Source organism: Achromobacter sp. (assembly GCF_057314935.1).
The window spans coordinates 1-47,712 of record NZ_DBHKZA010000052.1 but is presented as its reverse complement, the minus strand read 5'-3'; the positions used below and the strand labels follow the sequence as shown (position 1 = coordinate 47,712).

At 66.5% G+C, this 47,712-nt stretch carries 45 protein-coding genes and 1 riboswitch; of the genes, 21 read left to right on the top strand and 24 right to left on the bottom strand.

What is annotated here, in order from left to right; translation table 11 throughout:
* Positions 1-2: 2 nt before the first annotated feature.
* The 3 genes from ACO6D5_RS19245 to ACO6D5_RS19235 form a co-directional block, all read right to left on the bottom strand.
* Positions 3-866, bottom strand: coding sequence for an IclR family transcriptional regulator (locus tag ACO6D5_RS19245; protein WP_006227696.1), 864 nt, complete (start codon positions 864-866; stop codon positions 3-5).
* A 157-nt stretch (positions 867-1,023) separates the two neighbouring features.
* Entirely contained in the window at positions 1,024-1,839 is an 816-nt protein-coding gene (locus ACO6D5_RS19240) for a competence/damage-inducible protein A (RefSeq protein ID WP_485826231.1), read from the bottom strand.
* 34 nt (positions 1,840-1,873) lie between these two features.
* Positions 1,874-2,683 carry an EI24 domain-containing protein gene (locus tag ACO6D5_RS19235; RefSeq protein WP_485826230.1) on the bottom strand — a complete coding sequence of 270 codons (810 nt, stop codon included), beginning with the start codon at positions 2,681-2,683 and terminating at the stop codon, positions 1,874-1,876.
* A 63-nt stretch (positions 2,684-2,746) separates the two neighbouring features.
* Here ACO6D5_RS19235 and ACO6D5_RS19230 point away from each other — a divergent pair, with 63 nt between their 5' ends.
* Entirely contained in the window at positions 2,747-3,130 is a 384-nt protein-coding gene (locus ACO6D5_RS19230) for a thioredoxin family protein (protein WP_485826229.1), read from the top strand.
* Between the two features lie 105 nt (positions 3,131-3,235).
* Here the strand turns inward: ACO6D5_RS19230 and ACO6D5_RS19225 are convergent, their stop codons facing one another.
* The 3 genes from ACO6D5_RS19225 to ACO6D5_RS19215 form a co-directional block, all read right to left on the bottom strand.
* Positions 3,236-4,729, bottom strand: coding sequence for a DEAD/DEAH box helicase (locus tag ACO6D5_RS19225; protein WP_485826228.1), 1,494 nt, complete (start codon positions 4,727-4,729; stop codon positions 3,236-3,238).
* A 322-nt stretch (positions 4,730-5,051) separates the two neighbouring features.
* Positions 5,052-5,387, bottom strand: coding sequence for an AzlD domain-containing protein (locus ACO6D5_RS19220; protein ID WP_416023514.1), 336 nt, complete (start codon positions 5,385-5,387; stop codon positions 5,052-5,054).
* Positions 5,384-6,115 (bottom strand): AzlC family ABC transporter permease, encoded by a 732-nt coding sequence (locus ACO6D5_RS19215; protein ID WP_006227690.1) that lies wholly within the window; start codon positions 6,113-6,115, stop codon positions 5,384-5,386. The genes ACO6D5_RS19220 and ACO6D5_RS19215 overlap by 4 nt, the downstream gene beginning before the upstream one ends.
* A gap of 194 nt (positions 6,116-6,309) precedes the next feature.
* Here ACO6D5_RS19215 and ACO6D5_RS19210 point away from each other — a divergent pair, with 194 nt between their 5' ends.
* The 4 genes from ACO6D5_RS19210 to ACO6D5_RS19195 all read left to right on the top strand — a co-directional run bounded on the left by ACO6D5_RS19210 (position 6,310) and on the right by ACO6D5_RS19195 (position 9,115).
* The gene (locus ACO6D5_RS19210) at positions 6,310-7,230 is read left to right on the top strand and encodes a branched-chain amino acid transaminase (RefSeq protein WP_006227689.1); all 921 of its coding nucleotides are present in this window, start codon (positions 6,310-6,312) and stop codon (positions 7,228-7,230) included.
* A 91-nt stretch (positions 7,231-7,321) separates the two neighbouring features.
* Positions 7,322-7,540, top strand: a complete 219-nt coding sequence (locus ACO6D5_RS19205) for a zinc-finger domain-containing protein (RefSeq protein WP_006227688.1) — start codon at positions 7,322-7,324, stop codon at positions 7,538-7,540.
* Between the two features lie 34 nt (positions 7,541-7,574).
* Entirely contained in the window at positions 7,575-7,997 is a 423-nt protein-coding gene (locus ACO6D5_RS19200; RefSeq protein ID WP_485826227.1) for a YybH family protein, read from the top strand.
* A gap of 17 nt (positions 7,998-8,014) precedes the next feature.
* On the top strand, positions 8,015-9,115 hold the full coding sequence (locus ACO6D5_RS19195) for a YheT family hydrolase (protein WP_485826226.1): 1,101 nt from the start codon (positions 8,015-8,017) through the stop codon (positions 9,113-9,115).
* Positions 9,116-9,158: 43 nt separating this feature from the next.
* Here ACO6D5_RS19195 and ACO6D5_RS19190 read toward each other — a convergent pair whose 3' ends face one another.
* Positions 9,159-10,682 (bottom strand): M48 family metalloprotease, encoded by a 1,524-nt coding sequence (locus ACO6D5_RS19190; RefSeq protein WP_485826225.1) that lies wholly within the window; start codon positions 10,680-10,682, stop codon positions 9,159-9,161.
* A 57-nt stretch (positions 10,683-10,739) separates the two neighbouring features.
* Here ACO6D5_RS19190 and galU point away from each other — a divergent pair, with 57 nt between their 5' ends.
* Positions 10,740-11,591, top strand: coding sequence for a UTP--glucose-1-phosphate uridylyltransferase GalU (gene galU, locus ACO6D5_RS19185; protein ID WP_485826224.1), 852 nt, complete (start codon positions 10,740-10,742; stop codon positions 11,589-11,591).
* Positions 11,592-11,609: 18 nt separating this feature from the next.
* On the opposite strand, the gene ACO6D5_RS19180 is transcribed toward galU, so the two are convergent.
* The 5 genes from ACO6D5_RS19180 to ACO6D5_RS19160 all read right to left on the bottom strand — a co-directional run bounded on the left by ACO6D5_RS19180 (position 11,610) and on the right by ACO6D5_RS19160 (position 18,755).
* Positions 11,610-12,482, bottom strand: coding sequence for a cytochrome c oxidase assembly protein (locus ACO6D5_RS19180; RefSeq protein WP_485826223.1), 873 nt, complete (start codon positions 12,480-12,482; stop codon positions 11,610-11,612).
* Between the two features lie 95 nt (positions 12,483-12,577).
* Positions 12,578-13,681, bottom strand: a complete 1,104-nt coding sequence (locus ACO6D5_RS19175) for a porin (RefSeq protein WP_485826222.1) — start codon at positions 13,679-13,681, stop codon at positions 12,578-12,580.
* 49 nt (positions 13,682-13,730) lie between these two features.
* Positions 13,731-16,538 carry a magnesium-translocating P-type ATPase gene (gene mgtA / locus ACO6D5_RS19170; RefSeq protein ID WP_485826221.1) on the bottom strand — a complete coding sequence of 936 codons (2,808 nt, stop codon included), beginning with the start codon at positions 16,536-16,538 and terminating at the stop codon, positions 13,731-13,733.
* Between the two features lie 416 nt (positions 16,539-16,954).
* Positions 16,955-17,290: a hypothetical protein gene (locus ACO6D5_RS19165; protein WP_006226458.1), complete on the bottom strand. Its 336-nt coding sequence runs from the start codon at positions 17,288-17,290 to the stop codon at positions 16,955-16,957.
* 460 nt (positions 17,291-17,750) lie between these two features.
* Positions 17,751-18,755: a sodium:calcium antiporter gene (locus ACO6D5_RS19160; protein WP_485826220.1), complete on the bottom strand. Its 1,005-nt coding sequence runs from the start codon at positions 18,753-18,755 to the stop codon at positions 17,751-17,753.
* A gap of 79 nt (positions 18,756-18,834) precedes the next feature.
* Positions 18,835-18,993, bottom strand: a riboswitch (yybP-ykoY riboswitch).
* A gap of 140 nt (positions 18,994-19,133) precedes the next feature.
* Here ACO6D5_RS19160 and ACO6D5_RS19155 point away from each other — a divergent pair.
* Positions 19,134-20,477, top strand: coding sequence for an aminopeptidase P N-terminal domain-containing protein (locus tag ACO6D5_RS19155; RefSeq protein WP_485826219.1), 1,344 nt, complete (start codon positions 19,134-19,136; stop codon positions 20,475-20,477).
* A gap of 6 nt (positions 20,478-20,483) precedes the next feature.
* Here ACO6D5_RS19155 and ACO6D5_RS19150 read toward each other — a convergent pair whose 3' ends face one another.
* Positions 20,484-20,948, bottom strand: coding sequence for a TM2 domain-containing protein (locus ACO6D5_RS19150; RefSeq protein ID WP_485826218.1), 465 nt, complete (start codon positions 20,946-20,948; stop codon positions 20,484-20,486).
* Between the two features lie 79 nt (positions 20,949-21,027).
* On the opposite strand from ACO6D5_RS19150, the gene ACO6D5_RS19145 reads away from it, so the two are divergent.
* From ACO6D5_RS19145 to ruvA, 6 genes are all read left to right on the top strand, one after another.
* Positions 21,028-22,197 (top strand): UbiH/UbiF/VisC/COQ6 family ubiquinone biosynthesis hydroxylase, encoded by a 1,170-nt coding sequence (locus ACO6D5_RS19145; protein WP_485826217.1) that lies wholly within the window; start codon positions 21,028-21,030, stop codon positions 22,195-22,197.
* Positions 22,198-22,314: 117 nt separating this feature from the next.
* Positions 22,315-23,340 (top strand): tRNA dihydrouridine synthase DusB, encoded by a 1,026-nt coding sequence (gene dusB, locus ACO6D5_RS19140; RefSeq protein WP_035213781.1) that lies wholly within the window; start codon positions 22,315-22,317, stop codon positions 23,338-23,340.
* A 36-nt stretch (positions 23,341-23,376) separates the two neighbouring features.
* Entirely contained in the window at positions 23,377-23,616 is a 240-nt protein-coding gene (locus ACO6D5_RS19135) for a helix-turn-helix domain-containing protein (RefSeq protein WP_006217670.1), read from the top strand.
* A gap of 104 nt (positions 23,617-23,720) precedes the next feature.
* The gene (purH, locus tag ACO6D5_RS19130; protein ID WP_485826216.1) at positions 23,721-25,310 is read left to right on the top strand and encodes a bifunctional phosphoribosylaminoimidazolecarboxamide formyltransferase/IMP cyclohydrolase; all 1,590 of its coding nucleotides are present in this window, start codon (positions 23,721-23,723) and stop codon (positions 25,308-25,310) included.
* Complete coding sequence (gene ruvC, locus ACO6D5_RS19125; RefSeq protein ID WP_175177940.1) at positions 25,310-25,858, top strand: crossover junction endodeoxyribonuclease RuvC; 549 nt, start codon at positions 25,310-25,312, stop codon at positions 25,856-25,858. The genes purH and ruvC overlap by 1 nt, the downstream gene beginning before the upstream one ends.
* 88 nt (positions 25,859-25,946) lie before the next feature.
* Positions 25,947-26,519 carry a Holliday junction branch migration protein RuvA gene (ruvA, locus tag ACO6D5_RS19120; protein WP_006226450.1) on the top strand — a complete coding sequence of 191 codons (573 nt, stop codon included), beginning with the start codon at positions 25,947-25,949 and terminating at the stop codon, positions 26,517-26,519.
* Here the strand turns inward: ruvA and ACO6D5_RS19115 are convergent, their stop codons facing one another.
* The 5 genes from ACO6D5_RS19115 to ACO6D5_RS19095 all read right to left on the bottom strand — a co-directional run bounded on the left by ACO6D5_RS19115 (position 26,520) and on the right by ACO6D5_RS19095 (position 32,036).
* Complete coding sequence (locus ACO6D5_RS19115) at positions 26,520-27,428, bottom strand: complex I NDUFA9 subunit family protein (protein ID WP_485826215.1); 909 nt, start codon at positions 27,426-27,428, stop codon at positions 26,520-26,522.
* 103 nt (positions 27,429-27,531) lie between these two features.
* A complete protein-coding gene (locus ACO6D5_RS19110) occupies positions 27,532-28,497 on the bottom strand; it encodes a threo-3-hydroxy-L-aspartate ammonia-lyase (protein ID WP_315846767.1) in 966 nt (321 codons plus the stop codon).
* Between the two features lie 80 nt (positions 28,498-28,577).
* The gene (gene ruvB / locus ACO6D5_RS19105) at positions 28,578-29,648 is read right to left on the bottom strand and encodes a Holliday junction branch migration DNA helicase RuvB (protein ID WP_315846766.1); all 1,071 of its coding nucleotides are present in this window, start codon (positions 29,646-29,648) and stop codon (positions 28,578-28,580) included.
* Positions 29,649-29,748: 100 nt separating this feature from the next.
* Entirely contained in the window at positions 29,749-31,335 is a 1,587-nt protein-coding gene (locus ACO6D5_RS19100; protein WP_315846765.1) for an ATP-binding protein, read from the bottom strand.
* Positions 31,335-32,036: a response regulator gene (locus tag ACO6D5_RS19095; RefSeq protein WP_006226445.1), complete on the bottom strand. Its 702-nt coding sequence runs from the start codon at positions 32,034-32,036 to the stop codon at positions 31,335-31,337. Before ACO6D5_RS19095 ends, ACO6D5_RS19100 begins: the two co-directional genes overlap by 1 nt.
* A gap of 252 nt (positions 32,037-32,288) precedes the next feature.
* On the opposite strand from ACO6D5_RS19095, the gene ACO6D5_RS19090 reads away from it, so the two are divergent.
* Both ACO6D5_RS19090 and recQ read left to right on the top strand, forming a co-directional pair.
* Positions 32,289-33,581, top strand: coding sequence for a fimbrial protein (locus ACO6D5_RS19090; protein WP_485826214.1), 1,293 nt, complete (start codon positions 32,289-32,291; stop codon positions 33,579-33,581).
* A gap of 93 nt (positions 33,582-33,674) precedes the next feature.
* Positions 33,675-35,504, top strand: a complete 1,830-nt coding sequence (recQ, locus tag ACO6D5_RS19085; protein WP_315846763.1) for a DNA helicase RecQ — start codon at positions 33,675-33,677, stop codon at positions 35,502-35,504.
* A gap of 21 nt (positions 35,505-35,525) precedes the next feature.
* Here recQ and ACO6D5_RS19080 read toward each other — a convergent pair whose 3' ends face one another.
* Positions 35,526-36,581 (bottom strand): cytochrome d ubiquinol oxidase subunit II, encoded by a 1,056-nt coding sequence (locus ACO6D5_RS19080; RefSeq protein WP_315846762.1) that lies wholly within the window; start codon positions 36,579-36,581, stop codon positions 35,526-35,528.
* Positions 36,578-37,921 carry a cytochrome ubiquinol oxidase subunit I gene (locus tag ACO6D5_RS19075; RefSeq protein WP_485826213.1) on the bottom strand — a complete coding sequence of 448 codons (1,344 nt, stop codon included), beginning with the start codon at positions 37,919-37,921 and terminating at the stop codon, positions 36,578-36,580. Before ACO6D5_RS19075 ends, ACO6D5_RS19080 begins: the two co-directional genes overlap by 4 nt.
* Before the next feature lie 136 nt (positions 37,922-38,057).
* On the opposite strand from ACO6D5_RS19075, the gene ACO6D5_RS19070 reads away from it, so the two are divergent.
* The 4 genes from ACO6D5_RS19070 (at position 38,058) to minE (ending at position 42,054) form a co-directional block, all read left to right on the top strand.
* A complete protein-coding gene (locus tag ACO6D5_RS19070; RefSeq protein ID WP_315846760.1) occupies positions 38,058-39,827 on the top strand; it encodes a glutamine--tRNA ligase/YqeY domain fusion protein in 1,770 nt (589 codons plus the stop codon).
* Positions 39,828-39,987: 160 nt separating this feature from the next.
* On the top strand, positions 39,988-40,863 hold the full coding sequence (gene minC / locus ACO6D5_RS19065) for a septum site-determining protein MinC (RefSeq protein WP_315846759.1): 876 nt from the start codon (positions 39,988-39,990) through the stop codon (positions 40,861-40,863).
* Positions 40,864-40,974: 111 nt separating this feature from the next.
* Positions 40,975-41,790, top strand: a complete 816-nt coding sequence (gene minD / locus ACO6D5_RS19060; protein ID WP_006226438.1) for a septum site-determining protein MinD — start codon at positions 40,975-40,977, stop codon at positions 41,788-41,790.
* Positions 41,791-41,793: 3 nt separating this feature from the next.
* The gene (gene minE, locus ACO6D5_RS19055; protein WP_006226437.1) at positions 41,794-42,054 is read left to right on the top strand and encodes a cell division topological specificity factor MinE; all 261 of its coding nucleotides are present in this window, start codon (positions 41,794-41,796) and stop codon (positions 42,052-42,054) included.
* A 103-nt stretch (positions 42,055-42,157) separates the two neighbouring features.
* On the opposite strand, the gene ACO6D5_RS19050 is transcribed toward minE, so the two are convergent.
* The 4 genes from ACO6D5_RS19050 to ACO6D5_RS19035 form a co-directional block, all read right to left on the bottom strand.
* Positions 42,158-42,382 carry a glycine zipper 2TM domain-containing protein gene (locus tag ACO6D5_RS19050; RefSeq protein ID WP_088587742.1) on the bottom strand — a complete coding sequence of 75 codons (225 nt, stop codon included), beginning with the start codon at positions 42,380-42,382 and terminating at the stop codon, positions 42,158-42,160.
* Positions 42,383-42,572: 190 nt separating this feature from the next.
* On the bottom strand, positions 42,573-43,106 hold the full coding sequence (locus ACO6D5_RS19045) for an isochorismatase family protein (RefSeq protein WP_485826212.1): 534 nt from the start codon (positions 43,104-43,106) through the stop codon (positions 42,573-42,575).
* Between the two features lie 340 nt (positions 43,107-43,446).
* Entirely contained in the window at positions 43,447-45,120 is a 1,674-nt protein-coding gene (ettA, locus tag ACO6D5_RS19040; protein ID WP_088587740.1) for an energy-dependent translational throttle protein EttA, read from the bottom strand.
* Positions 45,121-45,206: 86 nt separating this feature from the next.
* Positions 45,207-46,130 (bottom strand): DMT family transporter, encoded by a 924-nt coding sequence (locus tag ACO6D5_RS19035; protein ID WP_485826211.1) that lies wholly within the window; start codon positions 46,128-46,130, stop codon positions 45,207-45,209.
* Between the two features lie 96 nt (positions 46,131-46,226).
* On the opposite strand from ACO6D5_RS19035, the gene ACO6D5_RS19030 reads away from it, so the two are divergent.
* A complete protein-coding gene (locus ACO6D5_RS19030) occupies positions 46,227-47,018 on the top strand; it encodes an AraC family transcriptional regulator (protein ID WP_485826210.1) in 792 nt (263 codons plus the stop codon).
* A gap of 123 nt (positions 47,019-47,141) precedes the next feature.
* Positions 47,142-47,657 carry a hypothetical protein gene (locus tag ACO6D5_RS19025; RefSeq protein WP_315846754.1) on the top strand — a complete coding sequence of 172 codons (516 nt, stop codon included), beginning with the start codon at positions 47,142-47,144 and terminating at the stop codon, positions 47,655-47,657.
* Positions 47,658-47,712: the final 55 nt, after the last annotated feature.

Here is a 47,712-nt window from a genome sequence, read left to right as displayed (position 1 = left end):
CCCTACGGGCGCAGCGCTTCCGCCGCCATCCCCAAGCCGTTGAAACCGGTGGACACGGACGGTTCGTAGCCCAACGCTTCCGAGATGCTGGCCGCGGTATCGACCAAGGCCTTGATCCAGTCGTCCTGCAGGCGTTCGGCCGGGGCCGAGATCGACAGGCCCGCCACCAGCTTGCCGGTGTCGTCGAAAATGCCGGCGGCGATGCACCGCACGCCCAGCTCCAGCTCTTCGTTGTCGCGCGCATAGCCATGGCGGCGCACCAGGGCCAGCTCGCGTTCCAGACGGTCCAGGTCGGTCAGGCTGTTGCGCGTGTGGCCGGCCAGGCCGGTGCGCAGCGCATAGGCGCGCACCTGGCGCGTGTCGCCGGTGGACAGGAACAGCTTGCCGGTGGAGGTCAGGTGCAAAGGCGCACGGCCGCCGATGGCGCGCACCACCTGCATGCCCGAACGCTCGCTCCAGGCGCGGTCGATGTAGACGATCTCGTCGCCCTGCTGGACCGACAGGTTGATGGTCTGCCCCGTCAGCTTATGCAGCGATCGCATGGCGGAAATTGCCGCCTCGCGCACGTTCAGGCGCCCTTTCACCAGTGACCCCAGCTCCAGCAGGCGCATGCCCAGCTGGTACAGGCCGTTATCGACGCGTTCGACGTAGCGGCCCACGACCAGGTCGTTCAGGATGCGGTGCGCGGTGGAGGCATGCAGGCCAGTGGTCGCGGACAATTCCTTGAGCGTGACGGGGTCCTGCTGCGCGGCCAGGGCATCCAGGAGGCGCATGGCGCGCTCGATCACCTGAATCGCGATCGGATGGGCGGGGGCGCCTTCGGTTTCGGCGTCCAGGGGATTGCGGGGGGGCGAAAGACGGGGCATAGGGGAAGGTTGGGGCTCGCGCCGCGCCGCCGAAAGAAACCGGCCTTGCGGCAACGCAGCAAACAGTTCTTTCCCGTATTGTGAAATTTACCGCGCCGTTTGGCAATGGGTTTTTCAGCAATAAACGGGGTCGGCACCCGTTTATTGCTGATCCGCGTCAGTGGGCGGGCGGCGGCGCCAGCTTTCCGCCCAAGCGCAGCACTTCGGCCCGCAGGAACTCCAACGCCGCTGCGGCGGCGGCCGGTTCGCCCTTGACGCCCAACTCGATATGCGGGGTGCCGCCGGCTTCGCCGACGCTGGGCAGGCTGAACGCGCGCACGTCCGGCCAGCGGGTTTCGACGCTGACCATGGCAGGCGTGATGCGCGACTCGGGCATGCTGAATACGAGGAAGGAATGCTCGACGTGGGCGCGTACATGTTGCAGTGCACGATAACGCGTGTCCAGCGTCCACTCCAGCATTGGCCACGCCATGACCGGAAAGCCCGGCACGAACGTGTGGTCCTGGATGAAGAAGCCCGGAATCCGGTTATACGGATTCGGGACGATCTCGCAGCCCTCGGGGAACATGCCCATCTGCAGGCGTTGCTGGTTTTCGGGCGCGCCCATGTCGGCGGTGCCCTGCCCTTTGGCTGCCATTTCGGCCGTCCGCAGCGCGATCGCCGCTTCGGCTTCAGGGTGCAAGGCCAGCGGCCGGCCCAGCGCCGCGGCGGCGGCTTGGCGGGTGTGGTCGTCAGGCGTGCCGCCGATGCCGCCGCAGGACAGCACCACGTCGCCGCTGGCGAAGCTGCGCCGATAGGCGGCCACCAAGGTATCGCGATCGTCGGGCAGGACTTCGGCCCAGCCCAGTTGCATGCCGCGCGCGCTCAGGAGCTCGACGACTTTTGAAAAATGCTTGTCTTGACGGCGGCCCGAGAGGATTTCATCCCCGACGATGATGAGGCCGATGCGGCGGGCGGCGGATTCTGCGGCCATGTCCGATTCCATTGGGTAAGAGGGGAGACGCCGGTCAGGCGTCGATGACGCGGTCCTCGCGCAAGCGCTTCAATGCGTCCAGTCCGTAATGCGCGTAGACCAGCGCCGAGAACACCGGCAGGATGATCCACGCGGGCGGCAACAAATTCAATAGCGAGCAGATCAGGCCGATGGTCCAGAAGCCGCCGTTATTGCGTTCCAGGATCAGCTTGCGTTCCTCGGGGCTGGCGTGTTCGACGATGGCGTCCACGCGCATCATGCGCGAGAACGCGAACGCCCACCAGAAGATCGACAGCACGATGGCCATGGGCGGCACCAGCCACAGCGGCAGCGTCAGCAGCCACCCGGCGGCAAACGCCGCGGACACCCAGACGGCGTTCCACACACTGACTGCGGTGGCGTTCTTGCCCTGCCGCGTCACGGCGGCGTACTCGCGCTGCCCGACGTGGCGCAGCACCAGCGGCATGACGAAGACGGCCGCGATCGCCAGGCCCAGGATGCCCGACACCGGCAGCAGGATGGCCACCGCGATGATGGGGACCAGATAGATCTTGAGCGAGAACAGCCCCATCGCCAGCATCCAGTCCTCGGCGCGGTTCACGAAGTCCCAGCGCGCCGCCTCGGCGGCCAGCCATTCGTTGAGCGGCGTCCAGAACAGGTACAGCAGCAAAAAGGCGCCGATCAGCGCGATCAGGAACGGCAGCAGCACCGCGAACAGCATGCTCGGATGGCACTGGGAAACGAGCGCACGCTTGAACGCCTGGCCCACGCTGACGGCGCCGGCCCCTGCAGCGGACAAGCGGCCGTTGCCGGGGCGGGGGGAATCAGTGCGCAAAGCGGTCATGGGAGCGGAAAAATGGGGTGGACATCCCGGGTATGATAGTCAAACATGCCTTCATCTGCTCACATGTCTCTACTCGTACCCGGCACCGACCTTGCCGCCCTGCGCGCGCGGCTTGGCGCAACCCCCGACACCTGGCTGGTGGCCTGTTTCTGCGCAGCCTGGTGCGACACCTGCGAGCAATACAAGCCCAAGCTGCAGGCGCTGGCCGACACGCTGCCGCAGCACGTTTTCGCCTGGATCGACATCGAAGACCATGCGGAACTGCTGGGCGATGAAGACGTCGAGAACTTCCCCACCCTGCTCGTGCAGATCGGTGCGCGCGTCGTGTTCTACGGTCCCATGCTGCCGCATATCGGGCACCTGGAACGGCTGCTGGAAAGCGTGGATGCGAATAGCCCGGCTGTCGCCACGGAACTGCCGGATCTGCCGAAGATGCTGGCGGCCTGAGGGCCCGCGGCCCCGCAAACCGGGCCCGCACAATAAACAAACCCGCAAGGCCTTCCGGCGTTGCGGGTTTTTTTCTTCGCCGGGCATTGTCATGCCTGAAGGCGATCAGTTCTTGCGCGAGCCGCCCAGCAGCACCGCCACCTGGCGCTTGGGCGCCGAGGACGTATTGCCATTGCCGTTGTTGCTGGGCGCCGGCTCTTCGGCCGCCGAGGAGGAAGCCGAAGGCTCGTAGGGCTTCAGGAAGAAATCGTCCACCGGCTGGCGCGAACCGCCGGACGTATAGCCCGAGCGGCGATCCGACGACCGGCCACGATCGCCACGGTCACCCCGGCTTTCTCGGCTGGATTCACGGCCTTCGCGCGAGGACGAACCGCTGCGCTCGTCGCTGCGGCGGTGGCTGCGCGCCACGGCGTCGGCAGGCAGGTCGAGCGTGCCGCGCGGCACTTCGCGCTTGATCAGCTTTTCGATGTCGAGCAGGAAACGCTCTTCGTCCGGCGTGAACAGGGCGATGGCTTCGCCCGACGCGCCCGCGCGGCCGGTACGGCCGATGCGGTGCACATAGTCTTCGGCGTTGTAGGGCAGGTCGTAATTGATGACGCAAGGCACGCCGGCCACGTCCAGGCCGCGGGCGGCCACGTCGGTGGCCACCAGCACTTCCAGTTCGCCGGCCTTGAAGGCTTCCAGCGCCTTCATGCGGTCGGCCTGCGTTTTGTCGCCGTGAATCGATTCGGCCTTCACGCCGTCGCGTTCCAGTTCACGCGCCAGCCGCGCCGTGCCGATCTTGGTGTTCGAGAACACGATGACCTGCTTCAGGCCGCGCGACTTCACCAGATGCACGACGGCGGCGCGCTTGGCGTCGCTGGGCATCTTGTAGGCGATCTGCGTGATCGTCGTGGCGGTGGCGTTGCGCGCGGCGACTTCGATTTCAACCGGGTGGTTCAGGTACGAGCGACCGAGCTTGCGGATTTCGTTGCTGAACGTGGCCGAGAACAGCAAGCCCTGACGCTGCGTGGGCAGCAGGCGGATGATGCGCTCCAGGTCGGGCAAGAAGCCCATGTCCAGCATGCGGTCCGCTTCGTCCAGCACCAGGATGCCGACCTGGCTCAGGTTCACGTTCTTTTGTTCGACGTGGTCCAGCAAGCGGCCGGGAGTGGCCACCAGCACTTCGCAACCGCGGCGCAGCGCTTCTTTTTGCGGACCGATATCCACGCCGCCGAACACCACGGCCGAACGCAGCGGCGTCTGCTTGCTGTAGCGCTTGACGCTTTCGTACACCTGGTCGGCCAGTTCACGCGTGGGCGTGAGGATCAGCGCACGCACCGGATGCCGCGCGGGCGACGCGCTGGCATTGGCCAGGGGCATCAGCCGGTGCAGGATGGGCAGCGTGAACGCGGCCGTCTTGCCCGTGCCGGTCTGCGCGGCGCCCATGACATCGCGCCCTTCCACCACGACGGGGATGGCTTGGGCCTGGATGGGCGTGGGGATGGTGTAGCCGGTTTCGGCGATGGACTGCAGCAACAGGGGGTGCAGCCCGAAATCGGCGAACGTCGGCGCGGGCGCGTCAGCGGTGGGTGCTACGGATTGAGTGGATTCAGTCATCAGGGTTTGGCAGATACCGGGACCAGTGAAAAAGAACAAAACGAGAGTGCTACATGCACTGCACTACATATGCATCGGGGCAATCCGAATACGTGTGGCCGCAACGCGACGGCACGCAAATCGCCGCAAAGCGCCTTCGGCTTCGCGGACAATCGGCACCCTGCCTTGCAGGCCAGCAGGCGCATTCTGGATTCGATACTTATGAGGGCAGTACCAGGCCCGGATTGCTGTGGATAACCTAATTTTAGCGCAGGCGCCTTACCACACGCTCAAACGGCGTGTATGTCCACCTGGTGGACTATTTATGGCCGAATCGCGGACGTCAGCCCGCCAGCCAGCGCAGCCCCCACAACACCGCCATGCCCACGACGATCACCATGACCGCGCTGCGGGTGCGCAGGAACACCAGGATGGCGACGACGCCGGCCACGAGTTTGTAGTCGAACACCGGCCCCAGGCCTGCCTTCCAGGGTAGCAGGTCCGGCACGACGATGGCCGTCAGCGCGGCGGCGGGCGCGTAGCGCAAGGCGCGGCGCACGCCGTCCGGCAACGGGATGTAGTCGCCGAACAGCATGAAGCCGGCGCGCGTCAGCACGCTGCACAAGGCCAGCAGCAGGATGGCGGAATAGACGTAGAGCTCGGAGGGCCAGAGGGTCATGGACGCGCCTTGAAGAAACGTTCAGCCCACATGCCGGCGGCAACGCCGGCGATGACGGCCGCCGCCAGGCCCAGGCGCAGCGGCAGCACCTGGCCCACCCACGCGACGACGCCCGCCGCCAGCATGGACACCAGCATCGGCTTGGAACTGGCCAGCGGCACCGTGATCGCCAGCAGCGCCAGCACCGCAGCAAAGTCCAGCGACCAGTTCGTAGGCACCATCGCGCCCAGGTAGATGCCGACGATCGACGAGGACTGCCAGACCAGCCAGCCGGGCACGATCGTGCCGAGGAAGAACCACAGTTGCTCGCGGGTGCCGCGTTCGGCCGAATCGCCGTAGCGCGGCATGAACAGCACGAAACCCATGTCGGTGGTGAAGTAACCCAGCCCCAGCCGCTTGGGCCAGGACATGTGGCGGAAATAGGGATGGAGCGCAGCGCCGAAAATGATGAAACGCAGGTTCACGACGCAGCCGGCGGCGAAAATCAGCCACAGCGGCGCGCCCGTGGCGATCAGCGGCAACGACGTCAGTTGGGCGGACCCGGCGTAGAGCAGCAGGGTCATGGCCAGGGCCATGGTCTCGGTCAGGCCGGACTTGACCATGGCCACCCCGGTCACCAGGCCCCAGGTCGCCGTGGCGATCAGGGCCGGCACGATGGCATGGATACCGGCGCGGAATGCGGCCAGGCGTTCCTGGCGGATTTCGGGAAGCGCGGATTCAGAGGACAACGGCTGACCCCTGGCGATTCGGACAGGACGACATGGGAACTCTAACGGGTTGCGCGGGCCGAATGGCACCACGCCGGTGCGCGGACAGGCCGGTATTGTAACCTCGCCGCTTGATACAATAGGCGCCTCAAGATTCTTGACCCCTTGGGGCCTGGCGCGCTGCGCCGGGTCTGGCGCCCTGTGTGGAGAAGACCATGTCGATGGCGGACCGCGACGGTTTCATCTGGTATGACGGCAAACTCGTCCCCTGGCGAGACGCGACGACGCACGTCCTGACGCATTCGCTGCACTACGGCCTGTCCGTCTTCGAAGGCGTGCGCGCCTACAAGTCCGAGATCGGCACCGCCATCTTCCGGCTGGAAGACCACACCAACCGCCTGTTCAATTCAGCGCACATCTACCAGATCCCCATGCCGTTCGATCGCGACACGATCAACGAGGCACAGCGGATGGTCGTGCGCGAGAACCAGCTGGAATCCGGCTACCTGCGGCCGCTGGTGTTCTACGGTCCGGAAAAGATGGGCGTGTCGCCCAAGGGCGCCCGCGTCCACGTGGCGATCGCCGCCTGGCCGTGGGGCGCGTACCTGGGCGAAGACGCCCTGTCGCAAGGCATCCGCGTGAAGGTGTCGTCGTTCGCCCGCCAGCACGTGAACGTGACGATGCCGCGCGCCAAGGTGGCGACCACCTACGCCAATTCCATCCTGGCCAATACCGAAGCCCTGCAAGACGGCTACGACGAGGCCCTGCTGCTGGACACCGACGGCTTCGTGGCCGAGGGTTCCGGAGAGAACCTGTTCATCGTCAAGGACGGCGTGCTCTGCGAACCCGAGATCGCCTCCGCCCTGACTGGCATCACGCGTTCGACCATCCATGCGCTGGCGGCCGACTTCGGGTTGCGCGTGGTCACCAAGCGCCTGACGCGCGACGACGTCTATATCGCGGACGAGGCCTTTTTCACCGGCACCGCCGCGGAAGTCACGCCGATCCGCGAGGTCGACAACCGCCAGATCGGCGCTGGGCGGCGCGGCCCGGTTACCGAGAAGTTGCAGATTGCATTTTTTGACATGGTGCATGGCCGCATCCCGAAGTACCATCACTGGCTAAGTAAAGTCTGAGTTTTGACGCTGACCCGTGCGGTCTTGTCCCCGACAGGATCGCATCATTGCCCCAACCTGCCGTTTATCGGTTCTTTTTTCAGGAATATCCATGACCGCTGCTGCCCCGGCCGCCGTCCCCCACGCTCACGAAGTCATCGAGGTCGGCGCTGAAGACCTGCCCGTGTTCTGTCCCGGCCCCAAGGCGCCGCTGTGGAGCATGCACCCCCGCGTCTTCCTGGACGTGGCCCGCACCGGCTCCGCCAGCTGCGCCTACTGCGGCGCCGAATACCGCCTGAAAGCCGGTACCGTGCTGCACGGCCACCACTAAGCCCGCCGCACAACGCCTACCCGCCTACGCAACCATGTTTGCCACCCCCGAAGAAGCCGAACACGCGTTCTACGAAGCCCTGGAACTGGGGGACGCCGTCCGCCTGATGCAGGTGTGGGCCGACGACGAGGAAGTCGTCTGCATCCACCCGGGCGGACTGCGCATCGTCGGCCACTCGGCAGTGCACGAGTCCTGGCAGCAGGTGCTGGCCAATGGCCCGCTGCACGTGCGCCCGCTGCGCCCGCTGGTCATGCTCAGCATGATGTGCGCGGTGCATGTGCTGGTGGAGCAGGTGGCGGTGCGCACGCGGGAAGGCACGCAGTTCGCAAACTGCTACGCCACGAACATCTACCACAAGGGCCCCACCGGCTGGCGCATGGTCATGCACCATTCGTCGCCGGCGCCCACGGAAGCCGGGGTGCTCGATTTGCACGACGTACCCGACATGCTGCATTGAATCGGGTGGATTTTTAGTTGGCCGCTGCTCGTCTAGATACGTCCCCCTGCCCCGTTCCCTCCTGGTTGCCCGGAGGCGATGCCCAGACGGTCTACGCCTCGGTGTTCGCGCAATACCACCGGATCGCGTTCGTGCGCGACCGGGTGGAAACGCCGGACACCGATTTCGTGGACTTCGACTGGACCGGCCCGGGCCTGTTCCCGCACAAGGCTGCCGACGGCGCGCCCGTCAGCGGACAAGGTCCGGTCGCCAATGGCAAGACCGCCGCGGCGCGGTGGATGACGGATGCCGACTGGAAATCGCTGCCGCAAACGCCAGACACGCCCGCGCTGATCCTGTTTCACGGGCTGGAAGGCGGCAGCAACAGCCGCTACGCCCAGTCCGTCGCGCACTATTTCCGCGCGCGCGGCTGGATCGTCGTGATCGCGCATTTCCGCGGCTGCTCAGGCGTGCCCAACCGCCTGGCGCGCGCCTATTACTCCGGCGATTCCGCCGAGGTCGGCTTCCTGCTGAAAACGGTGCGCAACCGTATTCCGCATGCGCGCTGGCATGCCGTCGGCGTCTCGCTGGGCGGCAACGCGCTGCTCAAATACCTGGGTGAACACCAGGAAGACACCGGCTGGCTGACCGCCGCCGCCGGCGTTTCCGTGCCGCTGGATCTGGTTGCCTGCGGCAAGACGCTATCTACCGGTGTCTTCAACCGGCGCGTCTATTCGGCCCATTTCCTGAAGACGCTCAAGCACAAGGTGCTGGAGAAGGCCCATCGCTTTCCGGGATCCATCGACGTGATGCGCATTGCGCACGCGCATGACCTGCGCGAATTCGACGATACCTACACCGCGCCGATGCATGGTTTTCGCAATGCCCTGGATTACTGGACGCGCGCGTCCAGCAAGCCCTGGCTGCCGAAGATCTCGGTGCCGACCCTGGTGCTCAACGCCCGCAACGACCCGTTCATCCCGGCGGCCTCGCTGCCCAAGCCGGAAGAATGCGCGCCCGTCATCCTGCTGCATCAGCCCACCGACGGCGGGCATGCCGGTTTTCCCACCGGCCCGTTCCCGGCGCACCTGAACTGGCTGCCGCAGCGCCTGGGCCGGTTCTTCGAAACCAGCCTGTAGCGACTCCCCCGGGGGATACCCCCGGGAATTCACCCCGGTCGCTTCAGCCTGACTTGAAGCGCTCCAGCAGTTGCCGCTCTTCGGCAAGCTTGTCCTTCACTTCCTTGATCTGCACGTCGATCTGCGATTGCTCGTAGAAGTCGGTGGACAGGCCGCGCGCCTGCTGCAACTGCGATTCCGCCGCCGCGAACGCGCCGGTCATGAGGTAGTACCGCGCCAGGTCGCGCCGGGCCTGCACCGGCTTGCCGTTGCGTTCTTCGCTTTGCGCCAGCATCTGATAGAGGCTGGGCTCGTCGCTGCCCCACTGCTTGATCTTGGCGCGCAGATAGTCCTGCGCCTCGGCATGGCGGCCGTTGCTTTGCAGCGCCTGGGCGTAGGCGATGCCCAACGCGCGCTGGTCGGGCCACCGCTTGGTGGCCGATTGCGCCAGTTCAAGCGCGCGCGGGTACTCCTTGCGGGCCAGCGCGATATCGACGCTGAGTTTGGCCAATTGGGCGGAATTGCGCCCCCCCGCCGTGGCCAGGTTCCACAGGCGGTCGGCTTCGGTCAGGTTGTTGCGCTGGAATGCCTGCAGGGCCAGACCGTAATACGCGGCCGACTGGCGCACGCCGGACAAGGCCTGGGCCTCGTCCTGCAACTGCTGGCCCGCCGAACGCAGGCTGACGGCATCGCGCCCCTGCACCACGCGCATCTTGGCGCGCACGTACCAGAAGTCGTCTGAGTCCACGTGGCGCGAGGGCGGCACCGAACGCACGCGGTTCTGCACATCGGACATGCGCTCGATGGACAGCGGGTGGGTACTGGCCCATGAACCGCCGCCCGCGCCTTCGTTCAGGCGGGACGCGTTCATCAGCCGCGAGAACATCTGCGACATGCCTTCGGCGTCGTACCCTGCCTTGGTCAGCATCTGGAAGCCAGCACGGTCGGCCTCGCGTTCCGCATCGCGGGAAAAACCCAGCTGGCGATTGATGGCCGCGGCCTGGCCGAAGGCGGCCACGCCCATCGCCAGGTTGCCGCCGCCGCCCGCCAGGGCCGCCAGCAGCGCGCCGGCCAGGCTGGCCAGCATCAGCATGCCGTTCTGGCTTTGCTGCGTCATGCCGCGGGCAATGTGGCGCTGCACGACGTGGCCGATTTCGTGGGCCACCACGGCGGCCAGCTCGGATTCGCTGCCCGAAGAGACGATCAGCCCGGTGTTGATGCCGATAAAGCCGCCGGGCATGGCGAACGCGTTGATTTCGGGGTCGCGCACGCCGAACATCTCCACTTCGGGCACGGCGCCGGGCGCAAAAGCCGCCAGCTTGCGGCCCATCGTGGTCAGATATTGGCTCAGTTCAGGATCGTCGACGTAAGTCGGGTCGCGCCGGCCTTGCGACATGATGGCTTCGCCCAGGCTGCGTTCCAGCATGGGCGAAAGGTCGGCCGCGGACGCGGCGCCCATCGTGGGCAGGCCTACTGGCTGCGCCCAGGCAGCGACGGGAATGGTGGGAGCGAGCAACGCGGCGCACAGTCCGGCAATCGCGCCCCGTTTCGCAATAGCGCAAATGGATGGCATTTTCCTGCGGTTCATAAGCCTATGATAGCGATGAGCTTAAAATGTTTCACCGATACCCCAAACGAGGTCTCAATGCGTCCCGTCCGTAAAGCCGTTTTCCCTGTCGCCGGCATGGGCACCCGCTTCCTGCCCGCCACCAAGGCGATGCCCAAGGAAATGCTGCCGGTGGTCGACAAGCCGTTGATTCAATATGCCGTGGAAGAGGCTGTTGCTGCGGGCATCACCGACCTTATCTTTGTGACCGGCCGCAACAAGCGCGCCATCGAAGACCACTTCGACTCCGCGCCTGAGCTCGAATCCGACCTGGAAAGCAAAGGCAAGCACGAGCTGCTGGCGATGGTGCGGGGCATTCTACCTGCGCACGTGAATTGCCTCTACATCCGGCAATCGGCCCCGCTGGGCCTGGGCCACGCCGTGTTGTCGGCGGCCCCCGCCGTAGGCGACGAACCCTTTGCCGTGCTGCTGGCCGACGACCTGATCGACGCCGACACGCCCGCCATGAAGCAGCTGGTGGATATCGCCGTGGCGCAGAACGCCAGCGTGCTGGGCGTGCAGGACGTGCCGCGCGCCGACACCCGCAAGTACGGGATCGTGGCTACGCGCAGCGGCGATACCCGCCTGGATGCCCGGACCGAGCGCGTCACGCATATCGTTGAAAAGCCCGAACCCGACGCTGCGCCGTCCACCCTGGCGGTCGTGGGCCGCTACGTGCTGGAAGCGGCCATTTTCGACCACCTGCGCTCCACCAAGATGGGCGCCGGCAATGAAATCCAGCTGACTGACGGCATTGCGTCGATGATGCGCGAGCGCGCCGTGTTCGCGCACCGTTTCGACGGCGTGCGCTACGACTGCGGCAACAAGGCGGGCATGTTCCAGGCCACCGTGGCCCTGGGCAAGAAGTACCACGGCCTGCTACCGGAATAGGCAGGCCGCCCGGCAGCGCTAGGCGGATGCCGCCGCGCGCGCCTTGGCCCGTGCGCGGGCCTCTCGGTCGGCCTTGCGCAGGCGGCCCTTGCCTGACAGGCGCATCAGGGTGCCCAGCGCCACCATCAAGCCGATCACCTCCACCAGCGCCGCCGGTATCCACATGGTCAGGCCGCCGATGGTCTGGTCGGTCTGGGCGGACATCGCAATGGCGCGGCCGCACAGCTCGAACAAGGGATAGATGTCGCTTTCGGTGAAAGCGATGACGGCGCCCGCCACCATTTGCGGCAGCATCGTCAGCACGGGCGAGATGACCCGGCCGCCCGGCGTCATGGCCGCGGGCGGCGCGGGACGACGGTCCAGGATCAGGTTCCAGTACATGAAGCCGCTGATCACGACCGACCAGTTCATCAGCCGGTACAGGCGCCAGTCCAGCATGGAATAGAACTGCACCGACGGGATCAGCCAGACCAGCACCAGGAAGACGAACAGCGTCGGCACGAAGATCTTGTTGGTCAGCACCGCGACCGTGGCGCGCCCCGCGCCCATGCGCAGGAAATCCCGCAGCCGGATGCGCCAGGCCATGGGCAGCCCTGCCCGCATGACCTGCCCCGGAAACGCGGCCATCACCAGCAGCGGCCCCAGATGGTGCAGCACCAGATGCTGGATGCGGTGGATGAAAAACATGCGCTCGGCGTAGTAGTCCACCCGCGTATGCATCGACAGGTACAGCAGCACCAGGCCCGCCCAGAAGAAGACGCGGCGCGCGCCCGTCACATGGTGGACCCGCTGGCCGCGCACGAACAGCACGATCGCCACCACGAAGGAAGCGACCAGCGTGGGAGAGAACTCCCAGGGTATGAGCCATTCAAGACTATCCATACGGGCCATCCGGAAGACATCGGGGAAGACGGGGCGGGCGCGATGCGCCATCCCCGCCGATTGTAGTAGACCCCGCCAGCCCGTGCTCCGGTGGCCCGGAGGGATCAGAAATGGTGCGAAATGCCCGCGCCGACACGCGTGGTGTGGGAATTGGCCGGGTCGAACTGGTTGTCCAGCGTGTAGTTCGACGCGTAACCGGCAAATCCGTATAGCGTCGTGCGCGGGGACAACGCATAGGTATACCCCAGGGTCGCAAGCTGCGCATTGCGCGCCGTCATGCCGTTGTCCCAATGCCAGTTCGGCCGCGCCAGAGACCATTGCACAAGGATGGCGCCCGGGCCGACGGGCACGCTGACGCCCGCCAGCCACGCGTCCACCGTGCCGCCGCGCACAAACGGCGCAGGGCCCAGGCCAAGCCCCAAACCGTCAGGGTCACCCCCATCCATCCCCGCATAGCCGTTCTTCTGGCGCGACCAGGCCAGGGACAGCTTGAGCACTTCGAAATCGTACGAGGCGCCCAATTGCACTGCCTGGGGCCGACCGCCGCTGCCGTCTGGGGCTTGGGCCAGCCGCAACTGGTCCCAGGTGGCCACGGCCAGCAAGGGGCCGCTTTCGAACTTCAGGCCCATGCTCAGCGCGCGGTTGTTCTGATTGGTGCGGAATTGCCCCTGGTCTGCGGCATCGAACGAATAGCCGACGCCCGCCTGCAACCCGTTCCAGGTGGGCGAGGTGTAATTCACCATATTGCTCAACTGGAAGTTGTCGGACGCCTTGAAAGTGGCGCCCATGCCCATGTCCTTCCACGAGGCAATCTCCAGCGCGTTGCCGTAGAGCTGGCCGATCGTGTGCTGGCGCCCCAGCCGCAGTTCGCCCAGGCTGTCGTGGCCCAGCCCGACCCACGCCGCGTAGTTGAACAGGCGGCCGTCTTCCTCCGAGGTGCCGTTGGACGGGTTGAAGCCGCTTTCCAGCTGGAAGCGGCTATGCCAGCCACCGCCCAGGTCCTCGGCGCCCTGGAGCCCCCAAAGGGAATCCGTCAGGCCGCCATTGAGCAGGCCGCTATGGCTGCCCTGCCCCGACACGCTCGTCACGGCCACGCCAGCGTCCACGATGCCGTACAGGTGCACGCCGTATCCCTCATCGGCGGCCAGCGCCGCCAGCGGCAGCCCCAAGCCGCCTGCCACCACGGCGGCACAGAATGCAATTCTCATGTTCTTCTCCCGATGGCGGCGGGCGTTGCCGCCCGCCGCATGCACAGATTTATTGCCAGCCGTAGCGGCGTACCCAGATGCCTTTGAGCAGTTGCGTCAGCACGCAGTAGCTCAACAAGATGCCCACGAGCCACGGGAAGTAGCTCCATGGCAACGGTTGCAGCTGGAAGTATTCGGCCAGCGGCGAGAACGGCAGGACCAACCCCATGATCACCACCATGACCGTCATCGCCATCAACGGCCATGCGGCACGGCTTTGCAGGAAGGGAATCTTGCGGGTGCGGATCATATGCACGATCAAGGTCTGCGACAACAAGCCTTCGACGAACCAGCCCGACTGGAACAGCGTCTGATGCTCAGGCGCGTTGGCCTGGAACACATACCACATGAGCGCATAGGTGGCGATGTCGAAGATGGAACTGATCGGACCGAAGAACACCATGAAGCGGCCCAAGCCGTCCGGGTCCCATTGCTGCGGTTTTTTCAGCAGTTCTTCGTCGACATTGTCGAACGGAATCGCCGTCTGGGAAATGTCGTACATCAGATTCTGCAGCAGCAGATGGATCGGCAGCATCGGCAGGAATGGCAGGAAGGCGCTGGCCACCAATACCGAAAACACGTTGCCGAAATTCGAGCTGGCGGTCATCTTCAGGTACTTGAGCATGTTGCAGAAGGTCTTGCGGCCTTCGATCACGCCGTCTTCCAGCACCATCAGGCTCTTTTCCAGCAGGATGATGTCGGCGGCCTCCTTCGAAATATCGACTGCGGAATCCACCGAAATGCCTACGTCAGCCGCGCGCAAGGCAGGCGCATCGTTGATGCCGTCGCCCATGAAACCCACCGTATTGCCCTGCGCGCGCAGGCTGCGCACGATGCGCTCCTTGTGCGCGGGCGTCAGCCGGGCGAACACGTTCGCTTCGCGCACGGCGGCGGCAAGCTGCGTGTCGTTCATGGCCTCGATCTCGGCGCCGAGATACACCTTGCGCACGTCGAAATCGACTTCACGGCAGACTTTCTGCGTGACCAGCTCGACGTCGCCCGTCAGCACCTTCACCTCGATGCCGGAGGCCTTCAGCGCCGCCAGCGCCGGGCCGGTCGATTCCTTGGGCGGGTCCAGGAAGGCGATATAGCCCACCAGCACCAGGTCGGATTCATCAGCCACGCCGTAAGTCTGCTGCGTGGGCGGCATCTCCCTGACGCCCACCGCGATCACCCGCAAGCCGTCGCGGTTCAGCTCCGCCGTCACCCGGCGGATGTCCGCCCGGCGCGCCTCGGTCAGCAGGTGCACCTCGCTGCCTACGCGCAACCGCGTGCAGGCAGACAGCATTTCTTCCAGCGCCCCCTTGCAGATCAACTCGTGGTGGTCGCGGCCGTTCTCGGTCTCGTTGACCACGACCGACATCCGGCGCCGCGAGAAGTCGAAGGGGATCTCGTCGACCTTGCGGTAGCGGGACGCCAGGTTCAGGCGGCGCTGCACTTCGGCATGCTGCAGCACGGCCACGTCCAGCAGGTTCTTCAGGCCGGTCTGGTAGTAGCTGTTCAGGTAGGCATAGGCCAGCACATCGTCGCTGGTGGTGCCGTAGACGTCGGTGTGGCGCTCCAGCACGATGCGGTCCTGCGTCAGCGTGCCGGTCTTGTCGGTGCACAGTACGTTCATCGCGCCCAGGTTCTGGATGGCGTCCAGCCGCTTGACGACGACTTTACGGCGCGACATGCGCAACGCGCCCTTGGCGAGCGTGGCCGTGACGATCATCGGCAGCATCTCCGGGGTCAGCCCCACCGCGATGGCCAGCGCGAACAGCAGCGCCTCCAGCCAGTCGCCCTTGGTAAACCCGTTGATCAGCATGACGATCGGCGCCATGACCAGCATGAAGCGGATCAGCACCCAGCTGACGCGGTTGATGCCCTGCTGGAATTGCGTGGGCGCGCGGGTGGCCTGGGTGACGCGTCCGGCCAGCTGGCCGAAATACGTGTTGGCTCCCGTCGCGACGACCAGCGCGCTGCCCGAGCCGCTGACCACATTGGTCCCCATGAAGGCCATGTTCTCCAGTTCGAGCGAATTGCCGGTCTCCACGCGCTGGACGGCGTGCTTTTCGACCGGCAGGGATTCGCCGGTGAGCGCGGCCTGCGCGATGAAGAGGTCCTTGGCGTTCAGGATGCGGCAATCGGCGGGAATCATGTCGCCCGCCGACAGCAGCACCACGTCGCCCGGCACCAGCGCCGCCAGGGGCACTTCCAGCTGGTGCGAGCCGGATTCGTGCAAAGGCGCGCTGTACGGGCGGCGGCCTGCGCCGTCCCCCGACGGCGCCACCGGGCCGCTGCGCAGCACGGTGGCGGTGTTTTGCACCATGGCCTTCAACGCCTCGGCCGCCCGGTTCGAACGGAGTTCCTGCGCAAAGCGCAGCACGGTCGAAATCACGACCATCGATCCGATGATCACGACCGCCGTCCAGGACTGGTCGTCCGGTTCGGCCATCCACACGTCGGTCAACCACGACAAGGCCGCCAGCGCGGTCAGCAAGAGATTGAACGGGTTGCGGTAGGACAGCCACAGGTGGGCGGGCCACGACAAGGGCTTTTCGTGGTCGACCTCGTTGGCGCCGTGGCGCTCGCGCGCGGTCTGCGCCTGGTCTTGCGATAAGCCGCCCCGGCCGCTGCCCAGCAGCGAGAACAAGGCATCCAGGCCCATGCGGGACAGGTCGAGCATGCGGCGGTTGGCGCGGCGCGACGTATCGGAAGCGACGGATGCCGCGACGGCGTCGCCGCCTTGCTCAAGCATGGGGGAGCGCCGGAAGTGGCGGCCTGCGCGCCGTCGGCCTGCGGCGGAAGAAAAAAACGATTTCAGGAACGTAAACATCGGAGTGCTCCGGTTTTTGGTGTTGTTGTCGGAGACACGGGCGCGCCTGCCCCTCGGGCTGCGCGCGGGCAGCAGCGGGCCGCGGCTTTCGCGGGAAAGCCGTCAATCCGCCGCGTACGGGCGTGCGCAGGCACCGGGGCAACGTTGCCGGTGTCCGGATCGCGTCGAAGTCGCGCCGGGTGCGGAAAACGGAAAGGGGCTAGCTAGGGAATCGAAACCGGCGCCGCGGGCCTCTGAGGGCCTGGCCGGGGATTCTTTGCTGCGGAGTCCGTCGGAACCGGGATGACTGTCCGGCCGGTCGGCTCGCAGGGAGATGACAGGTCAGACAGGCATGCCGGCGCCATGCACATGGCGCAATCGAGGTTCGGGGTCTAAGGCACTAGGCATGATCTCTCCTGTGGGAATAGGCGTTGGCGTCAGGCCATCGCGGCGGCTTGCGCGCCGAAATGCACGTGGCGCACGGCGGGATTGGCGCTCAGGCGGCGCGCTTGCGACATCAGTTCCGCCCGCAGTTCCGGGGGGCAATTGACGGTGATGCAAGCCGACGCCATGCTCGGGTCCTGGCCCTGGTCGATCTGCACTTGCGAGACATCCAGGCCGGCGGCGCTGAAGTCCAGGCAGATCTGCTTGCGCAATGCGCCCAGTTCGTCGCGCGGACAGATGACCGTCAAGCGCGAAGTGCCGCGGCGGCGGCCCAGGGCGGTGGCGCGGTCCACGCCTGCGCGGCGTAGGAACAAGTCGAAGAAACGCATAACGACCTCCATTGCAAGAATGGGGAGCGTGATCGCGAGTACGCGTGCACGCCTGCGCGGCGCATGACGAACGGACACAAGACGTGCACGAACGCTGGCGCTGCGGCAAGCGGCGGTTCTGGCGGTTTACGTTGGGGAGATTCCCGGCAAGCCGAAGGCCTGCGCTATTGCCTGGGTAGACACCCGAGGCTTGGGATACGCCGCAACCTGCATGACAGGATGCGGCAGATGGAGTTCTGCGTGTTTCCTGTCAGACAGCGAGGTCGATGCAAGATCGACTACTTTCGCCGGAATCGGTATTCACGAAGACTGCTCCTGGGATGGATAACAGCAGGAGTTTACGCGGGTTTCCACTGATGGACAAGGTTTATGGGCCTTCTTTGCTTGGAAAACGGCCAAAAAATGCAAAAACGGCGCAGGCCCGTTGAGCCTGCGCCGCAATCGGCATCCAAGTCCGGGGTCAGGCGTAGAAATGCCACCCCAGATAGGCGGCGAACAAGGCGTAGAAGCCGCCCACCGCCGACAACGCCGGCACGCTCATCACCGACCTGCGAAACCGCAGCCACAGCAGGCCGATCGACAGCATCGTGAACAGGCCCGCGGCCAGCAAGGGGGCGTCCAGCAGCCACGGCGTCATGAAGATGCCCAAGGCGCTTGGGATGGTGGCCTGGATCATCATCGCGCCCGAGATGTTGGCCAGCGCCAGACGCTCCTTGCCTTGGCGCACCCAGATCAGCGCGTTCATGATCTCGGGCAATTCGGTGGCGACGGGCGCCAGCAGCAAGGCGGCCACGTGCGGCGACGCGCCCATGAAGATGCCCAGCACTTCGATCTGGTTCACGAATACGTGCGAGGCGCCCGCGATGACCACCAGCGCCAGGATGGTCTGCGTCGCGGCCCAGAACATGGTGGGGTCCTCGTCGCGGGGGCGCAGCTTGAGCGGCTCCAGGTCCTCGCTGTCGGTCCGTTCCTCGTCATGGCTCAGTTCGCGCTTGATGTACAGGCCGTAGGTCGCCAGGAACAGGATGCCCAGCCAGGGCTTCCAGGCGAAAGCCAGCAGGCCCAGGCCCACCTTGAAGATGAAGATGCCCATGAACCAGGCCTGGTCGCGGGCCAGCCGGCGCTGGTCCGCGTTGATACAGTTGGCTTGCGTGGGCTGGCCCCTGCGGGCGCGCCACAGGGCGAAGCCCACCACGGCGTACGCCAGGGTCGCCAGCACCAGCGGGCCGCCCATGGCCGCGCCGACGCCGATGTCTTTCTGCTCGGGGGTGTCGCCGAACACGACGGCCATGAAGGTAACCGCGCTTTCCGGCAAGGCGGTGCCGAACGCGGCCAGCACGGTGCCGGTGGCGGTGGCGCCCAGATGGAAGCGGTGTCCGACCCATTCCACGCCATTGACGAAGAATTCGCAGGCGAAGTAGATCACTGCCGCGGACAGGAAAAACAGAAACAGGGTGAGCAACATATGAACGCAGCCGGACGAGCAGAAACCAATTGGCGCGACGCTACGGCTCGCCCGGCTAGGGTGAACGCAACGCGGCCAAAGGTCTCGCCTGGCTGATCCATGCGGCGGGCGGGCCGCTTGCATGGAAACCGTTAGCGCCATGGGGTTCTAGCAACCGCTACGCGGCCCTGAACCACCAAGTCTGTTGACGCTAACTCCTTTGGGGACAAAGGATGGCTACTCCCCAATGACAGAGCGGCGATTGTAGCAGCGCCGACCTGACGGTCCAGTGAATCCCGCGCGGACGCCGCGGGAACGCGGCCCGCTGTTGTTTCCGCGCGATAGCGGGGTAAAGTAAGCCGCATCCACACCTTCGCGGGGTTCGCGCCCCTGCCCGCCATGAGCCTGCCTCCCGCCGACATCGCCCCCTTCGCCGCCCGGCGCCAACGCCTGATGGACCGGATGCGCGCCGATGGCGGCGGCATTGCCATCCTGGCCACCGCGCCCGAGGCGATCCGCAACCGCGACGCCGAATTCCCGTATCGCCACGACAGTGACTTCTTCTATCTCACCGGATTCACCGAACCGGGCGCCTGGCTGGTGCTGATCGCGGGAGCGACCGACCGCGCCGTGCTGTTCTGCCGCCCGCGCCATGTGGAGCACGAGATCTGGGAAGGCAAGCGTTTCGGCCCCGAAGCCGCCGCCGCGTACTTCGGTTTCGACGACGCCCATGCGCTGGATGCGCTGGACGAACTGGTGCCCGCGCTGATGCTGGACCATCCCACCCTTTATGCACCCCTGGCTGGCGACAAGCGCACCGACGGCCGCCTGCACCGCTGGCTGGCTGCGGCCCGCGACGCCAGCCGCGCCGGCCACGCGCCGCCCGCGCGCCAGCAAGACATCCGCCCCCTGCTGGCGGAGATGCGGCTCGTCAAGGACCCATCCGAAATCGCCGCGATGCGGCGCGCGGCGAAAATCTCTGCCGGGGCGCACGCGCGCGCCATGCGCGTCGCCCGCGCCGGCATGCACGAATACGAGCTGGAAGCCGAACTGCTGTATGAATTCCGCCGGCACGGCGCCCAGGCCGTGGCCTACAACAGCATCGTCGCGACGGGCGCCAACGCCTGCGTGCTGCACTACCCGGCGGGCGAAGCCGTGCTGCGCGACGGCGACCTGGTCCTGATCGACGCCGGCTGCGAGGTCGACAGCTATGCCAGCGACATCACCCGGACCTTTCCCGTGAACGGCCGCTTCAGCGGCCCGCAACGCGCGCTGTACGACCTGACCGTGGCCGCGCAAGAAGCCGCAGCCCAGGCCACCGCGCCCGGCCGCAGCTTCAATGACGGCCACGAAGCCGCGCTGCGCGTGCTGGCGCAAGGCATGCTGGACCTGAAACTGTTGAAGGGATCCCTGGACGGCGTGCTGGAATCCGGCGACTACAGCCGCTTCTATATGCACCGCACCGGCCACTGGCTGGGCCTGGACGTCCATGACGTGGGCGACTACCGCCAGCGGGGCCCCGCCCAGGGGGCCGACCGCCCCTGGCGCAAGCTGGAACGCGGCATGATGCTCACGATCGAGCCGGGCATCTACGTGCGCCCGGCGGACGACGTGCCGGAAAGCTACTGGAACATCGGCATCCGTACCGAAGACGATGCGCTGGTGACGGACGAAGGCTGTGAACTGATCACGCGCGGCGTGCCGGTACAGGCCAGCGAGATCGAAGCGCTGATGCGCGAATAAGCGGCCTCAGAGCACCAGCCCGTCCAGCCAGCCCATTGCCACCCAGACGTAGACCACCACCATGGCGATGGCGAACATCGAGACGACCGAGCCCACCAGGCAGGCCAGGATGGCGACCAGCACCGGCCCCCATCCCGTGGCGGTGGGACGGCCCAGCTCGGGGTTGTACAGGCGGTCGAATTTCTCGTCCGGCATCAGCGAGAACACCGCGCTTTCAATGAACCCGTCGATCATCGGAATGAAAAGCAGGAAGAAAGCGGGGTTGTCGTACCAGACCGGGTAGAAGCGGAAGGCGCAGAACAGGCAGACGAGCGACAGCGTGGTCACCAGCCAGGCGTGACGTCGGCCCAGGTACCACCAATGGGCGCCCAGCCAGCCGAACAGGCAGGCCAGCAGACCGACTGCGACTTTGCCGCGCGGGCGGCGGGCGGATACGGCGGACAGCGAAGGGGAAGCCTGAACCTGCGTCATATCGATCAACCGGGAGGGTGGGCCGCGCGACCAGCCGCGTCGGCTGTCCCGGATTGTAGTGGACGGTTAAAATCCGGACATGACTGCATCCGCCTTCGACATTGCGATTCTTGGCGCCGGCCCCGTGGGCCGCGTGCTGGCCCTGATGCTGGCGCGCGTGGCGCCGGACCCGGCACGCATCGCCCTGCTCGCGGGCGCCGCGCCCGCCCCGGTCGCACCGGCCGCGGCCGTACCCGTCGCCGACCCCCGCGTGCTGGCCATGAACCATGGCAGCCGCGTGCTGCTGGAATCGCTGCATGCCTGGCCCGAACGGTCGGCCGACATCCGCAACATCCATGTCTCGCAGCGCGGACGGCTGGGCCGCACCGTGATCCAGAACACCGACTTCGGGGTGCCGCAGCTGGGCAGCGTCGTCGCGTATTCCGGGCTGCACGCCCGGCTGGACGAATGCGTGGCCGCCTGTGGCGTCACCGTCCTGTCGGGCCCGGCCGCGCGCGTGGACAGCCAGGACGCGGACGGCGTGCGCATCGTGCAGGGCGAGAACACGCTGCTTAGCCAGGTCGCCGTGCAGTCCGACGGCGCGGGCGCGACCGACCTGCGCCGCGACTACGGCCAGCATGCCGTGCTGACCACCGCCCATGCATCCCTGCCGCGCCGCGGCTGGGCCTGGGAGCGTTTCACCGCCGAAGGGCCGTTGGCCCTGCTGCCTCACCCCCAGACGCCGGACGCCTATTCCGTCGTGTGGTGCAGCGCCCCCGATCGCGCCACCGAACTGGCCGCGCTGGACAACACGGCTTTTTCGAAAGCGCTGTCGGCCGCCTTCGGCGATCGCCTGGGCCGGCTGTCCAGCCAGGCCCCGCGCCATGTCTTTCCGCTGTCGCTGGCCGCCCGCCGGGCGCAAGTGCAAGGCCGCGTGGCCGCCATCGGCAATGCCGCGCAGACCCTGCACCCCGTCGCGGGCCAGGGCCTGAACCTGGGGCTGCGCGACGCCGCCCGCCTGGCCCAGACGCTGGCCGGCTGGCTTGCCCGTCCCGAGGCCAGCCCCACTGCCCTGCTGGCCGAGTTCGCGCAAGCGCGCCAGGTCGACCGCATCATCACCGCCGGCCTGACCGACCTGATGCCCCGCGTATTCGCCACCGGCCTGGCGCCGGTGGAGCATGCGTGCGGCCTGGCCCTGCTGGGGATGGATCTGGCCTCCCCCTTGCGCGCGCCGCTGGCCCAACATCTGCTGCAAGGTTTCCGCGCCTGATCCCGCTCTCGTTCCGCGCCCGCCCAGGGCGCGGAATCGACTGCTTTCGCCCCCGTTTGTTACCAAGCTGTTGCCGGCTGAAAATGGGGGTTCGATCGAGCCGGTTAAAATGTGACCATGCGCATAGGCCAATGGACCCTTCCCAACAATGTTCTTGTCGCGCCCATGGCGGGCGTGACGGACCGCCCTTTCCGGCAACTTTGCAAGAAGTTGGGGGCCGGCTATGCCGTGTCGGAAATGGCCGCCAGCAACCCCAAGTTGTGGGATAGCGTCAAGACGTCCCGCCGCCTGAACCACGACGGCGAGATCGCCCCCATTTCCGTCCAGATCGCGGGCGCCGACCCGGCCATGATGGCCGAGGCGGCCGTCTTCAACGCCGGCAAGGGCGCCCGGATCATCGACATCAACATGGGATGCCCGGTAAAAAAGGTCTGCAACGTGGCCTCGGGTTCAGCGCTGCTGCGCCATGAAGACCTGATTGTCCGCATCCTGGACGCCGTCGTGTCCGCGTGCGCGCCGCTGGGCGTGCCGGTCACGCTGAAGACCCGGACCGGCTGGGACCGCGATAGCCGCAACGCCTTGCGCGTGGCGAAACTGGCCGAAAACGCCGGCATTGCGGCCCTGACCTTGCATGGCCGCACGCGCGCCGACCTCTATACGGGCGAGGCGGAATATGACACTATCCGCGCCGTCAAGGCCGAGCTGACGATTCCCGTGATCGCAAACGGGGATATCGACTCGCCTGAAAAAGCCAGGCACGTCCTGGATTACACTGGCGCCGACGCGGTCATGATTGGCCGGGCGGCCCAGGGCCGTCCCTGGATTTTCCGCGAAATCGACCACTACCTGCGCACGGGCGAAACACTGGCCCCTCCCTCCTATGGGGAAATGCGCGAGCTGTTGCTCGAACATCTCGACGACCATTACCGGTTCTACGGCGAGCACACCGGCGTACGCACGGCGCGCAAGCATATCGGCTGGTATCTGGACGGCCTGCCGGGCGCGGATTCGTTCTGTGCCCGCATGAACCTGATCGACAACACCCGCGACCAGTGGCGGGCGGTGTCTGATTGGTTCGACATCATCTCGCGCGACGGCGAGCCCCATCCGGCGCCGGTCGCAGAAGCCCTGCTGGCGGCATAACCGCCTCAACACCAACATAAAAATATCTGTACTCAAATGAGCAAGAAAGATGTCCTGGAAGAATGCGTGCGCGCCAGCCTGGAGCGCTATTTCGAAGACTTGGGTGAATCCGAGCCCCACGATATGTGGGACATGGTGATGCGCTGTGTGGAGCGCCCGGTGCTTGAAGTGGCGCTTGAGCGGTCGGGCGGCAACCAGTCGCGGGCATCCGAAATGCTGGGCATCACCCGCAACACCCTGCGCAAGAAGTTGCTGGCGCACAATATCCAGGTATAGCTTTTCCGCGTGGACGGCCCCTGTCGGGCGCCGTCCGCCCCTTCCCCGATTTCCCATCCCGACCTGAACGAGAAAGGCGCTGCGCCCGACTCCCGTCCCCCACCATGAAAATCGAAACCGCCCTGCTTTCGGTGTCCGACAAGACCGGCATCGTTGAATTTGCCCGCGCCCTGGCCGCGCGCGGCGTGCGCCTGCTGTCGACTGGCGGCACCGCCAAGTTGCTGGCCGACGCCGGCCTGACCGTCACCGAAGTGGCTGCCCACACAAGTTCGCCGGAAATCCTGGATGGCCGCGTCAAGACGCTGCACCCCAAGATCCACGGCGGCCTGCTGGCGCGCCGCGACAGCGCCGAGCACATGGACACCATCAAGGCGGCGGGCATCGATCGCATCGACATGCTGGTGGTCAACCTGTACCCCTTCCGTGAAACCGTCGCCAAGCCGGACTGCACGTTCGCCGACGCGGTCGAGAACATCGACATCGGCGGCCCGGCCATGCTGCGCGCGGCCGCCAAGAACCATGGCACCGAAGCCGGCGGCGTGACGGTCGTGATCGACCCGGTCGACTATTCGCGCGTGCTGGCTGAAATGGACAAGAGTGGCAGCACCTCGTACGGCCTGCGCCTGGCGCTGGCCTCGAAGGTCTACGCCCATACCGCCGCCTACGACGGCGCCATCGCCGCCTACCTGACCAGCCTGACCGAAGCCGAACCGGCGCAGGAAGCGGTCCCGGCCCGCAACGAATGGCCCGGCACGCTGACCCTGCAGGTCAAGCAGGAGCAGGCGCTGCGCTACGGCGAGAACCCGCACCAGACCGCCGCCTTCTACGTGGACGCGCAGCGTCCGGCCGGCCTGTTGGGCAACTACCGCCAGTTGCAGGGCAAGGAACTGTCCTATAACAACATCGCCGACGCGGACGCCGCGTGGGAATGCGCGCGCAGCTTCGACGTGCCCGCCTGCGTCATCGTCAAGCATGCCAACCCCTGCGGCGTGGCCGTGGCGGCCGACACGCTGGGCGCATACCAGCAAGCGTTCAAGACCGACCCGACCTCCGCGTTCGGCGGCATCATCGCCTTCAACCGCCCGGTGGACGCCGCGACGGCCGAAGCCGTCAGCGCCCAGTTCCTGGAAGTGCTGCTGGCCCCGGCGTATGACGGCGCCGCGCTGGCCATCCTGGCCGCCAAGAAGAACGTGCGCGTGCTGGAAGTGCCGATGGGCGTGGGCCAGAACGCCATGGACATCAAGCGCGTGGGCGGCGGCTGGCTGGTGCAAAGCCCGGACGCCTACAACGTGCCGCGCGATGCGCTCAAGGTGGTCAGCAAGCGCCAGCCCACTGAACAGGAAATGAACGACCTGGCCTTTGCCTGGAAGGTCGCCAAGTACGTCAAGTCCAACGCCATCGTCTTCGTGGGCGGCGGCATGACGCTCGGCGTGGGCGCCGGCCAGATGAGCCGCATCGACTCGGCCCGCATCGCGTCCATCAAGGCGGAAAACGCCGGCCTGACCCTGAAGGGTTCGGCCGTGGCGTCGGACGCGTTCTTCCCGTTCCGCGACGGCCTGGACGTGGTGGTGGCGGCAGGCGCGACCTGCGTGATCCAGCCCGGCGGCAGCATGCGCGACGACGAAGTCATTGCCGCGGCCGACGAGCACGGCATCGCCATGGTGCTGACCGGCACCCGCCACTTCCGCCACTGATGCGCGTCCTCGGCATCGATCCCGGCCTGCGCCGCACCGGTTTCGGTGTGATCGATGCCGACGGCTCGCGGCTGCGGTACGTGGCCAGCGGGACCATCGTGGTCCCGCCGGCGCTGACGCTGGCCGAACGCCTGAAAGTCATCCTGGACAATCTGCGCCAGGTGGCGCGCGACACGCAACCCGATGTCGCCGCGCTGGAAATCGTCTTCATGAACACCAATCCCGCGTCGACCCTGCTGCTGGGGCAGGCGCGGGGCGCCGCGCTGTGCGCGCTGGCCGACAGTTCGCTGGCCGTGCACGAGTACACCGCGCTGCAGATCAAGAAAGCCGTGGTCGGCACCGGACGCGCCGCCAAGGAGCAGGTGCAGATGATGGTGCAGCACCTGCTGGCGCTGGACGGCACGCCCGCCCCCGACTCCGCCGACGCGCTGGCTTGCGCCATCTGCCACGCCCACGTCGGGCCGCTGCAGGACAAGCTGGAACGCCTGGGCACGTCGCTGCGCATGAGCGGCAAGACGCGCATCCGCAATGGCCGTCTGATCGGCTGAACGCGCCCTTGCGCGTATAGAATGCCCGCATTCGCCGCGCATTCCGCGCGCCTTTGCTGCCCTACCCCTTTACCAGGCCTTCATCACCATGATCGGACGCATCACCGGAACCCTGATCGAAAAGCTGCCCCCCACCATCTGCGTGGACGTGGGCGGACTGGGCTATGACATCGACGTGTCCATGAGCACGCTGTACGCGCTACCGGAAACCGGCGCGCGCGTCACGCTGTACACGCACCTGACGGTGCGCGAAGACGCGCACATCCTGTATGGCTTCGGCACGGCCAGCGAACGCAGCGCCTTTCGCGAACTGATCAAGGTCAGCGGCATCGGCGCGCGCACGGCGCTGTCGGTGCTGTCGGGCATGTCGGTGGCGGATCTGGCCCAGGCCATCACCTTGCAGGAATCGGGCCGCCTGACGCGCGTGCCGGGCATCGGCAAGAAGACCGCCGAACGCCTGCTGCTGGAAATGCGCGGCAAGCTGGGCGCGGACATCGGCGCATCCTCGCATGCGACGCCGGACCACCAGTCGGACATCCTGAACGCGCTGCTGGCGCTGGGCTATTCGGAGAAGGAATCGCTGTCGGCGCTGAAGACGCTGCCCGAAGGCGTCGGCGTGTCGGACGGGATCAAGCAGGCGTTGAAGGCGCTGGCGCGCTGATCACAGGTAGCGGGGCGCGACGGCCTCCAGGCCCGTCGGCACCACGTGCAGTTCCGGCGCGATCGGCCCCGCGCAGACATTGTCGCGGCGCAGGGAATCCAGGTTGTCGCGCGACATCAGCGGCTTGCCCGGCAGGCATTCGAACAGGCGGGCCTGGATGCGGCCCACGCCCATCGGCATGCTGATCACGGGCCGTGGATGGCCGCTCCAGGCGGCGCACAGCCGCGCGATCTCGCCCAGCGTGTAGACCTGCGGCCCGCCCAGTTCATAGGTCTTGCCACAGGTGTGCGTGTCGCCCAGGGCGGACATCATGGCTTCGACCACATCGCCGACATAGACCGGCTGCATGCGCACGTGCGCCCCCGCCAGCGGCAGCACGGGCAGCCACCGCGCCAGCGTGGCGAACATATTCGTGAACTTGTCGTCCGGCCCGAATAAGACGGACGGACGGAAAATCGTCCAGCCGCCTTCGGAGGCGGTCTGGAATTCGTGCTTGATGGCGGCCTCGCCGTCGCCCTTGGAGCGCTGGTACATGCTGTCGCCCTGGGAATCGGCGCCAAGCGCGCTGACGTGCAGCAAGCGATGGACGCCCTGGCGCCGGCAGGCCTGCGCGATGCGCTGGGGCAATAGCACGTGCGCCCGCGCGAAGTCCGACCCGTACGGCTTGCCAAGGTTGCCATGCAGGATGCCCACCAGGTTCACGACCACGTCGCAGCCACGGATCAGGCCATCCAGCGCCGCGTCATCGTGGATGTCGGCCTGGACCAGCGTGACGGTGGGAAAGACTTGCAGTTCGCTGCCCCGCGCCAGAAGGCGCGTAGGCACAATCATCTGGTGCAAGCCGCCGGACAGCCGGGCAATCAGGTGACGGCCGATGAAACCGGTGCCACCAATGATAAGGATACGCATGCCGCAGCCTCCTGTTTGTCAGGATCGAGTCCCGATTCTGCCTTGCGCGGGCGGCAACCGCAAGCACGCATCGGCGGTCCGGCATGCGAACCGCCGATAGGGATCAGGAAGCCAGCAATCGGGCGTAGGCCGGAAGATCGACGTTGCCGCCGCTGATGATGACGCCGACTCGCGCCCCGCGCACCGGCACCACGTTCTGCATGACGGCCGCCGCGCCCAGGCAGCCCGTGGGTTCCACCACCATCTTCATGCGTTCGGCGAAGAATTTCATGGTCGTGACCAGTTGGGCATCCGTCACCGTGACGATGTCGCGCACATGCTTCTGGATGAGCGGGAAGGTCAGGTTGCCCAGGTGCGTCGTGGCGGCGCCGTCGGCCAAGGTCTTGGGAGCCGGGATTCGGACGATTTCGCCTTTGCGCAAAGACTGCTGGCCATCGTTGCCCGCTTCGGGCTCGACGCCGTAGACCAGGCAACGCGGGCTGAGCGCGAACGCGGACAAGGCGGAGCCCGACAGCAGGCCGCCGCCGCCCAGGCAGACGAACAGGTAGTCCAGTTCGCCGACTTCCTCGAACAGTTCCTTGGCCGCGGTGCCCTGCCCCGTGATCACGTCTTCGTGGTCGTAGGGCGGAATCAGCGTGGCGCCGGTCTCGGCCTGGATGCGCTGGGCGATCTGCTCGCGGTCTTCGGTGTAGCGGTCGTACGTGACGATCTTGCCGCCGTAGCCTTCGGTGGCGGCGCGCTTGGCCGCCGGCGCGTCCAGCGGCATGATGATCGTGGCGGATACGCCTTGCAGCCTGGACGCCAGCGCAATGGCCTGCGCATGGTTGCCCGACGAGAACGTGACCACGCCGGCGGCGCGTTGCTCGGGCGTCAGGCGCGCGATGGCGTTGTAGCCGCCGCGAAACTTGAAGGCGCCCATGCGCTGGAAATTCTCGCACTTGAAGAAGACCGACGCGCCGCTGATGGCGTCGGCCGTGGCCGAGGTCAAGACGGGCGTGCGGTGTGCGTTGCCGGCCAGGCGCTCGCTGGCGCGCACGACATCATCATAGGTAGGCAATTCGGGCAGCATGGGAATCCGGTCCTTTGATCGCAGGAATGTCGAAACCCCCGGATCATAAACCTGTCGCGCGGTTTGCGCGCCGCCCGCGCCTACTTGCCGAACAGATCGCCGCCGGCGCTGACGCCGGTGGGCGGGGTCAGGCCCAGATGGCGCCAGGTCGTCAGCGTGGCGGTGCGGCCCCGCGGCGTACGTTGCAGGTAGCCGTGCTGGATCAGGTAGGGCTCGATCACGTCTTCGATGGTGTCGCGCTCTTCGCCGATCGCGGCCGCCAGGCTGTCCACGCCCACGGGCCCGCCGTCGAACTTGTGGATGATGGCTTCCAGCAGCTTGCGGTCCATCAGGTCCAGGCCCTGGGGGTCCACCTCCAGCATGGCCAGCGCGCGGCCGGCGACGTCGGCGTCGATCGTGCCGCTGGCCTTGACCTCGGCGTAGTCGCGCACGCGGCGCAAGAGGCGGTTGGCGATCCGGGGCGTGCCGCGGGCGCGGCGCGCCACCTCAGCCGCGCCGTCCGGCGTGATGCCCGCGTTGAGCAGGCCGGCGCTGCGCGTCACGATGTGGCCAAGGTCGGCCGCGTTATAGAACTCCAGCCGCGAGACGATGCCGAAGCGGTCGCGCAGCGGGTTGGTCAGCATGCCCGCCCGCGTGGTGGCGCCCACCAGCGTGAACGGCTGCAGGTCCAGTTTCACGCTGCGCGCGGCCGGGCCTTCGCCGATCAGGATGTCGATCTGGAAATCCTCCAGCGCCGGATAGAGGATTTCCTCGACCACGGGCGACAAGCGATGGATTTCGTCGATGAACAGGACGTCGTTCTTTTCCAGGTTGGTCAGCAACGCGGCCAGGTCGCCCGGGCGCTCCAGCACCGGGCCGGACGTCTGGCGCAACTGCACGCCCATTTCGTGCGCGATGATGTGGGCCAGCGTGGTCTTGCCCAGGCCCGGCGGGCCGAACAGCAACACGTGGTCCAGCGCCTCGCCGCGCTTTCTGGCGGCGGCGATGAAGATCTCGAGCTGTTCGCGGGCGCGCTGCTGGCCGACGTATTCCTGCAGCGCCTTGGGCCGCAAGGCGCGCTCGATCGATTCCTCGTTGGGCGACACCGGCTGCGGCGCCACGATACGGGGGGCGTCGGGACGGGAGGAAAGGGAATCGGACTGAATGGCCATGGTGCGGATACGACAAGGGACGAAGCAGGATGCATCGTACCGTATGGCGGGGCCGCCGAGGTGGGGCCGCCGAGGTGGGGCCACAACGGGCCCCGCCTCCCTACGCGGCTTCGGACAGCGGCAGCTTGACCCGCACGCACAGGCCGCCGGCGTCGGCCTGCCGCAATTCCAGCGAGCCCCCGTGGGCACGGGCAATCGCCTCGGCCAGCGCCAGGCCCAGGCCCACGCTGCCCGTGCGCGTGCGCGCATCGTCCAGCCGGCTGAACGGGCGCAGCGCCTCCTGGCGGCGTTCGGGCACGATACCGGGGCCATGGTCGGCGACGTCCAGCACCGCTTGGCGCGCTTCCCGGCGCAGGCTGACCTCCACCGGCGGCGCGCCGTGGTTGAGGGCGTTGCCGATCAGGTTGTCCAGCAGGCGGCCCAGCGCCACGGCGTCGGCCTGCACCACCAGCGGCGCCTCATCGTCGACGGCCTGCAGGTGGATGTCCGTGCCGGCGCCTTGCCAGGCGCCGACGCGTTCGGTCAGCCAGTCGGACAGCACGATCGGCGCGTAGCGATAGGCCGCGGGGTCGGTGCCGCGCACGAAACCGATGAACTGGTCGACCATGTGCTGCATGTCCTGCAGATCGGTGCGCAAGCCTTCCTTCAGCTTGGAATCGTCAGCCAGTTCGATGCGCAGCCACATCCGCGACAACGGCCCTTTCAGGTCGTGCGGCAGGCCCGACAGCAAGGTGCGGCGCACCGAGTCGGATTCGGCCAGCGCGTCCAGCATCGCGTTGAAGCGCACGCCGAGCGCCCGGGTTTCGTGCGGCCCCGAAGGCTCCACGCGTTGGGGTTGGCCCGCGGCCAGCCGGTCGGCGGCGTCGGCCAGCCGGGTGATGGGCCGCGTGATGTGCCACGAGAAGCCCACCGCCAGCAGCAGCAACAGGCCCAGGCCGCCCAGCCAGGCCGCGATGAACGGCGTCGCCACGGGCGGATCCAGGCGGTCCAGCGGGATGACCAGCCATTCGCGCAGGCGCGGCACATCCTCGCTGGCGGAATTGGGCGCGAGCGAAATGAAGATTTCCGGGGCCGGGCCGCGCGAAAGCGCCACGCGGGTGCCGTCGTTCAGGCGTTCGTTCAACAGTTGCACCAGCACGCGCAAATCGCGGCGGATGTCGTCCGGCTCGGGCTTGTAGCGGCGCATGTGCTCTTCGCGAGCCCGTTCGCGGTCGGCGGCGTCGCGTGCATCGGCCCTGTCACCGCCCCGATCGCCATCGGCGTCATGGTCGTCGCCCCGCACTTCCGGCGGCGGGGGCGGACGTGGCGTATCGCCCGGCTGGGCAGCCGAGGACTGCGGTGGAGGGGGACGCGGCGCGGCCCGCGGCGGCGGCGGCGGGCGGCGGCCATTGAAGCGCTGCAGCTTGGCTTCGGCCGGCAGCACGCGCGACCACAGCCGCCATTGGTTCTGCGAGGCGGTGCGCACGAATTCGGCGCGGTCTTCGGCGGGCACCTCGGACACGGCGGCGCGCAGGGTGCGGATCGTGGTGACGATGTAGCCGATGGCCACGTCTTCCAGGAACTTGTGCCGGAAATAGGACACCGTCACCAGCGTGGCCGCCTGCGTCAGCAGCACCGAGCCCAGGATCAGCAGAATCAGGCGCGCCCGCAGCGAACGCGGCACCAGGAAACCGGGGGAAAAGCGCATCAGGGAGAAAACCGGTAGCCGATGCCCCAGACGGTCTGGATCCAGCGCGGCTGCTTGGGATCGTCTTCGATCACGCGGCGCAGGCGCAGGATGGCGATGTCGATGGCGCGGTCATTGCGTTCGCCGGCGTCGTCGTCGCGCGCCAACGCCAACAGGCGCTCTCGCGACAAGGGCTTGCCCGCGTTGCGCACCAGGGCTTCAAGCAGGTTGATTTCGCCGCCGGTCAGCTTCACCACGGTGCCTTCGCGCGACAACTGGCGCGAGGACGGGTCGAACAGGAAGGGGCCGAACGTGACCGGCGCATCCTTGGTCAGCGCGGACGGTCCGCGCTTGCGGCGCAGCACGGCCTCGATGCGGGCCAGCAGTTCGCGCGGATCGAAGGGCTTGCCCACGTAGTCGTCCGCCCCGGCTTCCAGGCCGATGATGCGGTCCACCGCTTCGTCGCGGGCGGTCAGGAGGATGACCGGGATGTCTTCGCCTTGCTCACGCAGGCGGCGGCAGGCGTCCGCGCCGTCGCCGCCGGGCAGCATGCGGTCCAGCACGAGCAGGTCGGGCGCGTAGCGGGTGATGCGGGACGACAGGTCAGTGGCGTCCGGCGCAAGCAGGGTGTCGTAGCCGTGCCGGTTCAGGTAGTCGGCCAGCAGTTGTCGTAACGCCGGGTCGTCGTCAACGACCAGCAGCTTGGTGTGGGGATTGTCCATGGATGCCATAGTGAGGCGCGCCGCGTCCGGCCGCAAGAGGCAGGAAATCAACTGAAATACACCTGTTGCACGATGTACGCCATGTTTTCCCGCGCTTTGCCTGAACTGCCCGTGCCGGCCTGGACTGGCCCTAAAATAACCGGGCTGGTCTTGCCGCTCGTCCGGTTTACTAAAAATCGTTTACAGCTACGGCGGCATCCCCTCTCTACACTGGTCCGTATGGTCGCCCCTACACTCTGGCGCAGACGGCTGTTGCACGCGGCGCTGGCGGCGGGCTTGTCCTGCCCCCTGGCTTCCGCGTTTGGCGACACCCCGATTGCGTCCCCTGATTTCGCTGCCCCGCCTTCCGGGGGGGCGCCGGTACGCATGGCGCGCGGCATCGGGGTTCTGTCCCCCGTACAGCCGATCCCCGTGCGCCCGGCGCCGTCCATGGATTCGCGGGCGGTGCCGCTGGATCCGTCCCCCTGCGACCTGCAAGTGGCGGAACCGGCCATGGACACCAGCGTGCAAGGCGTGGAAGACAGCGGCGCGGAACTGATTCCCGGGATCGGATCCTCATTGTCCGGCGCGGCGGATACGCCCCCGCTGGGCTGCGAACAGGCCGCGGCCCCGGCTGAGGAAAGCACGCCGGATTACTCCTTCGCCTTGGAAGACGGCGACCTGCCCCGCGTGCCGGTCGTGGTGATCTCGGGCGTCTCGCGCCCGACCCGGCCCTGGTTCGCCTCGGTCAGCGGCCAGGACGGCCTGCGCTATGGCGGCGATCGCAACTGGGTCTACCGCAACACCGCGGGGCCCTCGGTCACCGTGGGCAACATCAACGCCAACGCCCCCGCCTGGGGCAGCAGCGCGCCCGTCGGGGGCCTGCAGATCGCCAACTGGGCCGGTTCTTCCGCCACCGTGCCCGAAGGCAGCTTTGGCTATTCCTCTTCGCTGGGCAAGCTGAACCGGATGGATCCGGCCGCCAGTTCGGGCGCGGTGGACTACGGGGCGTCGGTCGGCTCCGGCAGCGTGCGCTACGGGCTGACCCCCGCCCTGACGCTGGAAGGCCAGATGCAGAGCGCGCCGTCCTTGACCACCCGCGGCATGGGCACCACCTATGCCGCCGGTGAATACGGCACGTTCCAGGCCGGAGCCACCCAAAGCTCGTTCGACGCGTCCAACGCCTGGCGCTACCGCTTCGGCTACAGCGTGGACGTGGCCGATGCGGTGAACCTGGGTTACACCAACGAACAGATCGGCGCCGGCTTCGGCGACCTGTCCAACTACTCGGGCGGCGTGGCCTCGGCCCCGCAATCGCGCAACACCCTGTCTGCGGGCGTGCCCATCACGGGCTGGGGCACGATCAGCGGCACCTATTCCGGCCTGCACGAGGGGTCGACACTGGCCGAACAGCGGGTAGGCCTGACCCACAGCATGTTCGTCGCCCCCAAGGTGAGGCTGGCGGTGGGCGCCGACCGCGACATCATTTCGGGCAACTACGAGTGGCGGGCCAACCTGAGCATGCCGGTCGACACCTTCATGCGCGGCACCTGGCTGAGCTGGTAGCCGGACCGCGAGACGGACGGAAATATCCCGGTAAAAGGGGCCGTCCGGAATTGCGGCTTAAAATCCCTGCCATGATGCTTCCGGCCTACCCCCATGTCTGACGCGCGCGCCCTCGGCGTGTTGCAGCGCGTTTTCGGTTACGAATCCTTCCGCGGCGACCAGCAAGCCATTGTCGAACAGGTGATCGACGGTGGCGACGCGCTGGTCCTCATGCCCACCGGCGGCGGGAAATCGCTCTGTTACCAGATTCCCTCGCTGGTCCGCGAAGGCACCGGCATCGTCGTGTCGCCGCTGATCGCGCTGATGCAGGACCAGGTCGACGCTCTGACCGAACTGGGCGTGCGCGCCGCGTTCCTGAATTCCACGCAGGAATGGCGGGTGGCGCGCGACGTCGAACAGGCGTTCCTGGCCGGCGAGCTGGACTTGCTGTACGTCGCCCCCGAACGCCTGCTGACCGACCGCTGCCTGCAGTTGCTGGAGCGCGGCCGCATCGCGCTGTTCGCCATCGACGAGGCGCACTGCGTGTCCCAATGGGGCCACGACTTCCGGCCGGAATACCTGGGCCTGTCGATGCTGCACGAGCGCTGGCCGGACGTGCCGCGCATCGCGCTCACCGCCACCGCCACCGCCGACACGCGCACCGAAATCGCCCAGCGCCTGTCGCTGGACGACGCCCGCCACTTCGTCTCGAGCTTCGACCGCCCCAACATCCGCTACCGCATCATCGAAAAGAACGAAGTGCGCAAGCAGCTGCTGGACATGATCCGCACGGAACACGACGGCGAGTCCGGCGTGGTGTACGGCCTGTCGCGGGCGCGCGTGGAGGAAACCGCCGAATTCCTGTGCAATCAGGGCATCGACGCCATGCCCTACCACGCCGGGCTCAGCCCGCAGGTGCGCGCCGCCAACCAGGCCCGGTTCCTGCGCGAAGACGGCGTGGTCATGGTTGCCACCATCGCTTTCGGCATGGGCATCGACAAGCCCGATGTGCGATTCGTCGCCCACATCGACCTGCCCAAATCCGTCGAAGGCTACTACCAGGAAACCGGCCGAGCCGGCCGCGACGGGCTGCCCGCCACCGCCTGGCTGGCCTACGGCCTGCAAGACGTGGTGCAGCAGCGCCGCATGATCGACGAATCCCCCGGCGACGAGTCCTACCGCCGCCGGCTGGGCCAGCAACTGGATGCCATGCTGGGGCTGTGCGAAACCGTGGAATGCCGCCGCGTGCGGCTGCTGGCGTATTTCGGCCAGCAGATCACGGCCTGCGGCAACTGCGACGTCTGCCTGGAACCGCCCCAGGCCTGGGACGGCACGGTCGCCGCGCAGAAGGTGCTGTCGGCCGTCTACCGCCTGTGGAAAGAACGCGGCCAACGCTACGGCGCGGGCCACATCATCGACATCCTGCGCGGCAAGGTCACCGACCGCACCAAGCAGCATGGCCATGAAACGCTAAGCGTGTTCGGCGTGGGCGAAGACCTGAGCGACACCGCCTGGCGCGGCGTGCTGCGCCAGCTGCTGGCGCAGGGCCTATTGACGGTGGACAACGAAGGGTTCGGCACGCTGGCGCTGACCGAAGGCAGCCGCGCGGTGCTCAAGGGCGAGCGCCAGTTGATGCTGCGGCGCGAATCCGAAAAGAAGACCCGCTCGGGCAAGACCGGCAACGGCCGCCCCAAGGCCGCCGCCATCGACCTGCCGGCCGAACTGCAACCCGTGTTCGAGGCGCTGCGCGCCTGGCGCGGCGAAGTGGCCAAGAGCCATGGCGTGCCGGCTTACGTCATCTTCCATGACGCGACGCTGCGCGAAATCGCCCTGGCCCAGCCCGACTCGATGGATGCGCTGAGCCACATCAGCGGCGTGGGCGCACGCAAGCTCGAAGCCTACGGCGAAGAGATCCTGCAGCGCGTGGCCAAGCCGGTGCTGTAGGCGCCCGGCCCGCTGCCGCCGTCAGTAAGACGGCGGCGGCAACAGCGGCACCGGCGCCCGCTCTTTCCCGAAGACCGACCGGTACGCCAGGATGTTGAACACCAGCACCACGGGTATCCCCACGACCGCGCCCGCCATGACCAGGCGCATCGAACTCAACGCGCCCGCGCCATCCCACAGGGTCATGTCGTCCAGGATCAGGTAGGGGAACAGGCTGTACGCCAAGCCGCTCAGCATCAGCAGGAACAGCGCCACGCACAGCACGAAGGGCAGCCAGCTGAAGCGGTCCGCGCGGCCGGGCAGACGCGCCAGCAGCATCTCGGCCGCCACGTAGCCCGCCAGCATCATCACCCAGACCGTGGCGGCCAGGCTCAGATGGGCGATGTTGCTCCACTTGTAGAAGATGCCCGCATTGGCCAGCCCCAGCGTCACCGCGATCGCGACCATGCCCACTGCGGTCCAGCGGATGGCGTGGCGGGCCCAGCCGGCGGCGCGGCGCTGCAGATCGCCGTCCACCCGCATGACCAGCCAGGACGCGCCAAGCAGCACATAGGCCGCCACGGCGCACAGGCCCACGAACATCGCGAACCAGCCGTAGCCGGCGTCGGACTGGTACCCAGTGGCGATCCGGCCCAGCAGCATGCCCTGGCCGAACGCCGTGATGATCGAGCCGGCCCAGAAGCCGAATATCCAGCGCGGCTTCATTTCGTTGCGCGCGCGGATGCGGAATTCGAACGACACGCTGCGCAGCATCACGCCCAGCACCATGAAAGTCAGGGGCCCGTAGAGCTTGCCCAGCACGGCGCCCCACGCGAACGGGAATGCCGACGCGAACAGGCCCATGCCCAGCAGCAGCCAGAATTCATTGGCGTCGCGCCAGGGGCTCAAGAGCGACATCATGCGGCCGCGCTCGTGCTCGGGCGCCAATTGCAGCAGGATGCCCACGCCCAGGTCGAAGCCGTCCAGCACCATGCCCGCGGCAATCACCACGAACAGCAGCCCCATGAAGGCCAGCGGCATCCAGAAGGAAGGGTCTTCGGGGCTCAGCCCCTGCGAAGCGGCCAGCATGGCGATCATGGCGATCCTCCGCCGAGTTTGCGCACCGGCACCACGCCATAGCGCGCCGCGTGGAACAGCATGGCGGCGAATGCGGACAGCAGCAAGGCATACAGCAGGCCGTAGCCCATCAGCCCGTAAAGGACGGTGCTGGACGCCGTCTGGCCCAGCACCTCGGATTGCGTGATGGTGCCGTTGACGACGAAAGGCTGCAGGCCGATGATGGACACCCACCACCCGGCCACCACCGCGATCCCGCCGGAAAACATCATGCCGCACAGCACGCGCTGCCACCAGACCGGCAGGGTCGAGGGGTCCAGCCCGCGGCGGAAGGTCCACACGAAGGTGACACAGGCTACGGCCAGCATCAGCAGGCCCAATCCCACCGCCACGCGCAACGACCAGAAGGTCAGCGCCACCGGCGGCAGCATGCCGGAATATTTGTCCAGGCCCTGATAGGTGCCGTCCGCATTGCGGTGCAGCCACATGCCGCCGGCATTGCGGATGGTCACGTCCGACACGTTGACGTGCGCGCGCGCGTCCGGCCAGCCGAACAGCACCAGCTGGGGTTCCGCGCCGCTTTCCCAGAAGCCGGCCGCCGCCGCGGCCTTGGCGGGCTGCAGCTTGGCGACCATCTGGCCCGCGCCCGTGGCCACCGGCACCTGCAGGAAGGCCGCGACCACCGCGACCACCAGCCCGGTCTTGAACGCATTGCGCTCGCCGTCGCCCAGCGGGCGGCGCAGCGCCTGCAAGGCCGTCACGCCCATCATCAGGAACGCGGCGGCCAATGCCGCACCGACGACGACCACCGCCATGCGCCAGCCGACCGAAGGGTTCAGCACCACGGCGGCCCAGTCATAGACCTGGTAACGGCCATCGACGAGGATCGCGCCGTCCGGCGTCTGCATCCACGATTGCAGCGCCAGCACCCAGAACACCGCCACCAGCTGGCCCACGGCCACCATCAGCACCGCCAGGGTGTGCGCGCCATCGGACACGCGGCGCTGGCCGAACAGCATGACGCCCAGGAAACACGACTTCAGGATGAAGACGGACAGGATGCCGTAGCCCAGCAAGGGGCCGGCCACATTGCCGATCTTGTCCATCAGGCCCGCCCACAGGCTGCCGATCTGGATCAGCACCGGCACGCTGGCCGCCAGGGTCAGCACGAAGGCCAGCGCAAAGATGCGCACCCAGAAGCGGTAGGCGGCCGTCCAGCCGCCCCGGCCCGACCACCGGGCGCGCACCTTGAAAAACAGCAAGACCCAGGCAAGCGCCAGGGAAATCGCCAGGAACAGCGCCAGAAAACTCAGGCTGGCCACGAACTGCGCACGGGCCAGGGAAAGGGTGGATATATCCATAATGGCCCGTAGTGTAGAGCCAGTTACAAGACAATGGGGGCAGTTTGAAACCGGTTGCACCGGGTCCGAAAAGGCCCTCGCGGCGGAACGTGGCAAAATTGACGCTTTGTCGCCGCTTTTTCCTATTCTTTCAAGAATGACCTCCGCCACGACGCCGACCCCTGCTGCATCCAATTTCCTGCTCAACATCGTCCAGGACGACCTCGAAGCCAACCGCTTCCAGGGCAAACGTTGGGCGGGCAAGCCTGGCCCGGCCGCTGTGCAGCAACAGGGGGATCCGGATCCGGCCCGCATCCGCACGCGCTTCCCGCCGGAGCCCAACGGCTACCTGCACCTTGGCCACGCCAAGAGCATTTGCGTGAACTTCGGGCTGGCGCGCGATTTCGGCGGTGTCTGCCACCTGCGCTTTGACGACACCAATCCCGAAAAGGAAGACCAGGAGTACGTCGACGCCATCATCGAAGCCGTCCGCTGGCTGGGCTTTGACTGGAAGGCCGAAGACGGCCAGGAAAACCTGTATTTCGCCAGCGACTACTTCGGCTACATGTATGAATTCGCCGAGGCGCTGGTCGAAGCCGGCCACGCCTACGTCGACGAGCAAAGCCCCGAGGCCATCCGCGCCAACCGCGGCACGCTGACCGAACCCGGCACCGACTCGCCCTGGCGCAACCGCCCGGCCGCGGAGTCGGTCGCGCTGCTGCGCGAAATGCGCGACGGCAAGCATCCCGACGGCAGCCTGGTGCTGCGCGCCAAGATCAACATGGCGTCGCCCAACATCAACCTGCGCGACCCGGTCATGTACCGCGTGCGCCATGCCACCCATCACCGCACGGGCAACCAATGGTGCATCTACCCGATGTACAGCTGGGCCCACCCGGTGGAAGACGCGCTGGAAGGCATCACGCACAGCGTCTGCACGCTGGAATTCGAAGACCAGCGGCCGTTCTACGACTGGATCCTGACCCGCCTGGCCGAACTCGGCAAGCTGGCCCAGCCGCTGCCGCACCAATATGAATTCGCCCGCCTGAACGTGAGCTACGTCGTCACCAGCAAGCGCAAGCTGCTGCAGTTGGTGCAAGAGGGCCACGTGGACGGCTGGGACGATCCGCGCATGCCCACCATTTTCGGCCTGCGCCGCCGCGGCTACACGCCGGCCTCGATCCGCCTGTTCTGCGAACGCACGGCCGTCTCGAAGTCTGATTCGCGGATCGACTACAGCCTGCTGGAACAGGCCGTGCGCGACGACCTGGATCCGATCGCCGCCCGCTCGGTAGCCGTGCTCGATCCGATCAAGCTGGTCATCACCAACTACCCGGAAGGCCAGACCGAGACCTGCACCGCGCCGCGCAACCCGCACGATCCGGAAGCCGGCGTGCGCGAGTTCCCGCTGTCGCGCGAACTGTGGATCGAGCGTGACGACTTCCGCGAAGAAGCGCCGAAGAAGTATTTCCGCCTGTTCCCCGGCAACACCGTGCGCCTGAAATACGGGTACGTCGTGCGCTGCACCGGCTTTACCAAGAACGAAGCCGGCGACATCGTCGAAGTGCAGGCCGAGTACCTGCCGGAGACCAAGAGCGGCACGCCGGGCGCGGACAGCGTCAAGGTCAAGGGCAACATCACCTGGGTCAGCGCGGCCCACGCGGTGCCTGCCCAGATCCACCTGTACGACCGCCTGTTCGCCGACGCCCGCCCCGATGGCGGCGACAAGGACTTCCTGGCCTGCCTGAACCCGAACTCCAAGCAGACCGTCACGGCCTGGCTGGAACCCGGCACCGTCGCCACCCCTGGCGCCACCTGGCAGTTCGAACGCCTGGGCTACTTCACGGCCGACCTGAAGGAATCCTCCGAAGCCGCCCCGGTGCTCAACCGCATCGTGACGCTGCGCGATTCCTGGGTGCAAGGCTGACCCGCACGCGTGCGTATCACGGGAAAAGGCGCCTTCGGGCGCCTTTTTCTTTCGTCTTCCCGGCTGCGCACCCCGCCCCCCGGCGGGTTATCATCCCCGACATCCCGCAGCCGGTTGTGCGCGCCGTTTCCTGGCGCCCGGACCGCCAGCCACAATCAAGATGAACACTGAATCCCTAGCCCTGGACTTCAAAAGCGCCACCCTGTATGCCATCCGGGTGGTTCTGCACAGCGCAGACCCCGAACGCCTCGTTGCCGCGTTGACCAAACGCATGGCCGACGCCGGCAGCTTCTTCGAGAACGAACCCGTCGTCATCGACGCCAGCCGCGTCGAAGAGAAGATCGATTGGAAGGCCCTGGTGGCCGCGTTGCGCAGCCATAACCTGCCCCCGATCGGCGTGGTCGCCGAAGGCGCCAACCTGAAAGCCGCGCGCGAAGCCGGCCTGACGCCGGTGGAACTGTCCACCCCCGCCGCCCGCCCGGCCCCGGTCGTGGATACCGCGCCGCCGAACGACGTGTCCACGCCCGTGCCCTCGGTGCCGGCCGCCGCCGTCGAGACCGCCCCCGCTCCGACCGATACGTCCGCCCCCGAGGCGCCCGCCACGGACAAGCCCGCCGCCGCCTCGGCTGAACCCATGCCGGCGCGCGAGGCCAGCAGCACCACGTCCGCGCCCGCCCCGACGCAAGCTGCGCCGCATTCGTCGTCGGCGCTGGTCATCACCAAACCCCTGCGCTCCGGTCAGCGCGTCTACGCGCGGCACACGGACCTGGTCGTCATCGGCATGGTCAGCCAGGGCGCGGAAGTCATCGCCGACGGCAACGTGCACGTCTACGGGCCTTTGCGCGGCAAGGCCATGGCCGGCGCGCGCGGCGACACGTCGGCGCGCATCTTCACAACGCATCTGGACGCGGAACTGCTTGCCGTGGCCGGCGTGTACCGCGTGGTGGAAGACAAACTGGACCGGACGCTGCAAAACCAGCCCGCCCTGGTTCGCCTTGACGGCGACACCCTGCGCATCGAAGCATTGAAAGCCTGACCGCTTTTCTTCGCTCGCGCGCGAACGTCTCAACACATTCTGTAAGAAGCCTTACATGGGCTTTTTGCTTTACGATAACGCGATTTATTCGAACATAAGGGTTTGATCGTCATGACACGCATTGTTGTGGTGACTTCCGGCAAAGGCGGCGTGGGTAAAACCACGACGAGCGCCAGTTTTTCCGCGGGCCTCGCGATGCGGGGCCACAAGACCGCTGTCATCGACTTCGATGTCGGCCTGCGCAATCTCGACCTCATCATGGGCTGCGAGCGTCGCGTGGTGTACGACTTCGTCAATGTGATCCAGGGCGAAGCCACCCTCAACCAGGCGCTGATCAAGGACAAGCAGCTTGAAAACCTGTTCATCCTGCCCGCCTCGCAAACGCGCGACAAAGACGCGCTGACGCAGGAAGGCGTGGAGAAGGTCATCAACGACCTGAAGGAAATGGGTTTCGAGTACATCGTCTGCGATTCGCCCGCCGGCATCGAAACGGGCGCGCTGATGGCAGCCTATTTCGCCGACGACGCGTTGGTCGTGACGAACCCGGAAGTCTCGTCGGTACGCGACTCCGACCGCATCCTGGGCATCCTGGCCGCCAAGTCCAAGCGGGCCGTGGACGGCGGCGAGCCGGTCAAGGAATTCCTGCTGCTCACGCGCTACAACCCCAAGCGCGTCGTCGACGGCGAAATGCTGTCGCTGGGCGACATCGAAGACATCCTGCGCATCAAGCTGATCGGCGTCATCCCCGAATCGGAAGCGGTGCTGCAAGCGTCGAACCAAGGCCTGCCGGCCATCCACCTGAAAGATACCGACGTCTCCGAAGCCTACAAGGACGTCGTGGCCCGTTACCTTGGCGAAGACAAGGCCCTGCGCTTTACCGATTACGAAAAGCCCGGTCTTCTGAAACGCCTGTTCGGAGGCAAGTAAGCAATGTCCTTCCTGTCGTTTCTGCTTGGTCAAAAGAAATCTTCCGCCTCCGTTGCCAAGGAACGGTTGCAGATCATCCTGGCCCACGAGCGGGGCCGCGGCGACTCGCCCGACTACCTGCCGCAGTTGCAGCAGGAACTTATCGCGGTGATTTCAAAGTACGTGAAGATCAACCCCGAAGACATCAAGGTGCACCTGGAACGCCAGGACACGCTGGAAGTGTTGGAAGTGAAGATCGAGATGCCGCAAAACGAGGCGCCGTAATGCCGTCGCGCGCCGGCCATCCGGCGCGTGTCGGGCCTTGTGCCCTCTCGCCGATAAAAAAACGCCTGGCAATGCCAGGCGTTTTGCTTTGGGCGCGGCGGGCTTAGTGCTTGCCGACCTGATCGCCGATCACACCACCGATCGCCGCTCCACCCACCGTACCCAGGACGCCGCCGTTGGTGATCACAGCGCCTGCGACACCGCCCAATGCGGCGCCGCCGACCGTGCTCTTTTGACGATGGCTCATGCTGTCCCAGGACGAGCAGCCAGCCATGGCGGCGGTCATTGCCAGTGCGACACAGATTTTGGAAAGAGATGCGATTTTCATGATGAGGCTCCTATTCTTGTCCCCCGGGGCCGCACCATGGACCTGACGCGAGCGCGCGGTCCCCTTTTGGGTTTAGAACATTCAGGATCTCAAAATAAAGACGCGGGTGCTGTTAGGTTTACCCAGGAATTGTGTCAAACGGCGAGTGAATCTTTGCGCGCCCCCGGGATAGTGTTGCAGGCCGCGTCCGCTATTTGACCAGACGTAACACGTCACGGAAGCGTGGATGCTCGCACGTCTCCATCCATTCGAAAATCGCCATTTCGGAGGTGACGATTTCGGCGCCATGCGCGCGCGCGCGGCGCAGCGCCGCATGATGGTCGGATGGCTTGCGCGAACCCGCCGCATCGGACACCAGCACGGCCTTGTAGCCCATGTCCGCCAGGCCGATCACGGTTTGCAGCACGCAGATGTGCGCCTCGCACCCCGCCACCAGGATCGTCTTGCGCGCCGCCGGCAGCCACGCCTCGAAACCCGGTTCGCGTGCGGACGAAAAGTGCATCTTCTGGAACGTGGCCTGCACGATATCGCGCAAGGGCTCTACCGTGACGCCCAGCATCTTGCTGTGATGCTCGGTGGCGATCACCGGCACATCGAGCAGGCGCGCGGCCTGCGCGAGCTTGTGCGCGGTATTGAGCACGGCATCGCCATTGTGGATGACCGGCATCAGCCGGCCCTGCATGTCGACGATGAGCAATGTGGAATCGGAAGCTTGCAGCAGCATGGGATATCTCCGGAAATCCTGCGGATGGCGTGTCGAGTCGACTCAGCGGCCGGGCCTGAGAACCTGCCGATGCAGCATCAATGATATAGCGGCGGCTCGGCGCACAGGTTCAGGTCTCTGGCGACGGCCCGCAACCGCTTGTCCCGGGTCCATAGCGATGCCCCCGGCGTCAGCTGCGTGGACGCAAGCAGGTGCAGGTCAACATAGCCGATTCCTTTGCCAGACAGTCTTTCGGCGTGGAGGAAATGCAGCGCCTCATCGTGGCTCGCCCGCACGACTACTGCGAAAAAAATCCCAGCGCGTCGGCTGGGATTTCTCAGACTGCTTTACTGGCCAAGGCTTACTTCAACGCCTTGTAGCGCAGGCGCTTGGGCTTGGCGCCCTCTTCGCCCAGACGGCGCTTCTTGTCGGCTTCGTACTCTTGGTAGTTGCCGTCGAAGAACACCGCTTGCGAATCGCCTTCGAATGCCAGGATGTGGGTGGCGATGCGGTCCAGGAACCAGCGATCGTGGCTGATGACCATGACGCTGCCGGGGAACTCCAGCAGCGCGTCTTCCAGCGCGCGCAGCGTTTCCACGTCGAGGTCGTTGGACGGTTCGTCAAGCAGCAGCACGTTGCCGCCGGCGATCAGCGTCTTGGCCATGTGCAGGCGGCCGCGTTCACCGCCGGACAACTGCCCCACGACCTTGTTCTGGTCGCCGCCCTTGAAGTTGAAGCGGCCCAGATAGGCGCGCGACGACATTTCGAACTTGCCCACCGTGAGGATGTCGGCGCCGTCGGCCACCGCATCGAACACCGTCTTCTTGTCTTCCAGCGCATCGCGCGACTGGTCGACATAAGCCAGCTTTACGGTCTGGCCGATTTTCACTTCACCCGAATCCGGCTGCTCGCGGCCCGCGATCATGCGGAACAGCGTCGACTTACCGGCGCCGTTGGGGCCGATGATGCCGACGATGGCGCCCGGCGGCACCTTGAAGCTGAGGTTGTCGATCAGCAGGCGGTCGCCATAGGCCTTGCTGACATTGTTGAATTCAATGGCCTCGTTGCCCAGGCGCTCGCCCACGGGAATGAAGATTTCCTGGGTTTCATTGCGCTTCTGGTATTCGTAGGACGACAGTTCTTCGAAGCGGGCCAGACGCGCCTTGGCCTTGGCCTGGCGGCCCTTCGGGTTCTGGCGCACCCACTCCAGTTCCTTCTTGATGGTCTTCTGGCGGGCGGATTCCGAAGACTCTTCCTGCTTCAGGCGGTCTTCCTTCTGTTCCAGCCACGAGCTGTAGTTGCCCTTCCACGGGATGCCGTAGCCGCGGTCCAGTTCCAGGATCCACTCGGCGGCGTTGTCCAGGAAGTAGCGATCGTGGGTCACGGCGACGACGGTGCCGGGGAACTTGTGCAGGAATTGCTCAAGCCACTCCACGCTTTCGGCGTCCAAGTGGTTGGTGGGTTCGTCCAGCAGCAGCATGTCGGGCTTGGACAGCAACAGCCGGCAAAGGGCCACGCGGCGCTTTTCACCACCGGACAGGTTGCCGACGATGGCGTCCCAGGGCGGCAGGCGCAGCGCGTCGGCCGCGATTTCCATCTGGTGTTCGATATCGTCCGAACCGCTGGAGGCAGCGGCGGCGATGATGGCTTCCAGTTCGGCCTGCTCGGCCGCCAGCGCGTCGAAATCGGCGTCCGGCTCGGCGTACGCGGCGTAGACCTCGTCCAGGCGCTTCTTGGCCGAGACGACAGCGCCCAGGCCCTCTTCCACCGACTGGCGCACCGTGTGCTCGGGGTTCAGTTGCGGTTCCTGCGGCAGGTAGCCGATGTTCAGGCCCGGCATGGGGATGGCTTCGCCTTCGATCTCTTTATCGACGCCAGCCATGATCTTCAGCAGCGTCGACTTGCCCGAGCCGTTCAGGCCCAGCACGCCGATCTTGGCGCCAGGAAAAAACGAAAGCGAGATGTCACGCAGGATCTGCCGCTTGGGCGGCACGATCTTGCCGACGCGGTTCATGGTGTAGACGTATTGGGCCATGGGCTCGTATAGGGAAAGAAAGCTGATGAACCGTCGATTGTAGGCCGGAACCCTGACAGGCGCGCGTCAGGAGGCGCCGAAGGCGCTCAACCCGCCGCTTTGCCTGCGCGCAGCCCCAGGCGGGGGGTACGCATTTGCGCCAGCATCACGCCGGCCAGCGCCATCGCGCCGCCCACGATATGGAAGACGTGAGGCTTTTCGTCCAGGAAGACCGCGGCGATCGCCACGGTGCCCACCGGCATCAAGTTCAGGAAGATGCTGGCCCGGTTGGGGCCCAGGTGCTTGACGCCCTGCATCCACAGGAAGGGCGCAAACAGGGACGGGAAGATCGCCGCGTACAGCACCAGCGGCACGTTGTCGGCGTTCAGCGGGGACGGCGCCGCCATCAGGAACGCCGGCAGCTGGAACAGCACGCCGAAAGCCACCTGCACGTACAGCGACTGCCACGGCCCAACCGGCAGGCCCCAGCGGCGCAGCAGCACGCCGTACAGCGCATAGGCCAGCGCGGCCAGGCCCATCAGCAGGTCGCCCGGGTTCGCGCCCACCGACAGCAGGCGCGACGGGTCCCCTTCGCCGATCAGCAGCGCCAGCCCCGCCAACGACACCAGGCCGCCCAGCATCGCCATCAGCGTAGGACGCTGGCGCAGCACCACTGCGCCCACCGCGATGGTCAGCAGCGGGATCATGGCCGTGATGATGCCCATGTTGGTCGCCGTGGTGCTGGAGGCCGCCACATAGGCCAGCCCCTGGTACAGCGCCATCCCGAGCCCGCCCAGCACCGCGAACTTGGGCAGGTACGGCACGATCAGGCGGCGCTGCGCCCACACGCCCGGCAGGGCGAACGGCGTCAGCAGGGCGCCGGCGATCGCCCAGCGGTAAAAGCCGATGACGGCAGGTGAAATCACGTCGGCGGCCATCTTGGTCACGATCATGTTGACCGACCAGATCAGGGCCGCCAGCAAGGGGAACAGCAGGTAGCGGGCGGGAATGTGGGGGGTGTCGCGCGTCATGGACGAGTCTTGCCGATAAGGATAGGCGGCCAGTGTAGGTCCTGTCCGAGACGGCGTATATAATGAAAAACAGACAAATTCGCACGAACTTCCGACATGGAACTTGCTGATACCGCCCCCGTCCTGGCCGGTCACCTGCCCTATCCGCTGGCCTGCCGCATCCTGCACTTCACGCCGCACTCCAGCATGCAGCGCCACAGCTCGCCGTGGGCGGAATTGAATTTCGCGCTGTCGGGCATCATGGAAATCGGCATCAACGGCGTCACTTACCTGTCGCCCCCGCAGTACGCCATCTGGATACCCCCGCACGTTGAGCACTGCTGCCAGAACGAAGGCGAAGTGCATTACGCCTGCATCGACATCCCGGCCGAGGCCTGCGCCGGCCTGCCGGATACGCCTTGCACGCTGGAGATCAGCGCCGTCACGCGCGCGGTCCTGGCCGACTTCGAACGGCGCGGCATCCGCTATCCGGCTACGCCGGAAGACCGGCGCATGGCGCAGATCGTCATCGACCAGCTCCGCCAGGCCCGCGCCTATGCCAGCTATCTGCCTTCAAGCACCGATCCGGTGCTGGCCCCCATTCTGTCTGCCCTGCAGCGCAGCCCGGGCGACAAGCACGGCGCCGCGTACTGGGCCGCCAGCGCGGGCATCACCGAGCGCACGCTGCTGCGCCATTGCCAGCAGCACCTGGGCATGTCGTTCAACGAATGGCGCCAGCGCCTGCGCGTGGTCTCGGCGCTGGGCATGCTGGACGCCGGCCGCCCGGTGCAGGCAGTGGCCCGCGAACTGGGCTACAGCACGCCGTCCGCCTTCATCGCGATGTTCCAGCGCCTGACCGGCGAATCCCCCGACAGCGCCCGCAAACGCAGCGCCGCGGCCCCCGCCTGAACGCGTTGCGCGCGTCGTCATCCAAGCGTCCGATGCACTGCAACGCCGATCGCGCGACAATAACGCCTGACTCATGTATCTTGCCGTGCCGTCGCGGCTTCATCGCGCCCAGGAACCCCCTTCATGTCCGCCTCTGCTACCCCTCCCGCTTCCGTGACCCACTTCAGCGCATCCGAACTGGACATGCTGGCCAAGACCGCCGACGCGCTCAGCGCCTACCTGGGCAAGCCCGTGCTGGCTGAAGTGATCCTGGGTGACGAAGGCACCGAATGGGTCACCTACGGCGTGCCGCTGGACGAAAACGCCCAGACCGAAGAAGACCAGACGCACGTCCAGCTCGGCGGCCCCGGCGCCCGCATCCTGGGCAACCGCGGCGGCCTGCCCCATGCCGACGACGACACCTACGATTGCCTCTACCTCTGGGCCGTCCAGATCTCCATGAATGAAGGCGAGCGCTTCATCAAACTGGACCACGACGGCGAAGAATCCGCCTGGTCCGACAACCTGGAAGACGTCCTGCCCTTCGCCCTGACGGAAGAACCGCAACCGGAGCCGAGCGAGGACGAGGAAGAAGAGGACGATGAAGACGACGAAGACGACGACACGCCGTACGAACGCGTGGACGAGCCGCGCCATTGATTTGAAGCAACCCGGCGCCGCAGGGTGATGGGTTGCGCGCGATAGCCGCCAGCGC

Excerpts from the sequence above, each read along its gene's own strand:
- recQ (WP_315846763.1), top strand. The coding sequence starts at position 33,675 with ATGTCTGACGCGCGCGCCCTCGGCGTGTTGCAGCGCGTTTTCGGTTAC.
- ACO6D5_RS19145 (WP_485826217.1), top strand. The coding sequence starts at position 21,028 with ATGACTGCATCCGCCTTCGACATTGCGATTCTTGGCGCCGGCCCCGTG.
- ettA (WP_088587740.1), bottom strand. The coding sequence starts at position 45,120 with ATGGCCCAATACGTCTACACCATGAACCGCGTCGGCAAGATCGTGCCG.
- ACO6D5_RS19225 (WP_485826228.1), bottom strand. The coding sequence starts at position 4,729 with ATGACTGAATCCACTCAATCCGTAGCACCCACCGCTGACGCGCCCGCG.
- dusB (WP_035213781.1), top strand. The coding sequence starts at position 22,315 with ATGCGCATAGGCCAATGGACCCTTCCCAACAATGTTCTTGTCGCGCCC.
- ACO6D5_RS19110 (WP_315846767.1), bottom strand. The coding sequence starts at position 28,497 with ATGCTGCCCGAATTGCCTACCTATGATGATGTCGTGCGCGCCAGCGAG.
- ruvB (WP_315846766.1), bottom strand. The coding sequence starts at position 29,648 with ATGGCCATTCAGTCCGATTCCCTTTCCTCCCGTCCCGACGCCCCCCGT.
- ACO6D5_RS19205 (WP_006227688.1), top strand. The coding sequence starts at position 7,322 with ATGACCGCTGCTGCCCCGGCCGCCGTCCCCCACGCTCACGAAGTCATC.
- ACO6D5_RS19200 (WP_485826227.1), top strand. The coding sequence starts at position 7,575 with ATGTTTGCCACCCCCGAAGAAGCCGAACACGCGTTCTACGAAGCCCTG.
- ACO6D5_RS19025 (WP_315846754.1), top strand. The coding sequence starts at position 47,142 with ATGTCCGCCTCTGCTACCCCTCCCGCTTCCGTGACCCACTTCAGCGCA.
- ACO6D5_RS19235 (WP_485826230.1), bottom strand. The coding sequence starts at position 2,683 with ATGACCGCTTTGCGCACTGATTCCCCCCGCCCCGGCAACGGCCGCTTG.
- ACO6D5_RS19030 (WP_485826210.1), top strand. The coding sequence starts at position 46,227 with ATGGAACTTGCTGATACCGCCCCCGTCCTGGCCGGTCACCTGCCCTAT.
- ACO6D5_RS19080 (WP_315846762.1), bottom strand. The coding sequence starts at position 36,581 with ATGATCGCCATGCTGGCCGCTTCGCAGGGGCTGAGCCCCGAAGACCCT.
- ACO6D5_RS19075 (WP_485826213.1), bottom strand. The coding sequence starts at position 37,921 with ATGGATATATCCACCCTTTCCCTGGCCCGTGCGCAGTTCGTGGCCAGC.
- purH (WP_485826216.1), top strand. The coding sequence starts at position 23,721 with ATGAAAATCGAAACCGCCCTGCTTTCGGTGTCCGACAAGACCGGCATC.
- ACO6D5_RS19190 (WP_485826225.1), bottom strand. The coding sequence starts at position 10,682 with ATGAACCGCAGGAAAATGCCATCCATTTGCGCTATTGCGAAACGGGGC.
- ACO6D5_RS19155 (WP_485826219.1), top strand. The coding sequence starts at position 19,134 with ATGAGCCTGCCTCCCGCCGACATCGCCCCCTTCGCCGCCCGGCGCCAA.
- ACO6D5_RS19180 (WP_485826223.1), bottom strand. The coding sequence starts at position 12,482 with ATGGCCCGTATGGATAGTCTTGAATGGCTCATACCCTGGGAGTTCTCT.
- minC (WP_315846759.1), top strand. The coding sequence starts at position 39,988 with ATGAACACTGAATCCCTAGCCCTGGACTTCAAAAGCGCCACCCTGTAT.
- ACO6D5_RS19045 (WP_485826212.1), bottom strand. The coding sequence starts at position 43,106 with ATGCTGCTGCAAGCTTCCGATTCCACATTGCTCATCGTCGACATGCAG.
- ACO6D5_RS19220 (WP_416023514.1), bottom strand. The coding sequence starts at position 5,387 with ATGACCCTCTGGCCCTCCGAGCTCTACGTCTATTCCGCCATCCTGCTG.
- ACO6D5_RS19050 (WP_088587742.1), bottom strand. The coding sequence starts at position 42,382 with ATGAAAATCGCATCTCTTTCCAAAATCTGTGTCGCACTGGCAATGACC.
- ACO6D5_RS19210 (WP_006227689.1), top strand. The coding sequence starts at position 6,310 with ATGTCGATGGCGGACCGCGACGGTTTCATCTGGTATGACGGCAAACTC.
- galU (WP_485826224.1), top strand. The coding sequence starts at position 10,740 with ATGCGTCCCGTCCGTAAAGCCGTTTTCCCTGTCGCCGGCATGGGCACC.
- ACO6D5_RS19175 (WP_485826222.1), bottom strand. The coding sequence starts at position 13,681 with ATGAGAATTGCATTCTGTGCCGCCGTGGTGGCAGGCGGCTTGGGGCTG.
- ACO6D5_RS19095 (WP_006226445.1), bottom strand. The coding sequence starts at position 32,036 with ATGGACAATCCCCACACCAAGCTGCTGGTCGTTGACGACGACCCGGCG.
- ACO6D5_RS19240 (WP_485826231.1), bottom strand. The coding sequence starts at position 1,839 with ATGGCCGCAGAATCCGCCGCCCGCCGCATCGGCCTCATCATCGTCGGG.
- mgtA (WP_485826221.1), bottom strand. The coding sequence starts at position 16,538 with ATGTTTACGTTCCTGAAATCGTTTTTTTCTTCCGCCGCAGGCCGACGG.
- ACO6D5_RS19115 (WP_485826215.1), bottom strand. The coding sequence starts at position 27,428 with ATGCGTATCCTTATCATTGGTGGCACCGGTTTCATCGGCCGTCACCTG.
- ACO6D5_RS19035 (WP_485826211.1), bottom strand. The coding sequence starts at position 46,130 with ATGACGCGCGACACCCCCCACATTCCCGCCCGCTACCTGCTGTTCCCC.
- ACO6D5_RS19135 (WP_006217670.1), top strand. The coding sequence starts at position 23,377 with ATGAGCAAGAAAGATGTCCTGGAAGAATGCGTGCGCGCCAGCCTGGAG.
- ruvC (WP_175177940.1), top strand. The coding sequence starts at position 25,310 with ATGCGCGTCCTCGGCATCGATCCCGGCCTGCGCCGCACCGGTTTCGGT.
- minD (WP_006226438.1), top strand. The coding sequence starts at position 40,975 with ATGACACGCATTGTTGTGGTGACTTCCGGCAAAGGCGGCGTGGGTAAA.
- ACO6D5_RS19165 (WP_006226458.1), bottom strand. The coding sequence starts at position 17,290 with ATGCGTTTCTTCGACTTGTTCCTACGCCGCGCAGGCGTGGACCGCGCC.
- minE (WP_006226437.1), top strand. The coding sequence starts at position 41,794 with ATGTCCTTCCTGTCGTTTCTGCTTGGTCAAAAGAAATCTTCCGCCTCC.
- ruvA (WP_006226450.1), top strand. The coding sequence starts at position 25,947 with ATGATCGGACGCATCACCGGAACCCTGATCGAAAAGCTGCCCCCCACC.
- ACO6D5_RS19100 (WP_315846765.1), bottom strand. The coding sequence starts at position 31,335 with ATGCGCTTTTCCCCCGGTTTCCTGGTGCCGCGTTCGCTGCGGGCGCGC.
- ACO6D5_RS19160 (WP_485826220.1), bottom strand. The coding sequence starts at position 18,755 with ATGTTGCTCACCCTGTTTCTGTTTTTCCTGTCCGCGGCAGTGATCTAC.
- ACO6D5_RS19245 (WP_006227696.1), bottom strand. The coding sequence starts at position 866 with ATGCCCCGTCTTTCGCCCCCCCGCAATCCCCTGGACGCCGAAACCGAA.
- ACO6D5_RS19230 (WP_485826229.1), top strand. The coding sequence starts at position 2,747 with ATGTCTCTACTCGTACCCGGCACCGACCTTGCCGCCCTGCGCGCGCGG.
- ACO6D5_RS19070 (WP_315846760.1), top strand. The coding sequence starts at position 38,058 with ATGACCTCCGCCACGACGCCGACCCCTGCTGCATCCAATTTCCTGCTC.
- ACO6D5_RS19150 (WP_485826218.1), bottom strand. The coding sequence starts at position 20,948 with ATGACGCAGGTTCAGGCTTCCCCTTCGCTGTCCGCCGTATCCGCCCGC.